At 69.0% G+C, this 54,136-nt stretch carries 67 protein-coding genes and 1 pseudogene (2 of these 68 only partly in view); 12 read left to right on the top strand and 56 right to left on the bottom strand.

Translation table 11 applies throughout. The annotated features are described in order from the left end of the window. On the top strand, positions 1-68 hold the final stretch of the coding sequence (locus ACWIGU_RS22345) for an ester cyclase (protein ID WP_454403378.1). Its footprint begins 640 nt before the window's first position; the window shows 68 of its 708 coding nt (coding positions 641-708); the start codon falls outside the window, past its left edge; its stop codon occupies positions 66-68. Positions 69-181: 113 nt separating this feature from the next. Here ACWIGU_RS22345 and groL read toward each other — a convergent pair whose 3' ends face one another. The 4 genes from groL to ACWIGU_RS22365 form a co-directional block, all read right to left on the bottom strand. Next, the gene (groL, locus tag ACWIGU_RS22350; RefSeq protein WP_382475800.1) at positions 182-1,807 is read right to left on the bottom strand and encodes a chaperonin GroEL; all 1,626 of its coding nucleotides are present in this window, start codon (positions 1,805-1,807) and stop codon (positions 182-184) included. 110 nt (positions 1,808-1,917) lie between these two features. After that, positions 1,918-2,226: a co-chaperone GroES gene (gene groES, locus ACWIGU_RS22355; RefSeq protein WP_073810087.1), complete on the bottom strand. Its 309-nt coding sequence runs from the start codon at positions 2,224-2,226 to the stop codon at positions 1,918-1,920. A 236-nt stretch (positions 2,227-2,462) separates the two neighbouring features. Beyond that, positions 2,463-3,407: a polysaccharide deacetylase family protein gene (locus ACWIGU_RS22360; RefSeq protein ID WP_454403659.1), complete on the bottom strand. Its 945-nt coding sequence runs from the start codon at positions 3,405-3,407 to the stop codon at positions 2,463-2,465. Between the two features lie 47 nt (positions 3,408-3,454). Further along, entirely contained in the window at positions 3,455-4,351 is an 897-nt protein-coding gene (locus ACWIGU_RS22365; RefSeq protein WP_454403381.1) for a polysaccharide deacetylase family protein, read from the bottom strand. A 116-nt stretch (positions 4,352-4,467) separates the two neighbouring features. Between ACWIGU_RS22365 and ACWIGU_RS22370 the strand changes: the two genes are divergently transcribed. Continuing rightward, complete coding sequence (locus ACWIGU_RS22370; RefSeq protein ID WP_454403383.1) at positions 4,468-5,700, top strand: class I SAM-dependent methyltransferase; 1,233 nt, start codon at positions 4,468-4,470, stop codon at positions 5,698-5,700. Here ACWIGU_RS22370 and ACWIGU_RS22375 read toward each other — a convergent pair. The 3 genes from ACWIGU_RS22375 to ACWIGU_RS22385 form a co-directional block, all read right to left on the bottom strand. Then, the gene (locus tag ACWIGU_RS22375) at positions 5,697-6,962 is read right to left on the bottom strand and encodes an RNA polymerase sigma factor (protein WP_454403385.1); all 1,266 of its coding nucleotides are present in this window, start codon (positions 6,960-6,962) and stop codon (positions 5,697-5,699) included. The genes ACWIGU_RS22370 and ACWIGU_RS22375 overlap by 4 nt on opposite strands. A 56-nt stretch (positions 6,963-7,018) precedes the next feature. Beyond that, the gene (locus ACWIGU_RS22380) at positions 7,019-7,375 is read right to left on the bottom strand and encodes a YciI family protein (RefSeq protein ID WP_356283790.1); all 357 of its coding nucleotides are present in this window, start codon (positions 7,373-7,375) and stop codon (positions 7,019-7,021) included. A gap of 169 nt (positions 7,376-7,544) precedes the next feature. Continuing rightward, complete coding sequence (locus ACWIGU_RS22385; RefSeq protein WP_454403387.1) at positions 7,545-9,542, bottom strand: cell wall-binding repeat-containing protein; 1,998 nt, start codon at positions 9,540-9,542, stop codon at positions 7,545-7,547. 166 nt (positions 9,543-9,708) lie between these two features. On the opposite strand from ACWIGU_RS22385, the gene ACWIGU_RS22390 reads away from it, so the two are divergent. Then, positions 9,709-10,293 carry a class I SAM-dependent methyltransferase gene (locus ACWIGU_RS22390; protein ID WP_454403389.1) on the top strand — a complete coding sequence of 195 codons (585 nt, stop codon included), beginning with the start codon at positions 9,709-9,711 and terminating at the stop codon, positions 10,291-10,293. A gap of 4 nt (positions 10,294-10,297) precedes the next feature. Here the strand turns inward: ACWIGU_RS22390 and ACWIGU_RS22395 are convergent, their stop codons facing one another. From ACWIGU_RS22395 to tsaB, 5 genes are all read right to left on the bottom strand, one after another. After that, complete coding sequence (locus ACWIGU_RS22395) at positions 10,298-11,284, bottom strand: LCP family protein (protein ID WP_454403660.1); 987 nt, start codon at positions 11,282-11,284, stop codon at positions 10,298-10,300. 130 nt (positions 11,285-11,414) lie between these two features. After that, on the bottom strand, positions 11,415-11,672 hold the full coding sequence (locus tag ACWIGU_RS22400) for a hypothetical protein (protein ID WP_454403391.1): 258 nt from the start codon (positions 11,670-11,672) through the stop codon (positions 11,415-11,417). Continuing rightward, the gene (gene tsaD / locus ACWIGU_RS22405) at positions 11,669-12,766 is read right to left on the bottom strand and encodes a tRNA (adenosine(37)-N6)-threonylcarbamoyltransferase complex transferase subunit TsaD (RefSeq protein ID WP_454403393.1); all 1,098 of its coding nucleotides are present in this window, start codon (positions 12,764-12,766) and stop codon (positions 11,669-11,671) included. Before tsaD ends, ACWIGU_RS22400 begins: the two co-directional genes overlap by 4 nt. After that, on the bottom strand, positions 12,759-13,262 hold the full coding sequence (gene rimI, locus ACWIGU_RS22410) for a ribosomal protein S18-alanine N-acetyltransferase (protein ID WP_454403661.1): 504 nt from the start codon (positions 13,260-13,262) through the stop codon (positions 12,759-12,761). The genes tsaD and rimI overlap by 8 nt, the downstream gene beginning before the upstream one ends. Positions 13,263-13,279: 17 nt before the next feature. Beyond that, positions 13,280-13,942: a tRNA (adenosine(37)-N6)-threonylcarbamoyltransferase complex dimerization subunit type 1 TsaB gene (tsaB, locus tag ACWIGU_RS22415; protein ID WP_454403395.1), complete on the bottom strand. Its 663-nt coding sequence runs from the start codon at positions 13,940-13,942 to the stop codon at positions 13,280-13,282. 108 nt (positions 13,943-14,050) lie between these two features. Between tsaB and ACWIGU_RS22420 the strand changes: the two genes are divergently transcribed. Beyond that, positions 14,051-14,602, top strand: a complete 552-nt coding sequence (locus ACWIGU_RS22420; protein WP_454403397.1) for a hypothetical protein — start codon at positions 14,051-14,053, stop codon at positions 14,600-14,602. A gap of 35 nt (positions 14,603-14,637) precedes the next feature. Here ACWIGU_RS22420 and ACWIGU_RS22425 read toward each other — a convergent pair whose 3' ends face one another. From ACWIGU_RS22425 to ACWIGU_RS22460, 8 genes are all read right to left on the bottom strand, one after another. After that, positions 14,638-14,841: a hypothetical protein gene (locus ACWIGU_RS22425; protein WP_454403399.1), complete on the bottom strand. Its 204-nt coding sequence runs from the start codon at positions 14,839-14,841 to the stop codon at positions 14,638-14,640. A 136-nt stretch (positions 14,842-14,977) separates the two neighbouring features. Then, positions 14,978-15,493: a tRNA (adenosine(37)-N6)-threonylcarbamoyltransferase complex ATPase subunit type 1 TsaE gene (gene tsaE, locus ACWIGU_RS22430; protein WP_454403401.1), complete on the bottom strand. Its 516-nt coding sequence runs from the start codon at positions 15,491-15,493 to the stop codon at positions 14,978-14,980. Beyond that, positions 15,465-16,694: an alpha/beta fold hydrolase gene (locus ACWIGU_RS22435; protein WP_454403662.1), complete on the bottom strand. Its 1,230-nt coding sequence runs from the start codon at positions 16,692-16,694 to the stop codon at positions 15,465-15,467. The genes tsaE and ACWIGU_RS22435 overlap by 29 nt, the downstream gene beginning before the upstream one ends. Continuing rightward, positions 16,666-17,826, bottom strand: coding sequence for an alanine racemase (gene alr / locus ACWIGU_RS22440; RefSeq protein WP_454403403.1), 1,161 nt, complete (start codon positions 17,824-17,826; stop codon positions 16,666-16,668). Before alr ends, ACWIGU_RS22435 begins: the two co-directional genes overlap by 29 nt. A 185-nt stretch (positions 17,827-18,011) precedes the next feature. Further along, entirely contained in the window at positions 18,012-19,463 is a 1,452-nt protein-coding gene (locus ACWIGU_RS22445; protein WP_454403405.1) for an NAD(P)H-hydrate dehydratase, read from the bottom strand. A 131-nt stretch (positions 19,464-19,594) separates the two neighbouring features. After that, positions 19,595-19,963: a holo-ACP synthase gene (locus ACWIGU_RS22450; RefSeq protein WP_454403407.1), complete on the bottom strand. Its 369-nt coding sequence runs from the start codon at positions 19,961-19,963 to the stop codon at positions 19,595-19,597. Between the two features lie 30 nt (positions 19,964-19,993). Beyond that, on the bottom strand, positions 19,994-21,853 hold the full coding sequence (gene glmS / locus ACWIGU_RS22455) for a glutamine--fructose-6-phosphate transaminase (isomerizing) (RefSeq protein ID WP_454403409.1): 1,860 nt from the start codon (positions 21,851-21,853) through the stop codon (positions 19,994-19,996). 23 nt (positions 21,854-21,876) lie between these two features. Next, the gene (locus ACWIGU_RS22460; RefSeq protein WP_454403411.1) at positions 21,877-22,104 is read right to left on the bottom strand and encodes a hypothetical protein; all 228 of its coding nucleotides are present in this window, start codon (positions 22,102-22,104) and stop codon (positions 21,877-21,879) included. Positions 22,105-22,346: 242 nt separating this feature from the next. Here ACWIGU_RS22460 and coaA point away from each other — a divergent pair, with 242 nt between their 5' ends. Further along, positions 22,347-23,336, top strand: a complete 990-nt coding sequence (coaA, locus tag ACWIGU_RS22465; RefSeq protein WP_100594970.1) for a type I pantothenate kinase — start codon at positions 22,347-22,349, stop codon at positions 23,334-23,336. Between the two features lie 25 nt (positions 23,337-23,361). Then, entirely contained in the window at positions 23,362-24,312 is a 951-nt protein-coding gene (locus ACWIGU_RS22470; protein WP_454403413.1) for a DUF389 domain-containing protein, read from the top strand. 14 nt (positions 24,313-24,326) lie between these two features. On the opposite strand, the gene glmM is transcribed toward ACWIGU_RS22470, so the two are convergent. The 3 genes from glmM to rplM form a co-directional block, all read right to left on the bottom strand. Then, positions 24,327-25,685, bottom strand: coding sequence for a phosphoglucosamine mutase (gene glmM, locus ACWIGU_RS22475; protein ID WP_454403415.1), 1,359 nt, complete (start codon positions 25,683-25,685; stop codon positions 24,327-24,329). Between the two features lie 166 nt (positions 25,686-25,851). Then, positions 25,852-26,373 (bottom strand): 30S ribosomal protein S9, encoded by a 522-nt coding sequence (rpsI, locus tag ACWIGU_RS22480; protein WP_100594864.1) that lies wholly within the window; start codon positions 26,371-26,373, stop codon positions 25,852-25,854. Positions 26,374-26,415: 42 nt separating this feature from the next. Then, a complete protein-coding gene (rplM, locus tag ACWIGU_RS22485) occupies positions 26,416-26,859 on the bottom strand; it encodes a 50S ribosomal protein L13 (RefSeq protein ID WP_100594865.1) in 444 nt (147 codons plus the stop codon). A gap of 339 nt (positions 26,860-27,198) precedes the next feature. Here rplM and ACWIGU_RS22490 point away from each other — a divergent pair, with 339 nt between their 5' ends. Then, on the top strand, positions 27,199-28,056 hold the full coding sequence (locus tag ACWIGU_RS22490) for a hypothetical protein (RefSeq protein ID WP_454403418.1): 858 nt from the start codon (positions 27,199-27,201) through the stop codon (positions 28,054-28,056). Between the two features lie 4 nt (positions 28,057-28,060). On the opposite strand, the gene truA is transcribed toward ACWIGU_RS22490, so the two are convergent. From truA to rpsJ, 31 genes are all read right to left on the bottom strand, one after another. After that, positions 28,061-28,930, bottom strand: coding sequence for a tRNA pseudouridine(38-40) synthase TruA (truA, locus tag ACWIGU_RS22495; RefSeq protein ID WP_356291514.1), 870 nt, complete (start codon positions 28,928-28,930; stop codon positions 28,061-28,063). Positions 28,931-29,009: 79 nt separating this feature from the next. Then, positions 29,010-29,531 carry a 50S ribosomal protein L17 gene (rplQ, locus tag ACWIGU_RS22500; protein ID WP_454403420.1) on the bottom strand — a complete coding sequence of 174 codons (522 nt, stop codon included), beginning with the start codon at positions 29,529-29,531 and terminating at the stop codon, positions 29,010-29,012. Between the two features lie 162 nt (positions 29,532-29,693). Further along, positions 29,694-30,716, bottom strand: a complete 1,023-nt coding sequence (locus tag ACWIGU_RS22505; protein ID WP_003966937.1) for a DNA-directed RNA polymerase subunit alpha — start codon at positions 30,714-30,716, stop codon at positions 29,694-29,696. A gap of 152 nt (positions 30,717-30,868) precedes the next feature. Next, positions 30,869-31,273 (bottom strand): 30S ribosomal protein S11, encoded by a 405-nt coding sequence (gene rpsK / locus ACWIGU_RS22510; RefSeq protein ID WP_003948617.1) that lies wholly within the window; start codon positions 31,271-31,273, stop codon positions 30,869-30,871. Between the two features lie 65 nt (positions 31,274-31,338). Beyond that, on the bottom strand, positions 31,339-31,719 hold the full coding sequence (gene rpsM / locus ACWIGU_RS22515; RefSeq protein WP_116511038.1) for a 30S ribosomal protein S13: 381 nt from the start codon (positions 31,717-31,719) through the stop codon (positions 31,339-31,341). 187 nt (positions 31,720-31,906) lie between these two features. Further along, complete coding sequence (rpmJ, locus tag ACWIGU_RS22520) at positions 31,907-32,020, bottom strand: 50S ribosomal protein L36 (protein ID WP_003974245.1); 114 nt, start codon at positions 32,018-32,020, stop codon at positions 31,907-31,909. Positions 32,021-32,079: 59 nt separating this feature from the next. Next, complete coding sequence (gene infA / locus ACWIGU_RS22525) at positions 32,080-32,301, bottom strand: translation initiation factor IF-1 (RefSeq protein ID WP_003948620.1); 222 nt, start codon at positions 32,299-32,301, stop codon at positions 32,080-32,082. Between the two features lie 139 nt (positions 32,302-32,440). After that, positions 32,441-33,277 carry a type I methionyl aminopeptidase gene (gene map, locus ACWIGU_RS22530; protein WP_356279235.1) on the bottom strand — a complete coding sequence of 279 codons (837 nt, stop codon included), beginning with the start codon at positions 33,275-33,277 and terminating at the stop codon, positions 32,441-32,443. Positions 33,278-33,377: 100 nt separating this feature from the next. Continuing rightward, on the bottom strand, positions 33,378-34,031 hold the full coding sequence (locus ACWIGU_RS22535) for an adenylate kinase (RefSeq protein ID WP_356279231.1): 654 nt from the start codon (positions 34,029-34,031) through the stop codon (positions 33,378-33,380). Further along, on the bottom strand, positions 34,031-35,344 hold the full coding sequence (gene secY / locus ACWIGU_RS22540) for a preprotein translocase subunit SecY (RefSeq protein WP_454403423.1): 1,314 nt from the start codon (positions 35,342-35,344) through the stop codon (positions 34,031-34,033). Before secY ends, ACWIGU_RS22535 begins: the two co-directional genes overlap by 1 nt. A gap of 281 nt (positions 35,345-35,625) precedes the next feature. Continuing rightward, complete coding sequence (gene rplO, locus ACWIGU_RS22545; RefSeq protein ID WP_100594874.1) at positions 35,626-36,081, bottom strand: 50S ribosomal protein L15; 456 nt, start codon at positions 36,079-36,081, stop codon at positions 35,626-35,628. 2 nt (positions 36,082-36,083) lie between these two features. Continuing rightward, complete coding sequence (rpmD, locus tag ACWIGU_RS22550) at positions 36,084-36,266, bottom strand: 50S ribosomal protein L30 (RefSeq protein ID WP_041985698.1); 183 nt, start codon at positions 36,264-36,266, stop codon at positions 36,084-36,086. Beyond that, a complete protein-coding gene (gene rpsE, locus ACWIGU_RS22555) occupies positions 36,266-36,871 on the bottom strand; it encodes a 30S ribosomal protein S5 (RefSeq protein ID WP_116511048.1) in 606 nt (201 codons plus the stop codon). The genes rpmD and rpsE overlap by 1 nt, the downstream gene beginning before the upstream one ends. 42 nt (positions 36,872-36,913) lie before the next feature. Next, positions 36,914-37,297 (bottom strand): 50S ribosomal protein L18, encoded by a 384-nt coding sequence (rplR, locus tag ACWIGU_RS22560; protein WP_356279221.1) that lies wholly within the window; start codon positions 37,295-37,297, stop codon positions 36,914-36,916. 3 nt (positions 37,298-37,300) lie between these two features. Beyond that, on the bottom strand, positions 37,301-37,840 hold the full coding sequence (gene rplF / locus ACWIGU_RS22565) for a 50S ribosomal protein L6 (RefSeq protein WP_383989341.1): 540 nt from the start codon (positions 37,838-37,840) through the stop codon (positions 37,301-37,303). Between the two features lie 21 nt (positions 37,841-37,861). After that, the gene (gene rpsH, locus ACWIGU_RS22570) at positions 37,862-38,260 is read right to left on the bottom strand and encodes a 30S ribosomal protein S8 (protein ID WP_030221010.1); all 399 of its coding nucleotides are present in this window, start codon (positions 38,258-38,260) and stop codon (positions 37,862-37,864) included. A gap of 223 nt (positions 38,261-38,483) precedes the next feature. Next, on the bottom strand, positions 38,484-38,669 hold the full coding sequence (locus tag ACWIGU_RS22575) for a type Z 30S ribosomal protein S14 (RefSeq protein ID WP_003948630.1): 186 nt from the start codon (positions 38,667-38,669) through the stop codon (positions 38,484-38,486). Between the two features lie 5 nt (positions 38,670-38,674). Continuing rightward, positions 38,675-39,232 carry a 50S ribosomal protein L5 gene (gene rplE / locus ACWIGU_RS22580; RefSeq protein WP_100594878.1) on the bottom strand — a complete coding sequence of 186 codons (558 nt, stop codon included), beginning with the start codon at positions 39,230-39,232 and terminating at the stop codon, positions 38,675-38,677. Continuing rightward, on the bottom strand, positions 39,232-39,555 hold the full coding sequence (gene rplX, locus ACWIGU_RS22585; protein WP_100594879.1) for a 50S ribosomal protein L24: 324 nt from the start codon (positions 39,553-39,555) through the stop codon (positions 39,232-39,234). The genes rplE and rplX overlap by 1 nt, the downstream gene beginning before the upstream one ends. 2 nt (positions 39,556-39,557) lie before the next feature. Beyond that, entirely contained in the window at positions 39,558-39,926 is a 369-nt protein-coding gene (gene rplN / locus ACWIGU_RS22590) for a 50S ribosomal protein L14 (RefSeq protein ID WP_003974257.1), read from the bottom strand. Between the two features lie 128 nt (positions 39,927-40,054). Next, positions 40,055-40,339: a 30S ribosomal protein S17 gene (gene rpsQ / locus ACWIGU_RS22595; RefSeq protein ID WP_100594880.1), complete on the bottom strand. Its 285-nt coding sequence runs from the start codon at positions 40,337-40,339 to the stop codon at positions 40,055-40,057. Then, positions 40,339-40,563, bottom strand: a complete 225-nt coding sequence (rpmC, locus tag ACWIGU_RS22600) for a 50S ribosomal protein L29 (RefSeq protein WP_059079052.1) — start codon at positions 40,561-40,563, stop codon at positions 40,339-40,341. The genes rpsQ and rpmC overlap by 1 nt, the downstream gene beginning before the upstream one ends. Beyond that, on the bottom strand, positions 40,563-40,982 hold the full coding sequence (gene rplP / locus ACWIGU_RS22605) for a 50S ribosomal protein L16 (protein ID WP_030782563.1): 420 nt from the start codon (positions 40,980-40,982) through the stop codon (positions 40,563-40,565). Before rplP ends, rpmC begins: the two co-directional genes overlap by 1 nt. A 5-nt stretch (positions 40,983-40,987) precedes the next feature. After that, positions 40,988-41,830 carry a 30S ribosomal protein S3 gene (gene rpsC, locus ACWIGU_RS22610; protein WP_116511058.1) on the bottom strand — a complete coding sequence of 281 codons (843 nt, stop codon included), beginning with the start codon at positions 41,828-41,830 and terminating at the stop codon, positions 40,988-40,990. Beyond that, positions 41,830-42,177 (bottom strand): 50S ribosomal protein L22, encoded by a 348-nt coding sequence (gene rplV, locus ACWIGU_RS22615; protein WP_004571827.1) that lies wholly within the window; start codon positions 42,175-42,177, stop codon positions 41,830-41,832. The genes rpsC and rplV overlap by 1 nt, the downstream gene beginning before the upstream one ends. A gap of 42 nt (positions 42,178-42,219) precedes the next feature. Beyond that, positions 42,220-42,501, bottom strand: coding sequence for a 30S ribosomal protein S19 (gene rpsS / locus ACWIGU_RS22620; protein WP_015035577.1), 282 nt, complete (start codon positions 42,499-42,501; stop codon positions 42,220-42,222). A 12-nt stretch (positions 42,502-42,513) separates the two neighbouring features. After that, positions 42,514-43,350, bottom strand: coding sequence for a 50S ribosomal protein L2 (rplB, locus tag ACWIGU_RS22625; protein WP_116511060.1), 837 nt, complete (start codon positions 43,348-43,350; stop codon positions 42,514-42,516). A gap of 39 nt (positions 43,351-43,389) precedes the next feature. After that, on the bottom strand, positions 43,390-43,806 hold the full coding sequence (gene rplW / locus ACWIGU_RS22630) for a 50S ribosomal protein L23 (RefSeq protein WP_116511062.1): 417 nt from the start codon (positions 43,804-43,806) through the stop codon (positions 43,390-43,392). Then, complete coding sequence (rplD, locus tag ACWIGU_RS22635) at positions 43,806-44,459, bottom strand: 50S ribosomal protein L4 (protein ID WP_116511064.1); 654 nt, start codon at positions 44,457-44,459, stop codon at positions 43,806-43,808. Before rplD ends, rplW begins: the two co-directional genes overlap by 1 nt. Before the next feature lie 7 nt (positions 44,460-44,466). Beyond that, positions 44,467-45,111: a 50S ribosomal protein L3 gene (gene rplC / locus ACWIGU_RS22640; protein ID WP_454403429.1), complete on the bottom strand. Its 645-nt coding sequence runs from the start codon at positions 45,109-45,111 to the stop codon at positions 44,467-44,469. A gap of 14 nt (positions 45,112-45,125) precedes the next feature. After that, positions 45,126-45,434, bottom strand: coding sequence for a 30S ribosomal protein S10 (gene rpsJ, locus ACWIGU_RS22645; RefSeq protein WP_003948644.1), 309 nt, complete (start codon positions 45,432-45,434; stop codon positions 45,126-45,128). Between the two features lie 503 nt (positions 45,435-45,937). Between rpsJ and ACWIGU_RS22650 the strand changes: the two are divergent. The 5 genes and pseudogenes from ACWIGU_RS22650 to ACWIGU_RS22670 all read left to right on the top strand — a co-directional run. Beyond that, positions 45,938-46,171: pseudogene (locus ACWIGU_RS22650) on the top strand (helix-turn-helix domain-containing protein); the annotation flags it as partial. Between the two features lie 283 nt (positions 46,172-46,454). Continuing rightward, on the top strand, positions 46,455-46,910 hold the full coding sequence (locus ACWIGU_RS22655; RefSeq protein ID WP_454403431.1) for a hypothetical protein: 456 nt from the start codon (positions 46,455-46,457) through the stop codon (positions 46,908-46,910). Then, entirely contained in the window at positions 46,907-48,292 is a 1,386-nt protein-coding gene (locus ACWIGU_RS22660) for a hypothetical protein (RefSeq protein WP_454403433.1), read from the top strand. Before ACWIGU_RS22655 ends, ACWIGU_RS22660 begins: the two co-directional genes overlap by 4 nt. Then, the gene (locus tag ACWIGU_RS22665) at positions 48,292-48,627 is read left to right on the top strand and encodes a hypothetical protein (protein ID WP_454403435.1); all 336 of its coding nucleotides are present in this window, start codon (positions 48,292-48,294) and stop codon (positions 48,625-48,627) included. Before ACWIGU_RS22660 ends, ACWIGU_RS22665 begins: the two co-directional genes overlap by 1 nt. Positions 48,628-48,919: 292 nt before the next feature. Next, the gene (locus tag ACWIGU_RS22670) at positions 48,920-50,938 is read left to right on the top strand and encodes a PIG-L family deacetylase (RefSeq protein ID WP_454403663.1); all 2,019 of its coding nucleotides are present in this window, start codon (positions 48,920-48,922) and stop codon (positions 50,936-50,938) included. Between the two features lie 131 nt (positions 50,939-51,069). Here the strand turns inward: ACWIGU_RS22670 and tuf are convergent, their stop codons facing one another. Together tuf and fusA are read right to left on the bottom strand one after the other, a co-directional pair. Next, on the bottom strand, positions 51,070-52,263 hold the full coding sequence (gene tuf / locus ACWIGU_RS22675) for an elongation factor Tu (RefSeq protein ID WP_376260172.1): 1,194 nt from the start codon (positions 52,261-52,263) through the stop codon (positions 51,070-51,072). A gap of 138 nt (positions 52,264-52,401) precedes the next feature. Further along, positions 52,402-54,136, bottom strand: partial view of an elongation factor G gene (fusA, locus tag ACWIGU_RS22680; protein WP_356279198.1) — the 3' portion only. It continues 392 nt past the right edge of the window; the window shows 1,735 of its 2,127 coding nt (coding positions 393-2,127); the start codon falls outside the window, past its right edge; the stop codon is at positions 52,402-52,404.

Consider the following 54,136-nt stretch of genomic DNA (forward strand, 5'->3'; position numbering starts at 1 on the left):
GCTGGTGGCACGAGGACCGGCTGGGGCTGATGGCCCAGCTCGGCGCGCTCGACGAACTCGAGGGCTGACCGGGGGCCGTGCCGCGGGGCGCAACGCCGAGGCCCGGCCCCGCGGCAAGCGCGGAACCGGGCCTCGTACGAACAGACGCCAGTGCGACCGGCGCCCCTGAGTGCTCAGTGCACTAGTGGGAGTGGCCGTGCCCGTGGCCGGCGGCCTCGGGCTCCTCCTCCGCCGGCTTCTCGACGACCAGGGTCTCGGTCGTGAGCAGCAGCGAAGCGATGGACGCGGCGTTCTCCAGGGCGGAGCGGGTGACCTTGACCGGGTCGATGACGCCGGCCTTGACCAGGTCGCCGTACTCGCCGGTCGCGGCGTTGAAGCCCTGGCCCTTGTCGAGCTCGGCGACCTTCGAGGTGATGACGTAGCCCTCGAGGCCGGCGTTCTCGGCGATCCAGCGCAGCGGCTCGACGGCGGCGCGGCGCACGACCGCGACACCGGTGGCCTCGTCGCCGGTCTTGTCGAGGTTGCCCTCGAGGACCTTGACGGCGTGCACCAGAGCGGAGCCACCACCGGAGACGATGCCCTCCTCGACCGCGGCGCGGGTCGCGGAGATGGCGTCCTCCAGACGGTGCTTCTTCTCCTTGAGCTCGACCTCGGTCGCGGCACCGACCTTGATGACGCAGACGCCGCCGGCGAGCTTCGCGAGGCGCTCCTGGAGCTTCTCGCGGTCCCAGTCGGAGTCCGTGTTCTCGATCTCGGCCTTGATCTGGTTGACGCGGCCCTCGACGTCGGCCTTGTTGCCGCCACCGTCGACGATCGTGGTGTCGTCCTTGGTGATGGTCACGCGGCGGGCGGTGCCGAGCACGTCCAGACCGGCCTGGTCGAGCTTGAGGCCGACCTCCTCGGCGATGACGGTGGCACCGGTGAGGGTGGCCATGTCGCCGAGCATCGCCTTGCGGCGGTCACCGAAGCCGGGCGCCTTGACGGCGACGGCGTTGAACGTGCCGCGGATCTTGTTCACGACCAGGGTCGACAGGGCCTCGCCCTCGACATCCTCGGCGATGATGAGGAGCGGCTTGGAGCCACCGGCCTGGATGACCTTCTCCAGCAGCGGCAGCATGTCCTGGATGGAGGAGATCTTGCCCTGGTTGATCAGGATGTACGGGTCCTCGAGCACGGCCTCCATGCGCTCCTGGTCCGTCACGAAGTACGGAGACAGGTAGCCCTTGTCGAAGGCCATGCCCTCGGTGAAGTCCAGCTCGAGCCCGAAGGTGTTGGACTCCTCGACGGTGATGACACCGTCCTTGCCGACCTTGTCCATCGCCTCGGCGATGAGCTCGCCGACCTGCGAGTCCTGGGCGGACAGACCGGCGACGGCGGCGATGTCGGCCTTGTCCTCGATCGGGCGGGCGGTCGCGAGGAGCTCCTCGGACACGGCCTTGACCGCGGCGTCGATGCCCTTCTTCAGGGCGGCCGGGGAGGCGCCGGCGGCGACGTTGCGCAGGCCTTCCTTGACCAGGGCCTGGGCGAGCACGGTGGCGGTGGTGGTGCCGTCACCCGCGATGTCGTTGGTCTTGGTCGCCACCTCCTTCACCAGCTGGGCGCCGAGGTTCTCGTACGGGTCGTCGATCTCGACCTCACGGGCGATCGTGACACCGTCGTTGGTGATGGTGGGAGCGCCGAACTTCTTGTCGATGACGACGTTGCGGCCCTTGGGGCCGATCGTCACCTTGACCGTGTCGGCAAGCTTGTTGACGCCGCGCTCGAGGGCGCGACGGGCGTCCTCGTCGAACTTCAGGATCTTCGCCATGGAGCTGTTAGTCCTCTCGAACGAACTGCGCCCCCGACGCCCGGCATGCTGAGAAAAGTCGCAGCTGAGTAGCGGGGTGCCAGGGGCGCAGAACTAAAACAGTGGGTGAATTACTTCTCGACGATCGCGAGCACGTCGCGAGCCGAGAGGACGAGGTACTCCTCGCCGTTGTACTTCACCTCGGTGCCGCCGTACTTGCTGTACAGCACGATGTCGCCGGTCTGCACGTCGAGCGGCAGACGCTCGCCGTTCTCGAAGCGTCCCGGGCCCACGGCGAGGACGACGCCCTCCTGGGGCTTCTCCTTCGCGGTGTCCGGGATGACCAGGCCAGAGGCGGTGGTCTGCTCGGCGTCGAGCGGCTGGACCACAATGCGGTCCTCGAGCGGCTTGATGGCAACCTTGGAGCTGGTGGTCGTCACGATCCGACCTCCCCCTTCGGAGATCACGGGGTTAACTGTCTGAGGTGGCGACCAGGTGGATCCGTCGTCGCGGGTGCCGGACCTGCCCGTCGCTATTGGCACTCTCCAGTGGGGAGTGCCAGGGCTGAGACTATGACTGCGATTAGCACTCGGTCAAGCGGAGTGCCAATTCGCTGAGGGCGAGTCCTCCGCACGGCCCCCGCGGCCCGTCCGCCACAGCCCCTCCAGCCCTTCCCTCACAGGTAGTTCTCGAGCCTCCCCACCGTGAACCCCTGGGCCTGGATACGGCGCAGCAGCCGCGCCGTCATCCGGGTGGGCGTCGCGCCGCGCGGCCCGGCACGGTCACCGGACCGGGCAAGGACGATGTCGCCGGGACGCAGCCGGTCCCCGTCCTCGTAACTCAGGTCCTCGCCCCGCGTCGAGGCGCGCCACAGGACGACGGCACCGACCCCGCACGTGGCCGCCGCGCGCAAGGTGTCCTGGTCGTACGCGCCGAAGGGCGGGCGGAAGAGGCGGGGGCGGGTGCCGAAGCGGTTCTTCAGCCGGTCCTGCTGGCCACAGATCTCGGCGTGCTGCTCGGCGTACGGGAGCGAGGGCAGGAAGTGGTGGTTCAGGGTCTGGTTCTGCACGCCCGCGCCGAGGGCCCGCAGCATGCCGAAGTGGTCGCGACCGGGGCCCGCGACGCCGTCCGTGAGGAAGACGCTGACGGGCAGCCTCAGGTCCCGGACCATGTCGGCGAAGCGCGGGTCGCGGTCCACGCCGTCGTCGAAGGTCAGGAAGACGACGCGGTCCCTGGTCCGGACGTGGTCCACGACGGGCGGGAGCGGGTGCGAGCCAGGGCCGGCCCCGGCCGCGTGGCGTGCCGGAGGTCCGGGCGCCGGGGCGAGCGGCGCGGAGAGCCCCCAGCTGCGATAGGAGCCCGGAACGGCGCCGCCCCGAGGGGAGTTGAGAGGCGCGGCGTGCGCAGGCCCCCCGGCCGCCGCCTGCCCGGCGCCTAGCGCACCCCAGGACGATCCGCGCCCCACACCGATGACCGGTGTGGCCGCCGGTGCCGGGTGCCGCGAGTGGCGGACCTTCTCGGCCGCCTTCCTGCTGAGCCGCTCGATCGGGTCCACGGACGGGGCGCACCCGGTGAGCAGCACGGGTGCGAGGACACCGGCGGCCAGGGCGGCGGCGAGCAGCCGCCGCGGCCCGGTGCGCGCGGGGACCCGTCGCGCCCGCACGGACCTCACAGGTAGTCCTCCAGCCGGGCCACCGCGTACCCCTTGCCGGTGACGTACTTCATGAGCCGGCGGACCATGTCTGGCATGGTGCCCTTCCACTCCTCGCGGCCCCGGAAGTGGGTCAGGATGATGTCGCCGGGGTGCAGGTCCCGGTCCACCTCGCGCCACTCGACGTGGTCGACGAACACCTCTTCGTTCCAGAGCGGCACGTACTTGATGCCGCAGGACTTGGCGGCGCGCAGCGTGTCCCGGTTGTAGTTGCCGTAGGGCGGGCGGAAGAGGACGGGCCGCTTGCCGTACTGCTCCTCCATGATGTCCTGCATGCCGCAGATCTCGCGCTTCTGCCCCGCGTAGGACAGGCCGGGCAGGTACGGGTGCGTCAGCGTGTGGTTGTTCAGGGTGACGCCTCGGGACTGCATCTTCCTGAAGTAGCCGTAGTTGTCCTCCACCAGGTAGTTGCTGAGGAAGGCGGTGTACGGGATCTTCAGGTCGCTCATCATCTTCAGGAACGCCGGGTCCTTCTCGGAGCCGTCGTCGATGGTGAGGAACACGACCTTGTCCTTGGTGGGCACGGTCGTGAAGACCGGCGGCAGATCCTCCTGGCCGTGGACCTCGAAGCCCTTGCGGGGCCTGATCACCGGCTTGCCGGCAGGAGGGGGCGGCGCGAGAAGCGGCGGCTCGGCGAGGCGCCACTTCTCGGCCATCGCGACCCGGGCGGCCTGCGCGGCGCCCAGCTCGGCCCCGGCAGGCGGCCCGTGGAGGGGCTGCCGGCCGGGCGCCGGCCGGACGGCCTCCGTGCCGACGGACGAGGCGCACCCGGAGGCGATCGCACAGGCGGCGAGCACGGCGAGGCCGGCCCGTGTACGGCCGTGCCGGACCCCTCGGCCCGGCATCCCCTTCATGGCCCTTTTGTCGTACAAGTCGCATGGCGCCGGATCCTCGCAGCTCACGGCGCTGATCAGGGCCCGACACCGCGGCCGGGCGCGCACCGTCCACCGACTGGCCCACAATGGACCTGATGAACGACCTCGCCTCCTTCAGCTCGCTGCTCTCCGCGGAGGGCCAGGCGCTCCTCGACGACGTACGGGACATCACCCCCGGCCAGGAGCTCGCCGTCGCCACCCGGCTGCGCCGCGACCACCCGGCGGAGCTCGTCTCGGCGGCCATCGCGCAGGCCCTGCTGCGGCAGCGCGCCGCGGCCAAGTTCGGCGAGGCGGACGCCGGCCGCATGTACTTCACGGCGAACGGCGTCGAGCAGGCGACCCGCACGAGCGTCGCCGCCCACCGCGCGCAGGAGTTCAAGGCGCTCGGGGTGCGCTCCGTCGCCGATCTGTGCTGCGGCATCGGCGGCGACGCGATCGCGCTGGCCCGCGCCGGGATCTCCGTACTCGCCGTCGACCGCGACCCCCTGACCTGCGAAGTCGCCCGGGCCAACGCTCAGGCCCTGGGCCTCGACGGGCTGATCGAGGTCCGCGAGGCGGATGTCACCGAGGTCGGCACGGAGCCGTACGACGCCGTGTTCGTCGACCCCGCGCGCCGGGCCGGCGGCAGGGGAGGCGGCCGGATCTTCGACCCGGAGGCGTACTCCCCTCCCCTGTCCTGGGCGGTCGGTGCGGCGCTCGGGGCCCGGCACGCGGCCCTGAAGATCGCGCCGGGCATCCCCCACGAAGCGATCCCCGGCGCGGCCGACGCCGAGTGGATCTCGGACGGCGGGGACGTGAAGGAGGCCGTGCTCTGGTTCGGCACCGAGCCGGGCCGCATGCGGGCGACGCTGCTCCCCGGGCCGCGCGCACTCACCGGCCGCGGCCTCCCCGACCCCGGAGTACGGCCCGTGGGGCGGTACTTGTACGAGCCCGACGGCGCCGTCATCCGCGCCCACCTGGTCGCCGACGTGGCCTTGGAGGTCGGGGGCGGGCTGATCGACGGGACGATCGCCTACATCACGTCCGACGCGCTGCACGCGACGCCGTACGCCACGGCTTACGAGATCACGGACCAGCTCCCCTTCAGCGTAAAGAAATTGAAGGCGCTGCTGCGGGAGCGCGAGGTCGGGATCCTGACGGTGAAGAAGCGGGGGTCGGCGGTGGAGCCGGAGGAGCTGCGCCGCAAGGCGCTGCCGAAGCGGCACGGCCCGAACGCGCTGACGGTCTTCCTGACCCGCGTCGCGGGCGCCCCTACGATGCTGCTGGGCGCGCCCGCGCAGCCGGCCACGGGTGAACCCACCGCCACCCGGCACGGATCGACGTCCTAACGGCACCGCCGCGCCCGGGCCAGCAGCAGCTCCCGCTCCCGCTCATTACGGGTCAGCGACGCGGCCCGCTCGAACTCGGCCCGCGCCTCCTCGTACCGCCCGAGCCGCTCGAGCAGGTCGCCGCGCACGCTCGGCAGCAAGTGGTAGTCGCGCAGGGCCGGTTCACCGGTCAGGGCGTCGGCCAGGACGAGACCGGCCGCGGGCCCCTCGGCCATGGACACCGCCACCGCCCGGTTCAACTCGACGACGGGTGACGGCGCTCTGGCGGCGAGCAGCCCGTACAGAGTCGCGATCCCCTCCCAGTTCGTCTCCGCGTACGTGTGGGCGTGCGCGTGGCTGGCGGCGATCGCGGCCTGGAGGGCGTACGGGCCGGGCCCGCCCCCCGTGGACACGGCGTCCGCGCGGCCGAGCGCGGCGAACCCGCGCCGGATCAGGAGCTGGTTCCAGCGCGTACGGTCCTGGTCCCTGAGCAGGACGGGCTCGCCCGAAGGGCCCGTACGGGCACCCGAGCGCGAGGCCTGGAGCTCCAGCAGGGCGGCCAGGCCGTGCACTTCGGGCTCCTTCGGCATCAGGCCGGCCAGGAGCCGGGCGAGCCGCAGCGCGTCCTCGCACAGGCCGGGGCGCAGATAGTCGTCGCCGGCCGTGGCCGCGTACCCCTCGTTGAAGATGAGGTAGATGACCTCGAGGACCGAGCCGAGGCGGGCCGCCCGCTCGGGGCCGTAGGGCACTTCGAAGGCGACGTTCTTCGTGGCGAGGGTGCGTTTCGCGCGCACGATGCGCTGGGCGACCGTCGCCTCGGGGGCCAGGACCGCGCGGGCGATCTCGGCGGTGGTCAGGCCGCCGAGCAGCCGCAGCGTGAGCGCGACCCGGGCCTCGGCGGACAGGACCGGGTGGCAGGCCGTGAAAACGAGGCGGAGCAGGTCGTCGTCGATGTCGTCCGGGTCCACGGGCTCGTCCGGACGGGGCGGCGCGGCCTCCAGGCCGCGCCCGACCTCCGCCAGCTTGCGCGCGTACCGCTCCTTGCGGCGCACGAGGTCGATCGCCCGGTGCTTGGCGGTGGCCATGAGCCACGCGCCCGGGTTGTCGGGAACCCCTTCGTCCGGCCACTGCTCCAGGGCGGCGACCAGCGCGTCCTGCGCGAGTTCCTCCGCAAGACCCACGTCCTGGACGATGCGCGTGACGCCGGCGATGATGCGGGGCGCCTCCAGGCGGAAGACCGTCTCGATGGCGTGGGCCGCTTCGGCAGTACGTTCTGCTGTCACGGCCCACCATCAGACACCCCCGGCCGTTCGGCGGCCAAGGGCCTGTCCGGCGTGGCTCAGCCCTCAGCGATCTCCCGGATCTCGGAGGTGACCGTCCAGTGCTCCTCGTGCACCTTCAGGAAGCGCTTGGTCCACTCCAGGATCTCGGCCCGGTCCTTGGCCTGGATGATCGCGTAGCCGCCGACGACCTCCTTGGACTCGGTGAAGGGCCCGTCGGTGACGGTGATCTCGCCGTTCTCGTAGTGCATGCGGGTGCCCTCGGACGACGGGTGGAGGCCCCCGGTGTCGAGCAGCACGCCGGCCTTGGTCATCTCCTCGATCAGCTCGCCCATGCGCTGCATCAGAGCCTCGCTGGGGCCCTCGGCGGGGGCCTTGCTCTCGTCGATACGGACCAAGGTCATGTAGCGCGGCATGGTGGACTCCTCGTTCGGTGCGGTCGGGGCTTCTCCCCGCTCTCACTTACGCGTCGAACGGGAGACCGGCGAATCGACACGCGCGCCGCATTCACTTCGGGAATTTTCTCCGGCAGGTCGCAGGCCCCGGGCGGATGTGTCCGCCCGGGGCTGCGACCTGCTGTGATGGCTACTCGACTGTGGTCTTCAGCGAGCGGGCCTGCGGCTGCGGCGCCACGGAGGCTGCCGGCCGCTCAGACTGCCGCGTCGTCGCCGTTCCCGCCGGAGCCACGCCCTTGTAGTACGGGAAGTAGTCCACGAGCGAGCTTCTCGCGCTGACCGCGGAACCGGCGGCCGCGAGTTCGGACGCCGACACCGAACCGGTGCCGCCGTACGCGATGACGTGCTGGAGACCGGCGGCCTGCGAGCGCAGATAGGTCGCGTCCGCGTCCGTCAGGGTCGTCTCGTCGGTCCACAGCACGGGCCCGTACCAGAGCTGCCCGGTGGCCGCGGAGACCCCGCCGCGCCAGCTGCTCGTCGAGGCGAGACCCACCTGGTGCGGCGAGGACCACCAGAACCTGGCCAGCGCCTCCGAGGTCCCGTCGTGGCCGCTGCCCGAGACCGGGTAGTACGACCAGCGGTCGGGCCAGTGGGAGAACGCGGTGTGCGTGAGCGCGTACTTCGCCGACGCGCCGACCGGGATGACCATGGTCGTGTCCGGGTCGAGCGAGTTGAGGTACGACTTCACCGAGGATGTCAGCGAGTTGCCGTCGTTGAGGACGACGGTGCCCTTGCCGCCGTAGCCGAGCGCGCCCGCCGCCACCGAGGCCGCGATCGCCGAGTGGTAGTCCGTGCCGGTGGCGAGGAACACGTACTTGGGCGCGCCGGTGACCGCCTTCGCCACGGCCACCGACGTCGAGTAGCGCGAGGTGCCCGCCAGCCGCTTCGGGGTGAAGCCGAGCGAGGTGACCTTGGTGGCGACCGCGCTGGAGAGGATGTCCGTGCCGCCGACGAGATAGACGGTCGAGCCGGGCTTGAGCGTGCGCTTCAGCTCGCTCTGGACCGCGGTCGACAGCGACGACTTCGGCGTCATCAGGACCGGGCCCTGCTTCTGGCCGCCGAGCGACTGGGCCGTGAGCGCGTAGGACGGGCTGTCCTGGCTGACCAGCACGGCCGTCCTGGCGTCGACGAGGCCGGGCTCGCTCTGTCCGACGCTGTTCCAGCTCCAGCGGGACACGGCGGCGTTGGTGCCCGGCGAGTCGGCGCCCCACACCCGCGCGGTGTCGTTGTGGCGCAGCGGCTGCCAGGCGATGTCCGTGGTGGACGAGGTGCTGGAGGGGTTCGGCATCGTCGTGACGTCGCCGCTCTTCACATCGACGATGCGGGTCGCCGACGCGTCTTCGTCGTAGCCGTTGTTGAACGCGATGCGCGTGCCGCTCGGCGACCAGGACGGGGTGTAGGCGGCGTCGCTGAAGGTGAGCTGGCGCTCGCCCGTACCGTCGACGCCGATGACGAAGAGCCTGGTCAGCCCGCCCGCTTCCCGCACGAAGGCGACCTGCGTGCCGTCGGACGAGATCGCGGGGTCCTGGCCGACGTCGGTGAGCTTGGTGAAGCCGCCGGTGTTCGCGTCGTACAGCCAGATCGCGGAACCGGTCGTCGTACCGCAGGTGTCGCCCGTACGGACGAAGGCGATCAGGCCGTTCACCGAGGCGCTCGGCGCGCGGTCGCAGCCGTCCTCCGTCGTGGAGAACAGCGGCTGCCCGTAGCCCGAGCCGTCGGACGGCGCGTACCGCAGCCGGCCGTCGCCCGAGTAGACAACGGTGCCGCCGCCGTACAGGAACGTCGGGTGGGCCACGCCGCGCACCGAGCTGTCGCGCTCAGGAATCTTCACCAAGGTGGAGCCCGTGTAGCGGCGCGTCTCGACCCTGCCGTCCTTCACGTACGCGACCCGGCTGCCGTCCGGCGACCACGCGGGCTCCGCCGCGCCGGCGAGGAAGTCGGTGTACGTGCTGGTGCCGAGCTCGTGCGTCTGCAGCACGTTCAGCGCGCCGTTGAGGAACATCAGCGTGCCGTCCGTGGCCTGCCACGTGACCGGCTCGGCGGCGGCCGCCCCGGGCGCCGCCATGCCCGCCGCCAGAGCGACGGTGGTGCCCAATGCCGCGAGCACGCGGCATCTGCGAATCTTCATGTGCCCCCACAAGAGTGTCCGAAGGACCGTCGTTCGTCTCCCCGACGCGGAACGGATACCTCACGTTCCTGTACGACAGCTGCGTCACTGTAGCGGCGCAGGTGACCGGAAGGGAATGACTTTCCTTCACATGCCACCTACACGCCCCGTGCCAGGATCGCGCCCCATGCCGTTCGACCACAACGATCACTACCACCGCCTCCTGCTGCGCCACCTGCCCAGCGGCGGCCGTACCGCCCTCGACGTCGGCTGCGGCACCGGCCGCTTCGCACGGCGCCTGGCCGGCCGCGGTTACGAGGTCGACGCGCTCGACCCGTCGCCGCAGGTCGTGGCCGCGGCGGAGTCGATCGGCGGAGGTCCCCGCTACCGCCGCGCCGACGTGACGACGACGGACCTGCCGCGCGGCCACTACGACGTCATCACCTGTCTGGCGAGCCTGCACCACATGCCGTTCGCGACGGTGACCCGGCTGCGCGAGGCCCTCGTTCCGGGCGGCGTCCTGCTCGTCCTCGGCTGCTACGCGGGCAGGACGCCCCGCGACCTCGTGGCCGTCCCCGCGAACGCGGCGGCCCGCGCCGCGGTCCACGTGGCCGACCGGCTGCGCGGCGCCCCGCCGCCACCCCTCCGGCCGCCCGTGCGCCCGCCCGACATGACACTCACCGACATCCGCACCGAGGCCACCCGCCTCCTCCCCGGCAGCCGGGTACGTCAACTCCTGCTCTGGCGCTACCTGTTGACGTACATCGCCTGACGCGTCACCGGAGCGAGGCCCACAGCTTTCCGGCCTCCGGCTCGTCGGCGACGACACGGTTGGGGTCGGACGGGGCCGGGAGCACCGGCATCATCACTGTCTTCACCTCATCGGCCGACAGCCCCTTCAAGCTGCCCGCCAGGCCCTGGAGTTCGCCGAGGGAGTCGAGGCCGGTGTCCGTGGTGAGGCTTCCCGTGAGGGCGTCGGCGACCTTGTAGAGGCGGGCCGGGTCGGTCAGGAGATCACCCTGAGAGACCTTCTCCACCAGCGCCTTGACCAGCTGCTGCTGGAGTTTGATGCGGCCGAGGTCGCTGCCGTCGCCGATGCCGTGCCGGGTGCGGGCGAAGGCGAGGGCCTGCTTCCCGTCGAGGTGGTGGTGGCCCGCGTCGAGCTGGAGGTGGCTCAGGTCGTCATCGATGTCCTCGGTGGTCGTGACGTTCACGCCGCCGAGCGCGTCCACGACCGAGGCGAAGCCGGAGAAGTCGATCTCCAGATAGTGGTCCATGCGGACGCCGGTGAGCTTCTCCACCGTCTTCACGGCACAGACGGGACCGCCCACGGAGTATGCGCTGTTGAACATGGCGCCGTAAGCGGCCTGCGTGGTGCCGCCGGACGAGGCCGGGCACGCGGGCCGCTCGACGAGAGTGTCGCGGGGGATGCTGACGACGGTCGCCGACGAGCGGCCGGCGGCGAGATGGACGACCATCGCGGTGTCCGAGCGGGCGCCCTCGCTGTGGCCGCCGCCGAGCGCGGAGTTCTCGCTGCCGCTGCGCGAATCCGAGCCGAGGACAAGGATGTTCAGCGCCCCGGCGGGCGGCGCGGTCGCCGAGGGCGCCACAGTGACCGGGGCCGGCTTCGGGGGCCGGTCGTCGCCGAGCGCGTTGTCGATGTCGACGCCCTGGATGTTGTGGTCCAGATGCCAGTACGCCCACGCGGCCCCGCCCCCGGTGAGGACGAGCACGCAACCGGCCACGGCACCTGCGGTCTTCACCAAACGCCCACGACGGCGCTGTATTCGCTTCACGGGGCGAACATAAGTCGTAATTATTACAACGGTAAACCAGTAAGACGCCGTCTTCCGGGAATCTCAGACGGTTCTCACGTCCCGGAGCGAGACCGCCTCAGGCGGGAGCGACCGCCTCGAACCGCCACCGATGCACCGCCCGGGTCACCAACTCGCCCTCGGGTTCGGGCAGTTCGGGCAGCTCGGCGTCGTACGCCGCGTCCCACCAGGTGATCACGAGGACCCGGTCCTGCGGGGCGCGGAAGAATTCGCGCCGCAGCGGCTCGGCCGCGAGGACCTGCCCCCGTGCCCAGGCGAGCAGCTCCTCGCCCCGCCCCTCGGCCGCCCGGGCCTCCCACATCAACGCGACGGTCATGAGTACAGGTTGTCCTTCGCGATCTCGTGCACATGGTCGTGGTCGTGCGTGGGCCCCGGCACGTGCGTCTCCGTCACCGGCAGCGACGAGTCGGCCGACAGGTCCCAGGCGGACGCGGACCGGCCTCGCGCCACCATCTCGGCGCCGAGGGCCGCGACCATCGCCCCGTTGTCCGTGCACAGCTTGGGCCGCGGCACGCGCAGCCGGATCCCGGCGGCCTCGCACCGCTCCTGGGCCAGGGCCCGCAGCCGCGAGTTGGCGGCCACACCGCCGCCGATCATGAGGTGGTCGACGCCCTCGTCCTTGCAGGCGCGCACGGCCTTGCGGGTCAGCACGTCGACGACGGCCTCCTGGAAGGACGCCGACACATCCCGGACCGGAACGTCCTCACCGGCGGCGCGCTTCGCCTCGATCCAGCGCGCGACGGACGTCTTCAGGCCGGAGAAGGAGAAGTCGTACGCGGGGTCACGCGGCCCGGTGAGCCCGCGCGGGAAGGTGATCGCGTTCGGGTCGCCCTCCTTCGCGTACCGGTCGATGACGGGACCGCCGGGGAAGCCGAGGTTCAGCACCCGGGCGATCTTGTCGAAGGCCTCGCCCGCCGCGTCGTCGATGGTCGCGCCGAGGGGCCGCACGTCGGACGTGATGTCGGAGGAGAGCAGCAGCGACGAGTGGCCGCCGGAGACGAGCAGCGCCATCGTGGGTTCGGGAAGCGGCCCGTGCTCCAGCTGGTCCACGCAGATGTGCGAGGCGAGGTGGTTCACGCCGTAGAGCGGCTTGCCGAGCGCGTACGCGTATGCCTTGGCCGCCGAGACGCCCACGAGGAGCGCGCCCGCGAGCCCCGGGCCCGCGGTGACGGAGATCCCGTCCAGGTCGGAGGCGACGACCCCGGCGTCCCTCAGGGCGCGCTCGATGGTCGGCACCATGGCTTCCAGGTGCGCGCGCGAGGCGACCTCGGGGACGACGCCGCCGAAGCGGGCGTGCTCGTCGACGCTGGAGGCGACCGCGTCGGCGAGCAGCGTGTGGCCGCGGACGACGCCGACGCCGGTCTCGTCGCAGGAGGTCTCGATGCCGAGGACGAGTGGTTCGTCAGCCATTTTCGGTTCCTTGTACGGGTGTCACGGAGGTCGAGGGGTCGGTCAGACGCATCACGAGCGCGTCCACGTTGCCCGGCTGGTAGTAGCCGCGGCGGAAGCCGATGGGCTCGAAGCCGAAGCGCTGGTAGAGCTTCTGCGCCCGGGTGTTGTCGACCCGCACCTCGAGCGTCACCTCGGAGCACTCGAAGTCGGTCGCGTGGCGCAGCAGGACGGTGAGCAGCCGGGCACCGAGGCCGGTGCCCCACTGGTCACGGGCGACGGCGATGGTCTGCACGTCGGCCCCCACGCCGGAGCCGCCTTCGTAGTCCGTGCCGGACGCGGCGAGGCCCGCGTACCCGACGAGACGGTCGCCCTCGTGGGCGACGACATAACGGCGGGTCGACCCGGCGCCGCGCGCGTGCGCGAGCTCGGACCAGAACATGCCGCGGGACCACGCGTCGTCCGGGAAGAGATCCTTCTCGAGCGCGTGCACGGATTCGATGTCCCACCAGCGCATCTCGCGCAGAGCCGCGCTCACTTCGGGGTGACCACCTTGTAGTTCTTGGGCACCTGCGCGTCGGGCCTGCGCAGATACAGGGGGCGCGGCGCGTCGAGCTCCTCGCCGGCGGCGAGCTTCTCGGCGGCGAGCGAGGCGAGGGCGGCCGCCGACACGTTCTCGGGGGCGCGCGCGTCCGGGAACGTGTCCGGGTACAGCACGGCACCGGCGCCGACCGCGGGAAGGCCCGCGACCTGCTCGGCGATGTCGGCGGGACGGTCGACGGCGGGCTCGGTGACCCGGGTGCGCGGATCCTCGTAGCGCGCCCAGTAGACCTCCTTGCGCCGCGCGTCCGTGGCGACGACGAAGGGACCGTCCAAAGAGGCGGCCCCGGCACCGTACGCGAGCCCGTCCAGCGTGCACAGACCGTGGACGGGCACGCCGAGCGCGAGGCCGAAGGTGTCGGCGGTCATCAGGCCGACGCGGAGGCCGGTGTAGGGGCCGGGGCCCACGCCGACGACGATGCCGGTGACGGCGTCGAGTCTGACGCCGGCCTCGGCGAGTACCCGGTCGACGGCGGGCAGCAGCAGCTCCCCGTGCCGACGGGCGTCCACCTGGCTCGATGCGGCGACGACGGAGGAGCCGTCGTGCAGGGCGACGGTGACGGCGGGGGTGGCGGTATCCAGCGCGAGCAGCAGCACACAAACAGCCTACGGCTCCGGCGCCCCGCCCACGGCCGCCCCGGTGAGCCGCACGCCTGCTGCTACCGTCACCACAAAGACGTACGGGCAGGAGAGGTGGGCACACAGGTGGCACGGAGCAGCTCGGGATTCGTGGCCGGGCTCACCGCGGCGGCGCTCGCCGTGGTCGGCTTCCTCACCTACCAGGCGTCGGCCAGCGCGCCGGCCAGCCTGGCCCCGCAGAAGACCGCAACCCCTTCCACGGCCGCGTCCCACTCCCCCGAGGAGAAGAAGGACCGGACAGAGGTACCCGAGCAGTCCGGCACCGGTGAGCGGGTCGTCTACTCCGTGAGCGACGACCGGGTGTGGCTGATCGCGGAGGGCGGCAGGACGCAGCGCACCTTCAAGGTGACGCCGAGCACCGTGAACCCGCCGGCCGGGAAGTACCTGGTGACGTCGCGCTCGGCTGCGATCACCGGCAGCGACGGCGTACCGATCGAGCACGTGGTGCGGTTCGCGAATGTCGACGGCGTCACGATCGGCTTCAGTGCGGCCGTCGACGGCTCGATGCCGGCACCGGACCCGGCCAAGAAGACGGGCGGCATCCGCGAGAAGCGGGCGGACGGCGACGCGATGTGGGAGTTCGCGACGATCGGCAAGAAGATCGTCGTGGTCCAGTAGGACCCTCCGTCACCTGACCCACGCCACAAAAACGCTCACGCGGCATCACGCCGCTCCTCACCGGCTTCCTCCCCCGTGTCCTCCCCCTGCGCAACGGGCGGAGTGGAGACGGCGGACGCGGCGGCGCAGGACGCGAGCAGATCGCTCATGGACAGCCCCGAGGCGGAGATCCCGGACATGTCCCCGCGCCCCGGCGCCACGCGGGGCTGCTGCGGCACGTCACGTTCTGAAGCCGACATGGATGCCTCCTGGGCTCCGGGGGCAGCAAAGTTAGGTAGACCTAACCAGGACTGGTATCCATGTGACCACGCGGAGCGCGCGCCGCGCAACATTTTGCCGACGCCATGTCGGAACGTTCGGGTGAAGGTACGAGAGTCAGGCGGCCAGAGCCTCCAGGCCCGCGCCGGCCCAGCGCGCCCCTAGGCCACGCAACGTCACCGAGCGCACCTCGTCGTCGGTGTCCCCCGTGGCGCGGTGGATGACGACATGGAGCCGGTCGTCGGCGAGGTCCTCCACCTTGCCGTCGCCCCACTCGACGACGATCACGGAGTCGGTCAGCGAGACGTCGAGGTCGAGGTCCTCCATCTCGTCGAGGCCGCCCCCGAGCCGGTACGCGTCCACGTGCACCAGGGCGGGCCCGTCGCCGAGCGGAGGGTGGACGCGGGCGATGACGAAGGTCGGAGAGGTCACGGCGCCCCGCACACCGAGACCCTCGCCGAGCCCGCGGGTCAGCGTGGTCTTGCCCGCGCCCAGCTCGCCGGTGAGCATCACGAGGTCGCCAGGGCGCAGCAGCTTGGCCAGGCGTCGGCCCAAGTCCCCCATGCGGGCGGGCGAGTTGACGGTGATCGAGGCGGTGGCGGCGTCAGCTGCCGGGCTGTGCGGTGTCTCCATAACTTCCCACCGTAGCCCCTGCGGGAACGGCTCCCGTGCGCGCGAGGAGGTCGGCCAGCCGGTCGGTGACGGCCTCGGGGTGCTCCAGCATCACCAGGTGCCCGGCATCGGGCACGAGCACCAGCTCGGCGTCGGGCAGCAGCCCGGCGATGGCCTCGCTGTGCTCACTGGGGGTGACGAGATCCTGGTCGCCGGCCAGTACGAGTACGGGGAGCTGCGCGAACCGCTCGACGGCCTCGCTCTTCTCGTGCTCCTGAAAGGCGGGGTAGAACTCGGCGACGACGTCGATCGGCGTGCTCTCGATCATGCGCTCGGCGAAGCGGGCGACGGCGGGATCGACGTCACGCGAGGCGAACGAGTAGCGCTTGACGATGCCGGCGAACAGGTCGGCGGTGGCGCGGCGCCCCTTCTCCACCAGGTCGGCGCGCTGGCCCAGAATCTTCAGGACGCCGGGGAGCACGCGCCGCACGGCGTTGACGCCGACCACGGGCAGCCCGTAGCTGACCTCGCCGAGCCGGCCGGAGGAGGTCCCGACGAGAGCGACGCCGACGACGCGCTCGGCCACGACCTCGGGAAACTGGTCGGCGAACGCCATCACGGTCATGCCGCCCATGGAGTGCCCGACGAGGACGAGCGGCCCTTCGGGGGCGGCGGCGTCGATGACGGCCTTCAGGTCGCGCCCGAGCTGGTCGATGGTGACGTCGGGCCCGCCGTCGGCCTGCTCGACCCCGCGCCCGGACCGCCCGTGGCTGCGCTGATCCCAGTAGACGGAGCGCACCACTCCGCGCAGGGCGGCACGCTGGAAATGCCAGGAGTCCTGGTTGAGGCAGTACCCGTGACTGAATACGACGGTGACCGGCGCGGGCGCCTTGCGGCCGAAGAGCCGGCGCCTGCGAGGCGCGGCACCGCCCTCGGACTCCACTTCCTCGACCTCGTAGTAGAGCTCGGTGCCGTCCCCGGCGTACGCCTTGCCGGGGGTGCCGCGCAGGGACCCGAACGGGCCGGAGGCATCCAGCGCGAGCCGCGCCTTCCTGCGCATGCCGCGGCCGACGGTGAGCCGCTCGACGGCGACACCGGCAGCGGCACCGGCCGCGACGACGCCTATCGCGGCGCCGGCGAGCCCGGCCACCCGCCAGCTGGCGACGGCCGCCGCGGCCTCGGCGCTGCTGGGCTCACTCACGTGCCGCTCCTCCGTCCACATAGACGCGCGGAACACGCGCGCCGATCCGGGTGACGATCTCGTACGCGATGGTGCCGGCGGCCTGTGCCCAGTCCTCGGCGGTCGGCTCGCCCCGGTCGCCGGGCCCGAACAGCACGGCCTCGTCCCCGGCCCTCAGCTCGTCGCCGCCGAGATCGACGACGAACTGGTCCATGGCGACGCGTCCGGCGACGGTCCGCAGCTTGCCCCCGATGAGTACGGGCCCGGTCCCCGAGGCATGCCGGGGAATCCCGTCCCCGTACCCGAGAGGGACAAGCCCGAGGGTGGTCTCGCCCGGGGTGACGTAGTGATGCCCGTAACTGACGCCGAGCCCGCCCGGGGCGTGCTTCACCAGGGCGAGGGAGGCCGACAGGGTCATGACGGGCCGCAGCCCGAAGTCCTCGGGGGTGCCGATCTCGGGGCTGGGCGAGATCCCGTACATGGCGATGCCGGGCCGCACCAGATCGAAATGGGTCTCGGGCAGAGTCAGAGTCCCCGGCGAATTGGCGATATGCCGAACCTCGGGCCGGACCCCGGCCCCCTCCGCGAAGGCGACCATCTCGCGAAAACGGGCCAGCTGAGCGGCAATCGACGGATGCCCCGGCTCATCGGCACAAGCGAAATGGGACCAGAGCCCGGAAACAACGACAAGCCCCTCGCGCTCCGCGGCAACGGCAGAACGTACAAGCTCGGGCCAGTCACCAGGCAGACACCCATTACGTCCGAGCCCGGTATCGGCCTTCAACTGAATACGAGCGGGACGCCCCGCCACCCGAGCCCCGGCAACAACCTCGTCCAGAGCCCACATGCCGCTCACGGACATGTCGAGATCGGCCTCGATGCCCTCGCGCCAGGGCCCGCCGGGCGTCCACAGCCAGCACATGACGCGCCCCTCGATCCCCGCGGCACGCACCGCGAGGGCCTCCTCGGGCGTGGCCGTACCGATCCAGGTGGCACCGGCCTCCCGCGCGGCGCGCGCGCAGGGGATCATGCCGTGGCCGTAGGCGTCAGCCTTGACCACAGCCATGAACTCGGCCCCGGGCGCACGATCGCGCAGGGACCGCACATTGGCCCGCAGAGCGGCCAGATCGATCTCGGCCCGGGCACGGCCCATGGCAGGTGCTCTCTCAGTCATCGTGCGCCCAGTGTCTCAGAGCCCCCCGACACCCCTACGTGATCACCACCCCCCAAACCCCCCACACCCACCCAAATCGCCAAGCCGACAGCCACCCCACAACGAAGAACCACAACCGCCCGCCACCCGGCCGACGCCCCGGACGGGAGGGCGAACCCCCACCGAGCCGAACCCTGAGCCCCCGCCTAGAACCCGCGCCGGACATCCCCCCAGGCCCCGGCAATCCCCCCCGCCACGTCCTGAGCAACAACAGGCGCCCCACCGGACACCCGCCGAGCAGCAAGACCGTGCAGATAGGCCCCCACAGACCCGGCATCGAGAGCCCCGAGCCCCGCGGCGAGCAACGACCCGGCAAGCCCGGACAGGACATCACCACTGCCGGCGGTGGCCAGCCACGCGGTACCAGTGGAATTGACCCGCACCAGCCGCCCCCCGCCCCCGGCGGAACCCCCATCCCCGGCAACGAGCGTCGTGGAGCCCTTCAGAAGAACGGTCGCGGAGAACCGGCCGGCCAACTCCCGCACAGCGGCGAGCCGTTCCGCCTCCACCTCCTCCCGGGAAACCCCCAGCAACGCGGCGGCCTCCCCCGCATGAGGCGTGAGCAAAGTAGGCGCGCCCCGCCCCCGAACTGCCTCAGGATCGGCGAGCCGCAACCCGTCGGCGTCGATCAGAACGGGCACATCGGCCCCCACGACATCCGCGAGCCCGGACGCGTCGTCACCGAGGCCGGGCCCGGCCACCCACGCCTGCACGCGCCCCGCCTTCCGGGGCGCGCCCTCGGACACCAGGGTCTCGGGGAACCGGGAGACGACGGCGCCGGCCGCGGGCCCGACGTACCGAACGGCCCCGGCCCCACCCCGCAAGGCCCCGGCCACGGCAAGCACGGCGGCGCCGGGGTACCGGGCGGACCCGGCGACGATGCCCACGACACCGCGCCGGTACTTGTCGCTCTCACCGGTGGGCTCAGGCAGCAGCCGGGCCACGTCATCGTGCTGAAGGGCCTCCAGATCCCCCTCGCCGGAAACCGGTTCGATCCCGATGTCGACGAGCCGGACGGCACCGGCGTACTCCCGTCCGGGATCAACAAGAAGCCCGGGCTTGTACGCGCCGAAGGTGACGGTCACATCGGCGCGGACGGCCTCGCCGTCGACCTGCCCCGTATCGGCGTCGACGCCGCTGGGCAGATCCACGGAAACGACGACGGCACGAGAATCCAGGGCGGCACGGACAACAGGCAGAGCAGCCGCGCGAAGCCCGCCCCGCCCCCCGATGCCCACGATCCCGTCGACAACGAGATCGGCCCCGGCAAGAACGCGCTCACCGCTGTCGGCGACACGCCCCCCGGCGGAAAGGAAGGCGGCGAGCCCGGCACGGTGCACCCGCTCGGAGTCCAGAAGCACGGCGGCGACCCCGGCGCCACGACGGGCAAGCCGGGCACCGGCGTAGAGGGCGTCACCCCCGTTGTCCCCGGACCCGACGAGGAGCACGACCCGGGCCCCGTACACCTTGCCGAGGAGCTCGGCGCAGACGACGGCGAGCCCGGCGGCGGCACGCTGCATAAGGGCGCCTTCGGGAAGCCGCGCCATGAGGGCACGCTCGGCGGTCCGTACGGTGTCCACGCTGTAGGCAGTACGCATGAAACCGAGTCTCCCGCAAAGAAGATCCCGGCGCGCGAAGCGCACACCCGAACCGGAACCGGCCCCGGAACCGAGGCCGAACCCGAAGCCGAAGCCGAAGCCGAAAGGACCCAGCCCTTACCCCCGGGCCCCTACCCCTCAGCGATCACAACAGCAGACGCAATCCCGGCATCATGACTGAGAGACACATGCCAGGACTGCACCCCAAGCTCCTCGGCAGCGGCGGCAACGGTCCCGGTGACCCGCAGCCGCGGCTGCCCACTCGCCTCGACACAGACCTCCGCGTCGGTCCACCGCAACCCGGCCGGCGCCCCCAGCGCCTTGGCCAGCGCCTCCTTGGCGGCGAACCGCGCGGCAAGAGAGGCAATACCCCGCCGCTCCCCGCTGGGCAGCAGCAACTCCCGGTCGATGAAAAGCCGTTCCGCCATTCCGGGCGTACGCGCGAGCGACGCCTCGAACCGCTCGATCTCGGCAACGTCGATCCCGACCCCAATAATCAAAGCCAGTCCCTAGTGATCAGATCCAGCCCGTCACTCCACCGTCACGGACTTGGCAAGGTTGCGAGGCTGATCGACCTCGTTCCCCCGCGCAGTGGCCAGCTCGCAAGCAAACACCTGCAACGGCACCGTCGCAACCAGCGGCTGAAGGAGCGTAGGGGTGGCAGGGATCCGTACGAGATGGTCGGCGTAGGGGACGACCGCCTCGTCGCCCTCCTCGGCGATCACGATGGTGCGCGCCCCGCGGGCCCGGATCTCCTGGATGTTGGACACGATCTTGTCGTGGAGGACGGACCGCCCCTTGGGCGACGGCACGACGACCACCACGGGCAAGTCCTCCTCGATCAACGCGATGGGACCGTGCTTGAGTTCACCGGCTGCGAAGCCCTCGGCGTGCATGTAGGCGAGCTCCTTGAGCTTCAGGGCGCCTTCGAGGGCGACGGGGTAGCCCACGTGCCGCCCCAGGAAGAGCACGGTCCGCTTGTCGGAGAGCGACCGGGCCAGCACCCGCACGGGCTCCATGGTCTCCAGAACGCGCTCGACCTCACCGGAGATGTCGGCCAGGTCCCGGATCACCGCACGGATCTCGTCCCCCCACTTCGTGCCGCGCACCTGCCCGAGGTACAGGGCCACGAGGTAGCAGGCGACGAGCTGCGTGAGGAACGCCTTGGTGGAGGCGACGGCGACCTCGGGCCCGGCGTGCGTGTAGAGCACGGCGTCGGACTCGCGGGGGATGGTCGAACCGTTCGTGTTGCAGATGGCGAGGACGGTCGCACCCTGCGCACGAGCGTGCCGCAGCGCCATCAGCGTGTCCATGGTCTCGCCGGACTGAGAGATGGCGATGACGAGCGAGCGCCCGCCCAGAATGGGGTCCCGGTACCGGAACTCACTCGCGAGCTCCACCTCGCAGGGGATCCGGGTCCAGTGCTCGATGGCGTACTTGGCGATGAGCCCGGCGTGGAACGCCGTCCCGCACGCCACGATCACGACCTTGTTGACTCCCTTCAACACGGCTGCGGGGATACGGAGTTCGTCGAGCGTCAGCGCCCCGTCGACGCCGATGCGCCCGAGCAGCGTGTCGGCGACCGCCTTCGGCTGCTCGGCGATCTCCTTGAGCATGAAGTAGTCGTAGCCGCCCTTCTCGGCGGCGGAGGCGTCCCAGTCGACGTGGTACGACCGCACCTCGGCGGGCCGCCCGTCGAAGTCGGTGACGGTCACCCCGTCCCGCACGCCGTCCCGGCGCAGCTCGACGACCTGGTCCTGGCCCAGTTCGATCGCGGAGCGCGTATGGGCGATGAAGGCGGCGACGTCGGAGGCGAGGAACGCCTCGCCCTCCCCCACGCCCACGACGAGCGGCGAGTTGCGCCGGGCGCCCACCACGACGTCGGGCTCGTCGGCATGCACGGCGACCAGCGTGAACGCCCCCTCGAGGCGCCGGCAGACGAGCCGCATGGCCTCGGCGAGGTCCGCGCACACGGAGAACTCCTCGGCGAGCAGATGCGCGACGACCTCGGTGTCGGTCTCGGACTCCAGGACGTGCCCGCGCTCGGCGAGCTCGGCGCGCAGTTCGGCGAAGTTCTCGATGATGCCGTTGTGGACGACGGCGACCCGGCCGGCGTTGTCGAGGTGGGGATGCGCGTTCGCGTCGGTGGGGGCGCCATGGGTGGCCCAGCGGGTATGGCCGATGCCCGTGGCCCCGGCCGGCAGCGGCCGCTCCACGAGCGCCTTCTCCAGGTTGGCGAGCTTGCCCGCTTTCCTGGCCGAGGCGAGGCCGCCGTCGGCGAGCACCGCGACCCCCGCCGAGTCGTAACCCCGGTATTCGAGCCGCTTCAGCCCGGCGAGCACGACGTCGAGCGCCGACTGAGATCCGACGTATCCCACGATTCCGCACATGGCGGCAGCCTAAGGCCGTACGGTCAGCAGCCCCAGACGATCCGGTCCCGCGCGTCTTCGAGCAGACGCAGGTACTCCACTTCCTCGCAGCGCGGCTTGCTGCCCATCTCGTAGAGGTCGAGGCAGTCGTCGAGATCCTCGCGCAGGTCCTCGTCGGGCAGGTCGAGGGCGAGCTCGCTGCGCACCTGACCGGCGAAGTCGTCCACAACGAGCCCGGGTCTGCGCCGGACGAGGTCACGCAATCGGGGCACGGCCATAACGGTTCCCTCCCACCCGGACGGCGCGGCTCGGCGCCGGATGCCGGGAACGTATCCCCGTTCCCCCGCCCGGTCCAGACCTGCGACCACGGAAACCCGCGAATTCCGGCACGAACCACGCACAGAAAGCCCACCGCACCCCCACCCGCCGCACCTCACCGCCCCCAAGGTGACGCACCCCACCCCCCACCCCGTCCACACAGCCGTAACAATGGACTGTGATCTCTTCGGTCTCCGTGCCCCCGACGGCACCCCGGAGCGCCCACCGGCACAAGCCGGAGGCGACTCCCTACGTCGACCTCACCCGCACCGAGTGGAGTGCGCTGCGCAACAAGACGCCGCTCCCCCTCACCGCCGATGAGCTGGAGAAACTGCGCGGCCTCGGCGATGTGATCGACCTGGACGAGGTCCGGGACATCTATCTCCCGCTCTCGCGTCTCCTCAACCTCTACGTCGGCGCCACCGACACCCTGCGCGGCGCCCTCAACACCTTCCTCGGCGAGACCGTCGAGAAGGCGTCCCAGTCGGGCACACCCTTCGTCATAGGGGTCGCCGGTTCGGTGGCGGTGGGCAAGTCGACCGTCGCCCGCCTCCTCCAGGCGCTGCTGTCCCGCTGGCCGGAGCACCCGCGCGTGGAGCTGGTCACCACGGACGGCTTCCTGCTGCCGACGAAGGAGCTGGAGCGGCGCGGCCTGATGTCGCGCAAGGGCTTCCCCGAGTCGTACGACCGCCGCGCCCTGACCCGCTTCGTCGCCGACATCAAGGCGGGCAAGGACGAGGTCTCGGCGCCCGTCTACTCCCACCTGATCTACGACATCGTGCCCGGCCAGAAGCTCACGGTCCGCCGCCCCGACATCCTCATCGTCGAGGGCCTCAACGTCCTCCAGCCGGCCATGCCCGGCAAGGACGGCCGCACCCGCGTCGGCCTCGCCGACTACTTCGACTTCAGCGTGTACGTGGACGCGCGCGCCGAGGACATCGAGAGCTGGTACCTCAACCGGTTCAAAAAGCTCCGCCAGACGGCCTTCCAGAACCCGTCCTCGTACTTCCGCAAGTACACGCAGGTCTCCGAGGAGGAGGCGCTCGACTACGCGCGCACGACCTGGCGGACCATCAACAAGCCGAACCTGCTGGAGAATGTGGCGCCCACACGTGGCCGCGCGACGCTCGTCGTGCGCAAGGGTCCCGACCACAAAGTGCAGCGGCTGAGCCTGCGGAAGCTGTAGAAAACCGGAAAGCTACGCTTCGCGCATGCTGCACCTGCGACTGATCACCCCGGCCGACAAGACCGACGCGGTGGCCCGCCTGATCGAGAGGACCGTCGGCACCACGCATCTCGTGGTGGTGCCGGGCGCGGCCCGCGACCCCGAGGGTGACGTCGTGATGTGCGACGTCGCCCGGGAGGCCGGAGACGAGCTGATCAGCGGGCTGCGCGGCCTCCACATCGACACGACGGGCTCGATCGCCGTCGAGAACATCGACCTGTCCCTGTCGAGGCTGGCCGACAGGGCGGAGGACGAGGCGCCGGGTGAGGGAGCGGACGCGGTCCTGTGGGAGCAGCTGAGGGACGCGACGCACGAGGAGTCGACGCTCACCGTCACCTACGTGGCGTTCCTGGCCGTCGCGACGATGCTCGCGGCCTGCGGTGTGATGCTGGACAACGCGATCCTGATCGTCGGCGCGATGGCCGTCGGCCCCGAGTTCGGGCCGCTCGCCGGGATCTCCACGGCGCTGGTGCAGCGCGCTCCGCGCCTGGTGTGGCGATCGCTGTGGGCGCTGCTGGCGGGATTCGCCGCCGCGATGGTGCTCACGGCCGGGTTCAGCTGGCTCCTCGACCAGTTCGGCCTGTTCACGCGCTCGATGGTCGAGGCGGACCGGCCGAACACGTCGTTCATCTGGAAGCCGGACTGGATGTCGTTCGTCGTGGCGTTCCTCGCAGGCATCGCCGGGACGCTGTCCCTCACGTCGGCGAAGTCGGGCGCCCTGATCGGCGTCGCCATCTCGGTGACGACGGTCCCGGCCGCGGCGAACGCGGCGGTGGCGTTCGCGTACAGCGACTACGCCCAGACATGGGGCTCGACCGCCCAGCTCCTCGCGAACCTCGGCGGCATCGTCCTGGCCGGCACGCTCACCCTGCTCGCCCAGAAATGGTTCTGGACGACGCAGCGCAAGCGTGCCGCTCCTGCGGCCGGGCCGGCCTGACGCAGTGAACTGCCTCAGCCGAGCGTGGACTTGACGACATCGGCGAGGCGGCCTGCGATCGAGCGGGCCTGCTCGATGTCGGCGGCCTCGACCATGACGCGGACCAGCGGCTCCGTGCCGGACGAGCGCAGCAGCACCCGGCCCGTGGCGCCCAGCTCGCGCTCGGCGTCGGTGACGGCGGCGGCCAGCTCGGCGGACGTCGTGACACGGGACTTGTCGACGTCGCGCACATTGACCAGGACCTGCGGGAGGCGCTCCATGACGGAGGCGAGGTCCTGGAGGGTGCGGCCGGTCTGGGCGACGCGGGCCGCGAGCAGCAGACCCGTGAGCGTGCCGTCGCCGGTCGTCGCGTGGTCGAGGATGATCACGTGCCCGGACTGCTCGCCACCGAGCGCGAAGCCGTGCTCCTTCATCGACTCCAGGACGTACCGGTCGCCGACGCCGGTCGCCACGAACTCGATGCCCTCGCGCTCCATGGCCAGCTTGAAGCCGAGGTTCGACATGACGGTCGCGACAACGGTGTCCTGGCGCAGGCCGCCGTGCTCCCGCATCGACAGGGCGAGCACGGCGAGGATCTGGTCCCCGTCGATCTCGGCGCCCGTGTGGTCGACGGCCAGGCAGCGGTCGGCGTCACCGTCGTGCGCGATGCCGAGGTCGGCGCCGTGCTCGACGACGGCGGCCTTCAGCAGGTCGAGGTGGGTGGAGCCGCAGCCGTCATTGATGTTCAGGCCGTCCGGGTCGGCGCCGATCGTGACGATCTCGGCGCCGGCCCGCGCGAACGCCTCGGGCGAGACCCGCGCCGCCGCGCCGTGCGCCTCGTCCAGGACGATCCGCAGGCCGTCGAGGCGGTTGGGCAGGACACCGATGAGGTGGGCGACGTACTGGTCGGCCCCCTCGTCGTACGAGTTCACGCGGCCGACGCCGGCACCGGTCGGGCGGTCCCACGGCGCACCGGTGCGGTGCTGCTCATAGACCTGCTCGATCCGGTCCTCCAGCTCGTCGGCGAGCTTGTGGCCGCCGCGCGCGAAGAACTTGATGCCGTTGTCCGGCATCGCGTTGTGACTGGCGGACAGCATCACGCCGAGGTCGGCGCCCAGCGCGCCGGTGAGATGCGCCACCGCGGGGGTGGGCAGCACGCCGACCCGCAGGACGTCGACGCCCGCGCTCGCCAGACCCGCGACGACCGCGGCCTCCAGGAACTCGCCCGAGGCCCGCGGGTCACGACCGACCACGGCCACCGGACGGTGCCCCTCGAACGTCCCCGCCTCGCCGAGTACATGAGCCGCCGCCACGGAGAGTCCGAGCGCGAGCTCGGCCGTCAGATCCGCGTTGGCGACACCTCGTACGCCGTCCGTGCCGAACAGTCGTCCCACTGGTGTCCTCCGAACTTTCGCAATTCTCGAAGAGCGTCGGAAATCATCCGAGCATGCAAACTTGTGAGCACCTTGTGCCGTTATACGCCCAGCGCCGCTATAGACGAACGCCCCGGCGGCACACAGCGTGCCGCCGGGGCGAACGAAACGAACGAGCAGCAGCGATTTAGCGCTTGCTGTACTGCGGGGCCTTACGGGCCTTCTTGAGACCGGCCTTCTTGCGCTCGACCGCACGGTCGTCACGCTTGAGGTAACCGGCCTTCTTGAGGGCGCCGCGGTTGTTGTCGACGTCGGCCTCGTTCAGCGCACGGGCGACACCGAGACGGAGCGCACCGGCCTGACCGGAGACGCCGCCACCCGAGATGCGGGCGATGACGTCGTAGCGGTTGTCGAGCTCGAGCACCTTGAAGGGCTCGTTGACTTCCTGCTGGTGGACCTTGTTCGGGAAGTAGTCCTCGAGCGTGCGCCCGTTGACCTTCCACTTGCCGGTGCCGGGCACGATGCGGACGCGCGCGATGGCGTTCTTGCGACGGCCCAGGCCGGCGGCCGGCTGCGGGTCGCCGAAGCGCGCGGCGTTCGACTCCGAGGTGTACTCGCCCTCGACGGGGACCTCGGACTCGGTGGTGTACTGCTCGACGTCGACAATCTCGGTCTCTTCGACCGGCTGCTCAACGGTGGTCTCGGCCACGATTCTCCTCAGATTCTTTTTCGTCTTTGGGGGTGGCCGGAACTACTGCGCGACCTGGGTGATCTCGAACGGCACCGGCTGCTGGGCAGCGTGGGGGTGCTGGTCGCCCGAGTAGACCTTCAGCTTCGAGAGCACCTGACGGCCCAGGGTGTTCTTGGGGATCATGCCCTTGATGGCCTTCTCGACGGCCTTCTCGGGGTTCTTGTCCAGCAGCTCGTCGTAACGAACCGAACGCAGACCGCCCGGGTAACCGGAGTGGCGGTACGCCATCTTCTGGGTCTTCTTGTTGCCGGAGAGGTGCACCTTGTCCGCGTTGATGATGATGACGAAGTCACCAGCGTCGACGTGGGGGGCGTAGATCGGCTTGTGCTTGCCCCGCAGGATGTTCGCGGCAGTGGTCGCCAGACGACCCAGGACGACATCCTGGGCGTCGATGACGTACCACTGGCGAGTAATGTCGCCGGGCTTGGGGCTGTACGTACGCACTTAGCAGCCTTCTTCTTCTTCAGTGGATGGGTGCTGAAAATGGCATCACTGAAGCGATCGTGCAGCTGGGGACGACAGTGCCGGGTTCAGCGCCCGTATGCCGCCCACTGGTAACTGCTCCAGGGAACCTGTGCATGGCCCCTCGCGTGAGAGCGAGCAAGCCAATACACACAACGAATAGGCAGGATACCCGCGCTTCCCCGTACGGGTCAAAACGCGGATCCGGACACCGACACCACCGGCGCCACCGCACCGGGCGGCCCTGCCGTGTCCAGGGTAACCGCACCTCGGCGGCACCGGCACCACACGCCCCCGCCGCCGCCCTCTAAGATGCGCCCCATGAGCTTTGGGCAGGGGGGACCCCAGTGGGGTCCCGGGGGCAGTGGTGGTTCACAGGGACCGGACTGGGCGGCACTCGCCGAAGCGTCCGAGGCACGCCAGCGGCGCCGCCGCTGGCTGATGATCGGCGGTGGCGCGCTCGCCACGGTCGCCGTCGGCTCGGCCGTCGCGTTCGCGATCGTCTCCGCCAACGGCAACAGCTCGGCCTCGAACAAGCCCGCCGACCAGCTGCCCACGACCGCGGACATCCCGAGCGACACGTCGCCGGCGGACCCGACGTTCGCCGAGACCACACCGCCGCCCCCGCTCGACCCCAAGGACTTCATCTCCAGCGCCAAGAAGGACAAGGCCCCGCTCAGCGCGGACACCCTCTTCCCCGGCACCAAGCTGACCGTCAGCGACCGCGTCTACAAGAAGGGTGCGACCGCCAGCACGAAGAGCTGCGCCTCGGCCACCCAGGGCGCGCTCGGCGGCGTCCTGACGGGCAACGACTGCACGCGCCTGATCCGCGCCACCTACGCGAAGGACGGCGTGGCGGTCACCGTCGGCGTCGCCGTCTTCGACACGGAGGCCCAGGCCACGAAGGCCAAGAACCAGTACACCAAGGGCACCGTGACCTCCCTGTCCGGCTCGGGCGTCCCCGCGTTCTGCCGTACGACGATCTGCCGCTCGACCACCAACTCGTACGGCCGCTACGCGTACTTCACGACCGCCGGGTTCACCAGCGGCGGCCGGGACGTCACCACCAAGGACCGCGAGGTCTTCACCACCGGTGACGACCTCGCCGAGTTCACGTTCCGGCAGATCACCCGGCGCGGCGAGGCGCAGGCCTCGGCGGCGGCCGAGGCGCCCCAGTAGGGGCTCAGCAGCACCCCGGCTCCGAGAAGGGCGCCCCCGGCAGCGTCCGCTTGTTCCTCGCCTCCCGGCTGCGCGCCGCGAGCAACTCGTCGGCGGGGTAACCGACTTCCTCCAGCGTCAGGCCGTGCGGCCGCACCACGTGCACCGCCGAGTCCCGCACACCGGCGGCAAGCACCTTCGCCGGCCAGTCCGGCGGCCGGTGCCCGTCACCGACGAACAGCATCGCGCCGACCAGCGAGCGCACCATGTTGTGGCAGAACGCGTCCGCCCGGACGGTCGCTTCGAGGATCCCGTCGGGCGACCGCTCCCAGCGCAGCTCCTGGAGCGTACGGATGGTCGTGGCACCCTCGCGCCGCTTGCAGTAGGCGGCGAAGTCGTGCTCCCCGAGCAGCTTCTCCGCGGCCGCGTTCATGGCATCCATGTCCAACGCCCAGTCGTGCCACAGGACATGACTGCGCAACAGAGGATCGACGCCACCGGGGTTGTCGGTCACCCGGTACACGTACCGGCGCCACACGGCGGCGAACCGCGCGTTGAACCCGCTCGGCGCCTCGGCCACCTTCCACACCCGCACATCGTGCGGCAGCCGCCCCGCGAGCCGGCGCAGCAGCTTGTCCTGGTGCTCGGCCCAGACGTCCTCCGGCAGATCGACATGCGCGACCTGCCCGCGCGCGTGCACCCCCGCGTCGGTCCGCCCGGCCACGGTCAGCTCGTACGTCTGCGCGGACCGGGTCACGGTCCTCAGCGCGTCCTCGATCTCCCCCTGCACGGTCCGCCGGCCGCTGGCCTGCTTCGCCCACCCGGAGAAGTCCTTGCCGTCGTACGACACGTCAAGCCGCACCCGCACGAACCCGGGCTCTACCTCGTCACTCACACACAGATCCTCTCAGGCGAAGGCAATACGAAAGCGGGCCCGCCCCGAAGGGCGGACCCGCTCACATCAAGGCAGAGCCTCAGGCGTCCTTGACGTCCTCACCAGCCGCGTCCGCGGCGGGCTCAGCGGCCTCGACCGCTGCGGCGTCCTCGACGACCTCGGCGGCCGGAGCGGCAGCCTCGGCGTCCTTGGCGGCACGCTTGGTGGCGGCCTCGGCCTCACCAGTGGCCTGCTGCGCAACCGTCAGCGCCTCGACCAGCTCGATGACAGCCATGGGCGCGTTGTCGCCGCGGCGGTTACCGATCTTGGTGATACGGGTGTAACCACCCGGACGGTTCTCGTAGCGCGGGGCGATCTCGGTGAAGAGCGTGTGGACGACGCTCTTGTCCGTGATGACCGTGAGCACCTGACGGCGGTTGTGAAGGTCGCCCTTCTTCGCCTTGGTGACCAGGCGCTCCGCGTACGGACGCAGACGACGGGCCTTGGCCTCGGTCGTCGTGATCTTGCCGTGCTCGAAGAGCGCCTTCGCGAGGTTCGCGAGAAGCTGCTTCTCGTGCGCAGCACTGCCGCCCAGACGGGCGCCCTTGGCGGGCTTCGGCATGGTGTATCTCCTAGGTGTCTGCCCCGGCCGTATCAGGTACCAGGGTCAGTATCCGAGCGGGCGGATGCCCGTCGGAGACCCGCGCCCCGTAAGGAGCGCGGGGAACTGCGCGACCAGCCGAAGCGGACCCGCAGCCGAAAATCCGGCGTCCTCGCGGAGCGCCTAGTACTGCTCGGTCTCCACGAAACCGGCGTCCGCGTCGTCGTCGGCGCCGAAGGCGTCGGCGGCAGCGGTCGGGTCGAAGCCGGGAGGCGAGTCCTTGAGCGCAAGACCCATGCCGGCCAGCTTCGCCTTGACCTCGTCGATCGACTTCGCACCGAAGTTGCGGATGTCGAGCAGGTCCGCCTCGGAGCGGGCGACGAGCTCACCCACGGAGTGGATGCCCTCGCGCTTGAGGCAGTTGTACGAACGGACGGTGAGCTCGAGCTCCTCGATCGGCAGCGCCAGATCGGCGGCCAGGGCGGCGTCCGTGGGGGACGGGCCCATGTCGATGCCCTCGGCGTCGATGTTCAGCTCGCGGGCGAGACCGAACAGCTCGACCAGGGTCTTACCGGCCGACGCCATGGCGTCACGCGGACGCATGGCCTGCTTCGTCTCGACGTCGACGATCAGCTTGTCGAAGTCGGTGCGCTGCTCGACACGGGTCGCCTCGACCTTGTACGTGACCTTCAGGACCGGCGAGTAGATCGAGTCGACCGGGATGCGCCCGATCTCCTGACCGACCTGCTTGTTCTGGACGGCGGAGACGTAGCCGCGACCGCGCTCGACGGTCAGCTCCATCTCCAGCTTGCCCTTGCCGTTGAGCGTGGCGAGGACGAGGTCGGGGTTGTGCACCTCGACACCGGCCGGGGGCGCGATGTCGGCGGCGGTGACCAGACCCGGGCCCTGCTTGCGCAGGTACATCACGACCGGCTCGTCGTGCTCCGAGGAGACGACCAGCTGCTTGATGTTCAGGATGAGGTCGGTGACGTCTTCCTTGACGCCCGGCACGGTGGTGAACTCGTGCAGGACACCGTCGATACGGATGCTGGTGACAGCAGCGCCGGGGATCGACGACAGGAGGGTGCGGCGAAGCGAGTTGCCGAGGGTGTAACCGAAGCCCGGCTCCAGCGGCTCGATCACGAACCGGGAGCGGAACTCGTCGACGACCTCTTCGGTCAGCGACGGGCGCTGAGCAATAAGCATGAAGGAATCCTTCAGTCAGGGGCACCCACTATTTGATGCCCTGATGCCACCGGGTGGTGGCCCGGTGTTGATGCAGTAACAAGGGTACGGGCGATACGGCCCCTAAGAGCCGTACCGCCCGAAAACCTCAGACCAAGCAGTCGTACGTCAGGTCAGACGCGGCGACGCTTGGGCGGACGGCAGCCGTTGTGCGGGGTCGGCGTGACGTCCTGGATCGAACCGACCTCGAGGCCCGTGGCCTGGAGGGAGCGGATCGCGGTCTCGCGGCCGGAGCCCGGGCCCTTGACGAAGACGTCAACCTTGCGCATGCCGTGCTCCTGGGCGCGACGCGCGGCCGACTCGGCGGCCATCTGCGCGGCGAACGGAGTGGACTTGCGCGAGCCCTTGAAGCCGACGTGGCCGGCGGAGGCCCAGGAGATCACGTTGCCGGTCGGGTCCGTGATGGACACGATCGTGTTGTTGAACGTGCTCTTGATGTGAGCGTGCCCGTGAGCGACGTTCTTCTTTTCCTTGCGGCGCACCTTCTTGGCAGCGCCCTGACGACCCTTGGGGGGCATCTATTACTCCTACGGGAGGTGGTCGGTCCTGCAGCGACAGCTGTCGATAGACCGCTGAGCGAGGACTACTTCTTGCCCGGCTTCTTCTTACCGGCGATGGCGCGACGCGGGCCCTTGCGGGTACGAGCGTTCGTGCTGGTGCGCTGACCGCGGACGGGCAGGCCACGACGGTGGCGAAGACCCTGGTAGCAGCCGATCTCGACCTTGCGGCGGATGTCGGCCTGGATCTCGCGACGGAGGTCACCCTCGGTCTGGATGTTCGCGTCCACGTACTCGCGGATCTTGATCAGGTCCTCTTCGGACAGATCACGAACGCGGGTGTTGCGGTCCACACCGGTGGCGTCCAGCGTCTGCTGGGACAGCGTGCGGCCAATGCCGAACACGTAGGTGAGGGCAACCTCTACGCGCTTGTCGCGCGGGAGGTCAACGCCTTCAAGGCGTGCCATTCAAGGCTCCTGTTGATTCTCGGAGGTCTTCAGCAGAACCGTTCCCAGGTGCCGTACGAGGTACATCCTGGGTCCCCGGCCTCCGACCGGGGGTGTCGCCCTCCATTACCGATGGATCTGAAGAGGGACGGGTCCTGCAAATATGCTTACTTGCGTCGCGCGAAAATCTGCGAACTGCAGTCGTGCGTCAGCCCTGGCGCTGCTTGTGGCGCGGGTTGTCGCAGATAACCATGACCCGGCCGTGACGGCGGATCACCCTGCACTTGTCGCAGATCTTCTTGACGCTCGGCTTGACCTTCATTGGGTGAGGTTCTCCGGGTCAGTGCCACCACCCCGCGCGAGGCGGGGTGCGGGCAAGATCTACTTGTACCGGTAGACGATCCGGCCACGCGTCAGGTCGTACGGAGACAGCTCCACCACGACCCGGTCGTCAGGGAGGATACGGATGTAGTGCATACGCATCTTGCCGCTGATGTGAGCCAGGACCTGGTGGCCGTTCTGGAGCTCCACCTTGAACATGGCGTTCGGGAGAGACTCGACGACAGTGCCTTCGATCTCGATGGCACCTTGCTTCTTGGCCACGCTTTGCCCTTCGAATCGACTACCTTGATCGACTCAACACGTACATGCAGGCATGCGTGTGCACGAGAGCCGACGAGTCAGTCTACGTCAGGGCCCCCGGAAAGACGAATCGGGGAAGTCTGCCCCACACTCAAGATCATTATGCAAGAGGGTCCGGAGCTGCGACGACACCCAGCTCGGCCAGCTTCGCCTTGCCGCCGTCCGGCGCCGTCAGGACCAGCGGGCCCTGTTCGGTCAGCGCGATGGAGTGCTCCCAGTGCGAGGACCAGGTGCCATCCGTGGTGATGACCGTCCAGTCGTCCTCGAGGACCTCGGTGCGCGGGGTGCCGAGGGAGACCATCGGCTCGATCGCGAGGCAGAAGCCGGGGACGAGCTTGGGGCCCTTGCCGCGGCGGCGCTCGACGTAGTTCAGGAGGTGCGGGTCCATGTGCATCTCGGTGCCGATGCCGTGGCCGCCGTAGTCCTCGACGATGCCGTACTTGCCGCCGCCCGGCTTCGGCTGGCGGCGGATGTAGGACTCGATGGCGCGGGAGATGTCGACGAGCCGGTTGCCGTTCTTCATCGCGGCGATGCCGGCCCACATCGACTCCTCGGTCACCCGCGAGAGCTCGATCAGCTCCGGAGCGTGGCCGGTCCCGACGAACGCGGTGTACGCGGCGTCGCCGTGCCAGCCGTCGATGATCGCGCCGCAGTCGATGGAGATGATGTCGCCGTCCTTGAGGACGGTCTTGTCGTCCGGGATGCCGTGGACGACGACCTCGTTGACCGAGGTGCAGATGGTCGCGGGGAAACCCCCGTAACCGAGGAAGTTCGACTTGGCCCCGTGCTCGTCGAGCACCTTGCGCGCGACCTCGTCCAGATCCCGGGTGGTGGCACCGGGCACCGCGGCCTCACGCGTCGCCGCGTGGATCGCGGCGACGACCAGCCCCGCCTCACGCATCTTGGCGATCTGCTCGGGGGTCTTGATCTGCACCATGGGGGCCTGCGCTCTCCGTCTTCCGTACTACGGGTTTACCTACACAACACTACGGCCGCGGCACCCTGTACGGGCACCGCGGCCGGAGCAGCGTAACGGCTTACTTGTCGCGCTTGAGGGCCTCCATGGCCCGCGCGGTCACCTCGTCGACCTTGCCGAGCGCCGAGATCGTCCGCACCAGGCCCTGGGCCCGGTAGTAGTCGATGATCGGCTCGGTCTGCGTGTGGTAGACCTCGAGCCGCTTGCGAACGGTGTCCTCGCTGTCGTCCTCGCGCTGGTACAGCTCGCCGCCGCAGACGTCACAGACGCCTTCCTGCTTCGGCTGCTTGTACGACACGTGGAAGACGTGCGCGGAGTCCTTGCGGCAGATGCGGCGGCCGGCGATGCGCTTGACCACCTCGTCCTCGGGGACCTCGAGGTCCAGGACCGCGTCGAGCTTCACTTCGTCCGCCTTGAGGGCGACGTCGAGCGCCTCGGCCTGCGAGACGTTGCGAGGGAAGCCGTCGAGCAGGAAGCCGTTCACGGCGTCCGGCTGCTCCATGCGGTCCTTGGCCATCCCGATGGTGACCTCGTCAGGAACCAGGTTGCCGGCGTCCATGTACGCCTTTGCCTGCTTGCCCAGCTCCGTGCCCTGGCTGATGTTGGCACGGAAGAGGTCGCCCGTGGAGATGTGCGGAATCGACAGGTTCTTGGCAAGGAACGCGGCCTGCGTTCCCTTGCCCGCACCGGGCGGCCCGACGAGGACGATACGCATCAGCGGAGGAACCCTTCGTAATTGCGCTGCTGAAGCTGGCTCTCGATCTGCTTCACCGTTTCCAGACCGACACCCACGATGATGAGGATGCTGGTCCCGCCGAACGGGAAGTTCTGGCTTGCCCCGAAGCCAACCAACGCCATCGTTGGTACGAGAGCGATCAGACCCAGATACAGCGAACCCGGCCACGTGATCCGGTTGAGTACGTAGCTCAGGTACTCAGCGGTCGGCCGGCCGGCCCGGATGCCCGGGATGAAGCCACCATACTTCTTCATGTTGTCCGCGACTTCCTCGGGGTTGAACGAGATCGCCACGTAGAAGAACGCGAAGAAAACGATCAGAAGGAAGTACGAAACGATGTAATAGGGGTGATTTCCCTTGGTCAGATGGTCGTTGATCCAGGTCTTCCACCCGGAATTGCCTCCCGCGAACTGCGCGACGAGGGCCGGGATGTAGAGCAGCGACGAGGCGAAGATGACAGGGATCACACCCGCCTGATTGACCTTCAGCGGGATGTAGGTGGACGTACCGCCGTAAGACCGGCGACCGATCATGCGCTTCGCATATTGGACAGGAATGCGGCGCTGCGCCTGCTCGACGAACACCACCAGGCCGACCATCACGAGGCCCACCAGGATCACGGCGCCGAACTCGATCCAGCCGCCGGCGAGGTCACCGGTCGTCTTGATGGTCCACAGGGCGCTCGGGAAGGTGGCGGCGATCGAGATGAACATCAGGATCGACATGCCGTTGCCGATGCCGCGGTCGGTGATGAGCTCACCCAGCCACATGACGATGGCGGTACCGGCGGTCATCGTGATGACCATCGTGATCGTCACGAAGATCGACTGGTCCGGGACGATCTGGTTCGCGACGGGGCAGCCCTGGAAGAGGGCGCCGCTGCGAGCCGTCGCGACGAGGCCGGTGCCCTGGAGGATGGCGAGCGCCACGGTCAGGTAACGGGTGTACTGCGTGATCTTCGCCGTACCCGCCTGACCCTCCTTCTTCAGGGCCTCGAGCCGCGGGATCACGACAGTGAGCAGCTGAAGGATGATGCTCGCGGTGATGTACGGCATGATGCCGAGCGCGAAGATCGTGATCTGCAGGAGCGCGCCACCACTGAACATGTTGACGAGACCGAACAGCCCCTGCGTGCCTTTGTTCGCGTCCACGCATGTCTGGACGTTCGAGTAGCTGACTCCCGGGATCGGTACATGCGTACCGATGCGGTAGACCACGATGATGCCGAGCGTGAAGAGCAGCTTCTTGCGCAGGTCGGGCGTCTTGAACGCCCGGGCGAACGCGGTGAGCACGGTGCCTCCTGCGACCCCCGCGCACGTGCGTCAGAGGTGACGGTCTTGAGGTTCGATGAGTGAAGGAATGCGTAACAGTCAAGCACCGGGTGAAGATCCCTCAGACTTGTCGCCTTCAGGACACACCGCCCGGCCCGGGGCGTCAGCCCCAGACGGATACAGCACAGTGCAGGCCACCATACCGGCGACCATGCCCCCCTTGGAACGACCAACCGGGGATGCCCCAAATGTGGGGCATCCCCGGTCGGGAATCGCTCATGTCATCGAGACGTCTGAAAAGGTCAGACGAGCTCGGTGACGGTACCGCCGGCGGCGGTGATCTTCTCCTTGGCGGAGTTGGAGACGGCGTCAACCGTCACCTGCAGCGCCACGGTGAGCTCACCCTGGCCGAGCACCTTGACGAGGCTGTTCTTGCGAACGGCACCCTTGGCGACGAGACCCTCAACGGTGACCTCGCCACCTTCCGGGTACAGCGCGCTCAGCTTGTCGAGGTTCACGACCTGGAACTCGGTCTTGAACGGGTTCTTGAAGCCCTTGAGCTTCGGGAGACGCATGTGGAGGGGCATCTGGCCACCCTCGAAGCGCTCCGGAACCTGGTAACGGGCCTTCGTGCCCTTGGTACCACGACCGGCCGTCTTACCCTTCGACGCCTCACCGCGACCCACACGGGTCTTCGCGGTCTTGGCGCCCGGGGCGGGACGGAGGTTGTGGATCTTGAGCGGGTTGTTCTCCGCCATGATCAGTCGACCTCCTCGACCGTCACGAGGTGCCGCACGGTGTTAGCCATGCCGCGGAACTCGGGACGATCCTCCTTGACGACCACGTCGTTCAGGCGCTTGAGCCCGAGCGAACGCAGGGTGTCGCGGTGGTTCTGCTTGCTGCCGATGTACGACTTCGTCTGCGTGATCTTGAGGCGAGCCATTACGCACCCGCTCCCGCACGTGCACGAAGCAGAGCCGCGGGGGCGACGTCCTCGAGGGGCAGACCACGGCGAGCCGCGATCTCCTCGGGACGCTGCAGGCCCTTGAGGGCCTCCACGGTCGCGTGCACGATGTTGATCGCGTTCGACGAGCCGAGAGACTTCGACAGGATGTCGTGAACGCCGGCGCACTCGAGCACGGCGCGCACCGGGCCACCGGCGATAACGCCGGTACCGGGAGCAGCCGGCTTGAGCAGGACGACGCCCGCAGCCTTCTCGCCCGTGATCGGGTGCGGGATGGTGCCCTGGATACGGGGGACCTTGAAGAAGTGCTTCTTGGCCTCCTCAACACCCTTGGCGATGGCGGCCGGCACCTCCTTGGCCTTGCCGTAACCGACGCCTACCGTGCCATCGCCATCGCCCACCACGACGAGCGCAGTGAAGCTGAAGCGACGGCCACCCTTGACAACCTTGGCGACACGGTTGATCGCGACAACGCGCTCAACGTATGCGGTCTTCTCGGCGGCAGCAGCGCCACCGTCGCGACCCTTCCGGTCCCGCCGCTCGCCGCCACCGGCACCGCTTCCGCGGCGCTGGGGTCCAGCCATTGGAATTACCTCTCTTCGTTTTCCGCTAGCTACGGAACCGGATCAGAACTTCAGACCGGCTTCGCGGGCGGCGTCCGCCAGAGCGGCGATGCGCCCGGCGTACTGGTTACCACCACGGTCGAACACGACAGCCTCGACGCCCGCGGCCTTGGCGCGCTCGGCGACCAGGGCGCCGACCTTGACGGCCTGCGCGGACTTGTCGGCCTCAGCACCACGGATCGAGGTGTCCAGGGTCGACGCCGACGCGAGGGTGTGACCCTTAACGTCGTCGATGACCTGGGCCACGATGTGGCGGTTCGAACGCGTCACGACCAAGCGCGGGCGCTCGGCCGTACCCGAGATGTGCTTACGGATACGAATGTGACGGCGCTTGATGGCAGCACGCTTGTAAGCGTCGCCCTTAGCAATCTTGACACCGTATGCCATGGCTTACTTACCCGCCTTTCCGACCTTGCGGCGGATGACTTCGCCTTCGTACTTGACGCCCTTGGCCTTGTACGGGTCGGGCTTGCGCAGCTTGCGGATGTTGGCCGCAACCTCGCCGACCTTCTGCTTGTCGATGCCCTCGACCGAGAACTTGGTCGGCGACTCGACCTTGAAGGAGATGCCCTCGGGCGCCTCGATCAGGATCGGGTGGCTGTAGCCGAGCGAGAACTCCAGGTTGGAGCCCTTCGCCAGGACGCGGTAACCGACACCGCTGATCTCGAGCTTCTTCACGTAACCCTCGGTCACGCCGGTGATCATGTTGGCCACCAGCGTGCGGGACAGGCCGTGCAGAGCCTTGTTCTGACGCTCATCATTGGGGCGGGCGACGTTCAGCACGCCGTCCTCGTCCTTCGTGATGACGATCGGAGCGACGATCGTGTGGCTGAGGGCACCCTTGGGGCCCTTAACCGAGACCGTACGACCGTCGATGGTGACGTCCACGCCGGCGGGAACCGTGATGGGGAGCTTGCCAATACGCGACATTAGCTATTCCTCCGTTCCCGACTACCAGACGTAGGCGAGGACTTCCCCACCTACGCCCTTCTTGCCTGCCTGCTGGCCGGTCAGGAGACCGTGCGACGTGGAGATGATCGCCACGCCGAGGCCGCCGAGGACCTTCGGCAGGTTGGTGGACTTCGCGTAAACCCGGAGACCGGGCTTGGAGATCCGCTTGATGCCCGCGATGGAGCGCTCACGGTTCGGGCCGAACTTGAGCTCGAGGACGAGGTTCTTGCCGACCTCGGCGTCCTCGGTCTTCCAGCCCGTGATGAAGCCCTCCTGCTGGAGGATCTCCGCGATGTGAGACTTGATCTTGCTGTGCGGCATCGCCACGGTGTCGTGGTACGCCGAGTTCGCGTTACGCAGACGAGTCAGCATGTCCGCGATCGGATCAGTCATGGTCATGAATTGGCCTTCGGCCTCTCTCGCCGGGGTTTCCTGTATGCGCCATCCCTCTCCCCACACAGAGGCGGGACGGGTGCGGTGCGGGGACCTACGGCGTAGTAAGTCGGTATGGGCGGCGGGCGCCCAACCCCACAAGCCTACGGCATGTGAAGGGGGGCTCCCGCCGTCCAAATACTTACCGAGAGCGTCCGGTAATTCCCAAGTCCCTAAGGACAGAAGGGGATTACCAGGAGCTCTTGGTCACGCCCGGCAGCTCGCCACGGTGAGCCATCTCACGAAGGCACACGCGGCACAGGCCGAACTTGCGGTACACGGAGTGCGGGCGGCCGCAGCGCTGGCAGCGGGTGTAGCCACGCACACCGAACTTCGGCTTACGAGCAGCCTTGGCAATAAGAGCCTTCTTCGCCATCTCGCTTACGCCTCCTTGAACGGGAAGCCGAGGTGACGAAGGAGCGCGCGGCCCTCAGCGTCGTTGGTCGCCGTGGTGACCACGGTGATGTCCATACCCCGGACGCGGTCGATCTTGTCCTGGTCGATCTCGTGGAACATGACCTGCTCCGTGAGACCGAAGGTGTAGTTGCCACGGCCGTCGAACTGCTTGGGAGACAGACCACGGAAGTCGCGGATGCGCGGAAGCGCGAGCGACAGGGTGCGGTCCAGGAACTCCCACATGCGGTCGCCACGGAGCGTGACGTGGGCACCGATCGGCTGACCCTCGCGCAGCTTGAACTGCGCGATGGACTTGCGGGCCTTGGTGATGGCCGGCTTCTGACCGGTGATCGTGGTCAGGTCACGGACGGCACCGTCCATGAGCTTGGAGTCACGGGCGGCGTCGCCGACACCCATGTTGACCACAATCTTGACGAGGCCCGGGGTCTGCATGACGTTCTCGTACGAGAACTCTTCCTGCAGCTTGCCCGCGATCTCCTCGCGGTACTTCGTCTTGAGACGCGGAGTCGTGGTGGTAGCCATCAGATGTCCTCACCCGTCCGCTTGGCAACGCGAACCTTGTTGCCCTCGTCGTCGAAGCGGTAACCGACACGCGTGACGACCTTGTTGCCGTCCTTCTCCACGACGAGCTGAACGTTGCTCACGTGGACAGGGGCCTCGGTCGTGACGATGCCACCGGCCTGCGAACCGCTGGCGGTGGGGCCGGCCTTGGTGTGCTTCTTGACCCGGTTGACACCCTCGACCAGGACGCGGTCCTCGCGGGGGAAGGCCGCGATGACCTTGCCCTGCTTGCCCTTGTCCTTACCGGTGATGACCTGTACCAGGTCGCCCTTCTTGATCTTCATGCTTACAGCACCTCCGGCGCGAGCGAGATGATCTTCATGAACTTCTTCTCGCGCAGCTCACGGCCCACCGGGCCGAAGATACGGGTGCCGCGAGGGTCGCCGTCGTTCTTCAGAATGACGGCGGCGTTCTCGTCGAAGCGGATGTACGAGCCGTCCGGACGGCGGCGCTCCTTGACGGTGCGAACGATGACCGCCTTGACGACGTCACCCTTCTTCACGTTGCCGCCGGGGATCGCGTCCTTGACGGTGGCGACGATGACGTCACCGATGCCCGCGTAGCGGCGACCCGAGCCACCGAGAACACGGATGGTGAGAATTTCCTTCGCACCCGTGTTGTCGGCGACGCGCAGTCGCGACTCCTGCTGGATCACGTCTATCTCCTGATTGTCTGCCGGTTCCCCCGGGGCAGTTCAGTGAACTGCCCCGGGAGCCTGGCGGAACGAACTCTGAGGGATACCCCTCAGAGCTGTACTTGCTGGAATTCCCTTGCGGGAATTACCTACTTGGCCTTCTCGAGGATCTCGACGATGCGCCAGCGCTTGGTCGCCGACAGCGGACGCGTCTCCATGATGAGGACGCGGTCGCCGACGCCGGCAGCGTTCTGCTCGTCGTGCGCCTTGAGCTTGTTGGTACGGCGGATGACCTTGCCGTACAGCGCGTGCTTGACGCGGTCCTCGACAGCGACGACGACGGTCTTGTCCATCTTGTCGCTGACGACCAGACCCTCACGGGTCTTGCGGAAGCCGCGGGCGGCAGTCTCTTCAGTCACGTTGCTCTCGCTCATCAGGCGTTCTCCACCGTCTCGATGCCCAGCTCGCGCTCACGCATGAGGGTGTAGATCCGCGCGATGTCCTTGCGGACGGCCTTCAGCCGACCGTGGTTCTCGAGCTGACCGGTCGCCGCCTGGAAACGGAGGTTGAACAGCTCTTCCTTGGCCTCGCGGAGCTTGTTGAGAAGCTCCTCGTTGCCCAGTTCGCGCAGCTCGGACGCCTTGGTACCGGCCGACATCACGACTCACCTGCCTCGCGCCGAACAATCCGGCACTTCATCGGAAGCTTGTGAGCAGCGCGGGTAAGCGCCTCACGCGCAATCTTCTCGTTCGGGTAGGACAGCTCGAACATCACCCGACCCGGGTGAACGTTCGCGACCCACCACTCGGGGGAACCCTTACCGGAACCCATGCGGGTCTCGGCGGGCTTCTTCGTAAGCGGGCGGTCCGGGTAGATGTTGATCCAGACCTTGCCGCCACGCTTGATGTGGCGGGTCATCGCGATACGAGCCGCCTCGATCTGGCGGTTGGTCACGTACGCCGGCGTGAGGGCCTGAATGCCGTACTCGCCGAACGCAACCGTCGTACCACCCTTGGCCTGACCGCGGCGCTTGGGGTGGTGCTGCTTGCGGTGCTTGACCCTACGGGGGATCAGCATTTCGGTCAGGCCTCCGTTCCGGTGCTCTCAGCCGGAGCGGCAGCGGCGGGCGCGTCAGCCTTGGGGGCCTCGGCGGCCGGAGCCGACTGCTGCTGCGGCTTGCGGCCGCGGCCGCCACGCTCGCCACCACGGCCACCGCCGCGGGCCGGACGGTCGTTGCCGCCACCACGGGCCGGGCGGTTACCCGCACGGGCCGCAGCGTTCTCGGCGCGGACCTCGGCGATGTTCTTGACGTCGCCCTTGTAGATCCAGACCTTCACACCGATACGGCCGAAGGTCGTCTTGGCCTCGAAGAAGCCGTAGTCGACGTTCGCACGGAGCGTGTGCAGGGGCACACGGCCCTCGCGGTAGAACTCCGAGCGGGACATCTCGGCGCCGCCGAGACGGCCACCGCACTGGATCTTGATGCCCTTGGCGCCGGCCTTCATCGCCGTCTGCATGCTCTTACGCATGGCGCGACGGAAGGAGACGCGGGAGGACAGCTGCTCGGCAACGGCCTGAGCAACCAGCTGAGCGTCGGTCTCGGGGTTCTTGACCTCGAGGATGTTCAGCTGGACCTGCTTGCCCGTGAGCTTCTCGAGGTCACCGCGGATGCGGTCGGCCTCGGCGCCACGGCGGCCGATGACGATGCCCGGACGAGCGGTGTGGATGTCCACACGCACGCGGTCACGGGTGCGCTCGATCTCAACCTTCGAGATGCCGGCGCGCTCCATGCCGGAGGTCATCATGCGACGGATGGCTACGTCTTCCTTGACGTAGTCCTTGTACAGCTTGTCGGCGTACCAACGGGACTTGAAGTCCGTGGTGATACCGAGCCGGAACCCGTGCGGGTTTACCTTCTGGCCCATTACCGGGTTCCTTCCTTGCTGCTGACGACCACGGTGATGTGGCTGGTCCGCTTACGGATCCGGTAGGCACGGCCCTGAGCACGCGGACGGAACCGCTTCAGGGTCGGGCCCTCATCCACGTACGCCTCGCTGATGACCAGCGAAGAGGCGTCGGTGTGGTCGTAGTTGTGTGCAGCGTTGGCAATGGCGCTGTCCAGCACCTTGCCAACCGGCACGCTCGCGGCCTGCGGGGCGAAACGCAGGACCGCCTGAGCCTCCGTGGCATCCATGCCACGGATGAGGTCCACCACGCGGCGGGCCTTCATGGGCGTGACGCGGATGTACCGCGCCTGGGCCCTGGCTTCCATGGTTGTCCCTTCAGTGTTCGTCATAGTCGATTCCACCCCGCCTTAGCGGCGCTTCGACTTCCGGTCGTCCTTGACGTGACCCCGGAAGGTGCGCGTCGGCGAGAACTCGCCGAGCTTGTGGCCGACCATCGACTCGGTGACGAACACCGGGATGTGGGTCTTGCCGTTGTGCACCGCGATCGTGTGACCCAGCATGGCCGGGATGATCATCGAGCGACGGGACCAGGTCTTGATGACGTTCTTGGTACCGGCTTCGTTCTGAGCGTCCACCTTCTTTACGAGGTGGCCGTCAACGAAGGGTCCCTTCTTGAGACTGCGCGGCATCTAAACCCGCTCCTAGCGCTTCTTGTTCGTCTTGCGGCGGCGGACGATGTACTTGTTCGAAGCCTTCTTCGGCGAACGAGTACGACCCTCCTTCTGACCCCACGGGGAGACCGGGTGGCGACCACCGGAGGTCTTGCCCTCACCACCACCGTGCGGGTGGTCAACCGGGTTCATCGCCACACCGCGGACGGTCGGACGAACGCCGAGCCAGCGCTTGCGGCCGGCCTTGCCCCAGTTGATGTTCGACTGCTCGGCGTTGCCGACCTCGCCGATGGTGGCGCGGCAGCGAACGTCGACCAGGCGGATCTCGCCGGACGGCATGCGCAGGTGGGCCATCTGGCCCTCCTTCGCCAGCAGCTGCACGGAGGCACCTGCGGAGCGGGCGAACTTGGCACCGCCACCGGGACGGAGCTCGATCGCGTGGATCGTGGTACCGACCGGGATGTTGCGGAGCGCCAGGTTGTTGCCCGGCTTGATGTCGGCCCCGGGACCGTTCTCGACGCGGTCACCCTGCGACAGACCACGCGGAGCGACGATGTAACGCTTCTCGCCGTCGGCGTAGTGCAGCAGCGCGATGCGCGCGGTGCGGTTGGGGTCGTACTCGATGTGCGCGACCTTCGCCGGCACGCCGTCCTTGTCGTGACGACGGAAGTCGATCACTCGGTAGGCGCGCTTGTGTCCGCCACCCTGGTGGCGAACGGTCACACGACCGGCGTTGTTACGGCCGCCCTTGCTGTGCAGCGGGCGGACCAGCGACTTCTCCGGCGTGGACCGCGTGACCTCGACGAAGTCGGCGACGCTGGAGCCACGACGGCCCGGCGTAGTCGGCTTGTACTTGCGGATACCCATTTCTCAGTCCTCGTCCGATATTCGGACCAGGGCGCTCCGTTAGGAGGCCTGGCCGAAGATGTCGATACGGTCGCCCTCAGCGAGGGTCACGATCGCGCGCTTGCTGTCGGCACGCTTGCCGAAGCCCGTGCGGGTCCGCTTGCGCTTGCCCTGGCGGTTGATCGTGTTGACTCCGGTGACCTTGACCGAGAAGACCGCCTGGACGGCCTGCTTGATCTGGGTCTTGTTGGCACGCGGGTCAACGATGAAGGTGTACTTGCCCTCATCGAGGAGCGCGTAGCTCTTCTCGGAGACGACCGGCTTGAGGAGGACGTCACGGGGATCCGTGAAGCTCTTGCTCAGCGGCGTCTCAACGGTGTTCTTGCCCTCGGCCTCGTGGCGCTTCGCCTTGGCGACGCGCGCGGCCTTGGCGGCCTTGGCCGCCTTGGGGGCAATGCTCGGGTGACGCGTAGCCATCAGGCTTCGCTCCCTTCGGTGTCAGTGGCCTTCGGGCCGGACACGAAGGACTCGAAGGCGGCCTGAGTGAAGACCACGTCGTCCGAGACGAGAACGTCGTACGTGTTCAGCTGGCCCGGCTCCAGGATGTGGACCTGGGGCAGGTTGCGCGCGGAGAGCAGCGCGGCCTCGTCGGCACGGTCGATGACCAGGAGCAGGTTCTTGCGCTCACTGATCTTGCCGAGCAGCGACTTCGCGGCCTTGGTGGAGACTCCGCCCTCGACCACGCCGGTGACGACGTGGATGCGAGCGTTGCGGGCCCGGTCGGTGAGGGCGTGGCGCAGGGCCGCGGCCTTCATCTTCTTCGGGGTCCGCTGCGAGTAGTCACGCGGCTGCGGGCCGTGGACGACGCCACCGCCGGCGAACTGCGGCGCACGGGTCGAACCCTGGCGCGCGCGGCCGGTGCCCTTCTGGCGGTACGGCTTCCTGCCACCACCGCGGACTTCGCCACGGCGCTTGGTCTTGTGCGTGCCCTGACGGGCAGCGGCCAGCTGAGCGACGACGACCTGGTGGAGAAGCGGGATGCTGATCTTCTCTACGTCGAAGATCTCCGCGGGGAGCTCGACCGTCCCGGCCTTGTCGCCTGCCGGCGAAAGGATGTCAATGGTGCTCATCGGTTCCTCAAACCCCCTTGGCCGCGGTACGGACCAGGACGAGGCCACCGTTCGGACCCGGGACTGCGCCCTTGATGAGGAGCAGACCCTTCTCCGCGTCAACGGCGTGAACGGTCAGGTTCTGGGTGGTGACCCGCTCGTTGCCCATGCGACCCGCCATGCGCATGCCCTTGAAGACACGGCCGGGAGTGGCACAGCCACCGATGGAACCGGGCATGCGGTGCACACGGTGGGCACCGTGGGACGCCTTGCCACCCTTGAAGTTGTGGCGCTTCATGACACCGGCGAAGCCCTTGCCCTTGCTCTTCGCGGTGACGTCGACCTTGACGCCGGCCTCGAAGACCTCGGCAGTGATCTCCTGGCCCAGCGTGTACTCGCTGGCGCCGGAGGTGCGGAGCTCCACCAGGTGGCGGCGCGGGGTTACGTCGGCCTTGGCGAAGTGGCCCTTGAGGGGCTTGTTCACCTTGCGCGGGTCGATCTCGCCGAAGGCGATCTGGACCGACTCGTAGCCGTCGGTGTCGTTCGTACGGACCTGGGTCACGACGTTCGGACCGGCCTTGACCACGGTGACCGGGACGACACGGTTGCTGTCGTCCCAGACCTGGGTCATGCCGAGCTTCTCGCCCAGGATGCCCTTGATCTGCTTAGCCATCTCTTCCGCGCCTCTCAGAGCTTGATCTCGATGTCAACGCCGGCCGGAAGGTCCAGGCGCATCAGCGAGTCAACGGTCTTGGGCGTCGGGTCGAGGATGTCGATCAGGCGCTTGTGCGTGCGCATCTCGAAGTGCTCGCGCGAGTCCTTGTACTTGTGCGGCGACTTGATGACGCAGTACACGTTCTTTTCAGTGGGCAGCGGCACCGGGCCTGCGACCGACGCACCAGTGCGGGTCACCGTCTCGACGATCTTCTTCGCCGAGGAGTCGATGACCTCGTGGTCGTAGGCCTTGAGCCGGATGCGGATCTTCTGTCCCGCCATGGCTACTCAGTAGTCCTGTCTCTCGAAACGCTCTGGAACCTGGCGGGTCCTATTCCGCCCTCCTCCGACCCACGCGGTCGGGCGTGTCGCAGTCTCACTGACGGAAATATCCATACGGATTTCCCTGCGAGGGACTGCGGCCCAAGAACCGCGAAGCCGGGGGAAGAAACCCACCGGGCGCCTGGCTGAGCCACCTCGCCACACTTCCCGGAAGATTCCCGTACGTCCGCCCTAGCGCTGCCTTACGGCAGATGGGGCGACGAGTACTGTGGGACTCGCTTCCGGTCCTCCCGGCGGGAGGCGTGCAGCATCGGCACTCAACCGAGCAACCCCGACAGTCTGCCATAGTGCGGCCACGCCTGGCCAATCGAGCCGTAGAGAGTACCCCCGGAGCGACGGAGGTCAAACCGGCAGGCCCGCTCGTCGACGAGCGCGTGTGCGCGGGGAGGCCTGTGGGGGTCATGTGGTGCAGGTCATAGCGCCTCGGGTGATCAGCTGAGGTGCCACAGGGCGTACGTCACGCCCTCACCCACGACCTGCCGCCGGAGGGCGTACGACGACCCGCCGCACTCCTCGCCCACCGCCTGGCAGCCCTGCTGCCACCGCCGCCCCCGTTCCGCACCCCGGCGGCCCCCGCACCACCCACCGTCCGGCACCCTCTCCGCAAGTGCGACACCTGCGACCGCGCCTTCCGCGTTGGGTTCTCACCTGAGCCAGGGAACATCGAGATCGCCCGCCGCCCCGACCTGGCCGCCCGGCACACCCGCGCCACACGGGATCCGGAACGCGAAGACGCGGCCGTCGCCCATGAAGCCCTGCGCGAGCTGAGCGCGGTCTTGGACGAGGCAATGAAGCCAGGGCGGAGTTGAGCTGGAGCCGTCAGCCTCCGCCAACAACCGGGCCAGGCAACCCCGTTCGTGGCAGAACGGTGACGGAAAAGCACGCTCCGAACGGCTCCTTCCGATGTCATGATCGATTGACTGTACGAAACGGGAACACACCACGGGGGAGTGGATCACGTTGTCTTTCGAAGAGGAATGGGCCCAGTTAAAGGCCGACGCGCTGGCACGGCGGTCGACGGGGATGCAGATCGACCAGCTCCCGCCGGAGGCGAACGGTGGCGGCGGAACGGGTGGTCCCGACGCCGGGAGCCTGATCGCCAGGACCGACTCCATCAACGGCAATGCGAACCTGCTCATCGAGATCGCCGGCTTCCTTCAGGAGGGCCGGCCCGATGCCGAACTCACCACCATGGCGCGGGATCCGCGGGCGCACGAGGACGTGGCCGCGCAGGTGCTCCGGTTCGCCACCTTCGCCGATGACCAGTACCTCGACGCGGTCGCCCTGTTCACCGCGCTCTCCACACGCCTGAAGGCCGCGGGCGGCCACTTCGTGAAGATCGAGAACGCCACGGAACGGCGCTTCCTCGACAACATCCTGGAGTACGGCCAGTACGTCGCCCCGGAGGCACGATGAGCGGGCAGATCAGTCACCGTAAGGACGTCGAGTTCCTGGAGAACTGCAACCCTCCCCTGGTGGAGCGGAACGCGGACGAATTCAAGCGTGTGCACGACATGCTGGTGGCGGCGGATCCGTCGGCCGAGCGGGCCGAGAAGCACACCCGCTGGGAGAGCGAGGGCAGCGGGCACTACGAGGCCCGGCTCGGGGAGAGCCGCAAACTCCTCTCCCGGCTCGCCGAGGGCTACGCCAAGGCCGACAGCGCCCTGCGCAGCTACTCGTGGGCCCTGACCTCGGCTAAGGCGTACTACTCCAGCGGCAAGGTGAACGAGCAGGCCCTCGCCAAGCTGATCCACACCAAGGGCACGGCGATCACTCGCGAGGCTCAGGAGGCGGAGCCGATGCGCCAGTGGGAGGACATGCGGGCCACCACCGGCGTCATGGACTTCTTCGCCGAGCTCACCATGGACGTCGACGACATCAGGGACGAGGCGAACCGGCTGCACGACGCCGCCGGCGGGGACTTCCACCTGGCCAAGACCACCGAGAAGGACGCCCGGGACGTCTGCGTCCACGAGCTCAAGCAGGCGTACGACCTGCTGCCCGACTTCCGCATGGGCTTCATCGAACGCGTCGACATCTCCGACATCGCGGAGCTGCGGAAGGAGGCGGCCGAGGCGAGCGCGAACCCGCTGACACATCTGCCCGGCAGCGGACCGAAGCAGGACTACTACCCCACCGCCGGGGACGCGATCGTCTCCCCGGCCCTGAAGGACATCCGCCTCCAGGTCGCCAACCTCCCTGGCGCGAAGGACAGTTACTGGAGCCCGCCGGGCAACAGCCAGGAGCGCACCGAGTGGATCTCGGCGAACAAGGAGATCATCAAGGCCGCGGCGCGGAACTCGGGACTGCCGCCGGACATGGTCGCCGGTATCGCCTGGCAGGAGATCGGCGGACAGCCCGGCATCCTCGACGACCTCACCGACACCATCCGTGAGCAGGCCGACTCCCCGCTGAGCCCGGTCATCCCCGAGAACCTGCCGTGGCGGCTCGGCGGCGACCCCGACAACACCTCCTTCGGGCCCATCGCCATCCAGGTGCGCCGCGGCGCCGAGGTGCTCGGCTACGACCCCGACCACCTCACCGACCAGCAGCGCGGCATGGTGGAGCAGGCGCTCCAGGACCCCGGGCAGAACATCTTCATCGCCTCCGAGTACCTGGCCCAGCTGAAGGCGGAGAGCGAGTTCGCCGACGTACCGGCGGAGGAGATGACCCCGGCCCAGTACCAGGAGCTCGCCGCCCGCTACAACGGCGGTCCGTACTGGCAGAGTGACGACGCCCAGGCCTACGGCCGCGGGTTCGACAACAACCTGGACGACGCAAGGAACGCGCTGCGCTGATGACAGACCCCGCCCGCCCCGCCGGTCCCGCGCACCATGACGACCGCGACGACCGCGGCTGCCTCCGCCTCGTCCTCGCCTTGCCCCTGACCGTGCTCACTCTCATCGCCGCGTACTTCTGCTGGACGGCTCTGACCATCCGGCCGTCGGGGAGTTGGGACGACGACGCGTACGGGGGGATCGTCCTGTCGTGCGTCGTCACCCTCGCGGCCGCCGGATCGGCAGCCGCGTTGTGGGTGCTTCCGTCGGTGCGGCGGGTCATGGGGTGGGGGTGGATCGTGCCCGCCGTGGCGTTCGGCGTCACCGCCGCCGTGCGGTGGGCCGTCGGCGGCTGAGGGCGCGTGCCGGTGGCGTGGCGGTGCCGACGGTGTGGCGGTGACGGCGGTAAACCAAGAGCTTCCCAAGAGTCCCAAAACGTGTGAACAGAACATGTCCGTGCATGGAACCTGACCCCACTGACGAGCCTCTTCTCGGCTGAAGCACCGAGAAGCAGCGCACATTCCGACCGCTGCGTACGGCGGACGGAGACGGCGCGTGCGACATGAACCTGCTCAGGCCGGAGACAGCGGCGACAACGGCGACGGGCGAAACCGACCTGCTCAGAGCGGCGACCGCGGCGACGGGCGAATAGCCGGCGCCAAGCACTCGCCGGCGCGGCGAACCGTCCTGCTCGGCGCGGCCGCCACCGCCGTCACCGCACTCGCCGTCGCGGCCCGTCTGGGCCGGACCCCGCCCCCGGCCCGCGCCACCGCCCCCTCCCCCGCCTCCGGCCGCCCCGCCGCCGAGGGCGATCACGCCCTGCTGCTCCAGGTCCTCGCGCACCCCGACGACGACCTGTACTTCATGAACCCGGACACCGCGCAGGCCCTCGCCGCCGGTGTCCCCCTGGTCTGCGTGTATGTCACCGCGGGCGAGGCCGACGGCGTCAACAAGATCCCCGGCCGCCCGCATCCCCCGGGGGACAAGGCCGCGTACGCCTCCGCCCGTCACCAGGGTCTCCGCCAGTCCTACGCGACCCAGCTCGGCCTGCCCGTCTTCAGCGGCTGGCGCACCGAGGTCACCACGCTCCCGGGCGGGCACCAGGCCGAGGTGAACACCCTGGAGCACCGGGGCCGCCGCGTCGAACTGGTCTTCCTCGACCTCGCGATGCACACCCCGGCGGGCCACATGGGAGCCCCGGCGCTGTGGCGGGAGCGCGGCCTGCCGCTGCGTACGGTCGTCGTCGACGGGTCGCCGCTGCGCCGGGCACAGATGTACGACTACGACGGGCTGGTCGACGTACTCGTGGCCCTCTTCGAGCGCTACCGGCCCACCCTCGTGCACACGCTCGACCCGGACCCCGACATCCAGGCCAGCGATCTGCGTACACGGATACGTGACAGCGAACAGCCCGGTTTCTCCGACCACGCCGATCACACGGCCGTGGCCGCCTTCACCTGGGCCGCGCTGATCCGCTGGTCGCAGACCGCGGCGGGCGGGCCGCCCCCGTTCGCGGCCACCGCGTTCCGCGGCTACTACAACCACCACTGGCCCGAGAACCTCCCCGGGGCCGTGCTGCACGCCAAGGCCGCATACCTGATGCCGTACGGCGCGGCCCCCGACTGGCAGTGCGGCAACCCCTCCGGCTGCGGCGACTACAACGTCGGCGGGGACCGCCCCCTCACCAACCGCAAGGGCTGGGTCCGCTCGACGCACTACCGCTACCCGGGCCCACGGATCGCCCTGGCCGGGGAACCGGACGGCAAGCTGTCCGGCTACGGCGTGCTCGGCCTGCGTGCCGTCCGGTGGCGCGAGACCGCGGAGGGTGTCTTCGGCCGGCCGGCGGACCTCGGGGGCGGCCCGCTCGCCCCGGCCCTCGGCGCCGCGACGCTCCCCGACGGACGGCAGCTGCTCCTCGGCCTGCGGCTCGCGGCCCTGGAAGGACGCGGCGGCTCCGACCTGCGCGAGATCGTGCTCCTCGAACAGCGCGCCGCCGGTGGGGAGTTCGGCGTCTGGACCGGTCTCGGCAACCCGGAGACCGACCCCGTGCGCGGCCGCCGCATCGGCGTCCCCGTCGCCGTCACCGCCCGCGACGGCCAGGTCCATCTCTTCGTCAGGGACGCCGAGCAAGGGATCAGTACGCGGGTGCGTGGGCTCGACGGGCGCTGGTCGCCGTGGCGCTCCCTCGGCGGCGGGCCCGTGCAGGACGGCCTGACCGCGGTCGTCGGCGAGGACGGCGGCGTCCATGTGTACGCGCCGGGCCGCGACACGGTGCACCACTGGACGCCGCAGGGGCCCGCGCCGCTCGCCGGGCTGCCGGTCCCCGCCGACGCGGTCGCCGCCGCCGGCGGCCGGCTCTACTACCGGGCGCCCGCCTCGTCCGCGCTGACGGCGACGGCCGGGCCGCCGGTCGACTTCCCGGGCTATGGCCCGGTGACCGCCGACGGGCCGTACCTCCTGGGCCGGGACACCGCCGGCACGCTCCAGCTCCTGCACCGCGGCCGGATCCAGCGGGCCGCGCGTGACCTGGTCACCCTCGACGGACCCGCCCTGCGCGCCACCCCGGGCGGCCCCGTGGCCGCGGGCCTCTCCCCCACCGCCCGGCCATGGCTGTGGCGCCCGGACAGCGCCACCGGCACCGGAACCGGCACCGCCCGCAAAATCTGAGGCCCGGAAAGGGAACCCGAAAGAACAACCCGAAAGAGAAGAAGCGCGCATGCGAAAGGGCCCGTACGACCGAAGTCGTACGGGCCCCTTCTGGTGCTCGCTGGAGCTACCAGGTCAAACCGTCAAGGAAATTACTTGACGATCTTGGTGACCTGGCCGGCGCCCACGGTCCGGCCACCCTCACGGATGGCGAACTTCAGGCCCTCTTCCATGGCGACGGGCTGGATGAGTTCGACCTTCATCTCAGTGTTGTCGCCCGGCATGACCATCTCGGTGCCCTCGGGGAGGGTCACGACGCCGGTCACGTCCGTGGTGCGGAAGTAGAACTGCGGGCGGTAGTTGTTGAAGAAGGGGGTGTGACGGCCACCCTCGTCCTTCGACAGGATGTAGGCCTGGGCCTCGAACTCGGTGTGCGGCGTGACCGAACCGGGCTTGATGATGACCTGGCCGCGCTCGACGTCCTCGCGCTTGATGCCACGGAGGAGCAGACCGACGTTCTCACCGGCCTGGCCCTCGTCGAGCAGCTTGCGGAACATCTCGATGCCGGTGACCGTGGTGGTGGTCTTCTCCTGCTTGATGCCCACGATGTCAACGGTCTCGTTGACCTTGAGGACACCACGCTCGATACGGCCGGTGACGACCGTACCGCGACCGGTGATCGTGAAGACGTCCTCGATCGGCATGAGGAACGGCTTGTCGACGTCACGCTCGGGCTGCGGGATGGACTCGTCGACGGCGGACATGAGGTTCAGGATCGACTGACCCCACTCCTTGTCGCCCTCGAGCGCCTTGAGCGCCGAGACCTTGACGACCGGCAGGTCGTCGCCCGGGAACTCGTACTCGGAGAGGAGCTCACGGACCTCGAGCTCGACGAGCTCCAGGATCTCCTCGTCGTCCACCATGTCGGCCTTGTTCAGGGCGACGACGATGTACGGAACGCCGACCTGGCGGGCCAGGAGCACGTGCTCCTTGGTCTGCGGCATCGGGCCGTCGGTGGCGGCGACCACGAGGATGGCGCCGTCCATCTGCGCGGCACCCGTGATCATGTTCTTGATGTAGTCCGCGTGACCGGGGCAGTCGACGTGCGCGTAGTGACGCGTCTCCGTCTGGTACTCGACGTGCGCGATCGAGATCGTGATACCGCGCTGGCGCTCCTCAGGAGCCTTGTCGATCTGGTCGAAGGCCGAGGCCTCGTTCAGGTCCGGGTACGCGTCGTGCAGCACCTTGGTAATGGCGGCCGTGAGGGTCGTCTTACCGTGGTCAATGTGACCGATGGTGCCGATGTTGACGTGCGGCTTAGTCCGCTCGAACTTCGCCTTCGCCACTGGGTCCTCCTGTGGAGTGGTTCTGTACGCCTTGCTTCATCGGCGCCAGGTGATCTTTGCTGGGAAACCCGCCGCCGGGGTCCGGGATTCACGAACCCCAGCGGTCGGTGTCAAGCCTAAAGCGTGAACTCGGGTGAGTTACTCGCCCTTGGCCTTCGCGATGATCTCCTCGGCGACGTTCCGCGGAACCTCGGCGTAGGAGTCGAACTGCATCGAGTAGCTTGCGCGACCCGACGTCTTGCTGCGGAGGTCGCCGACGTAGCCGAACATCTCCGAGAGGGGCACGAGGCCCTTCACGACACGGGCGCCGCTGCGCTCCTCCATGGCCTGGATCTGGCCACGGCGGGAGTTGATGTCGCCGATGACGTCACCCATGTAGTCCTCGGGCGTGGTGACCTCGACGGCCATCATCGGCTCGAGCAGCACGGGCTTGGCCTTGCGCGCGGCCTCCTTGAACGCCTGCGAACCGGCGATCTTGAAGGCGAGCTCGGAGGAGTCGACCTCGTGGTAGCCACCGTCGAGAAGGATGACGCGGACGCCAGTCATCTCGTAGCCGGCCAGGATGCCGAACTGCATGGCCTCCTGCGCACCCGCGTCCACCGACGGGATGTACTCCCGGGGGATGCGGCCGCCGGTGACCTTGTTCACGAACTCGTACGTGGCGTCGCCGCTGTCGATCGGCTCGATCGCGATCTGCACCTTGGCGAACTGACCGGTACCACCGGTCTGCTTCTTGTGGGTGTAGTCGTGACGCTCGACGGCCTGACGGATCGTCTCGCGGTAAGCGACCTGCGGCTTGCCGACGTTCGCCTCGACGCGGAACTCGCGCTTCATGCGGTCGACGAGCACCTCGAGGTGAAGCTCGCCCATACCACCGATGATGGTCTGGCCGGTCTCCTCGTCCGAGTGAACCTGGAAGGAGGGGTCCTCCTCCGAGAGACGCTGGATGGCGACACCCAGCTTCTCCTGGTCACCCTTGGACTTCGGCTCGATGGCGACCTGGATGACCGGCGCCGGGAAGTCCATGGACTCCAGGATCACCGGGCTCTTGTCGTCACAGAGCGTCTCGCCCGTGGTGGTCTGCTTCAGACCCATGACGGCGACGATGTCACCGGCGCCCACCGACTCGATCTCCTCACGCTTGTTCGCGTGCATACGGTAGATCTTGCCGATGCGCTCCTTCTTGCCCTTGACGGAGTTCAGCACGGCGGTGCCGGACTCCAGGCGGCCCGAGTAAACCCGGACGAAGGTGAGCTTGCCGAGGTGCGGGTCGCTCATGATCTTGAACGCCAGCGCCGAGAGGGGCTCCTCGTCGGACGGCTTGCGCTTGACGACCGTCTCCGGGTCCTTGACGTCGTGGCCCTCGATGGCCTCGACGTCCAGGGGAGAAGGCAGGTAGCGCACGACGGCGTCGAGCAGGGGCTGAACGCCCTTGTTCTTGAACGCGGTGCCGCAGAACACGGGGGTGACAGTGGTGTCGCCGCCCTTGCCGGAGGCGATGGTGATGCGACGGATCGCCGCGTACAGCTGGTCCACCGAGGGCTCAGTGCCCTCGAGGTACAGCTCCATCATCTCTTCGTCGTTCTCCGCGACGGCCTCGAGCAGCTTGCCGCGCCATTCCTCGGCAGCCTCGGTGTGCGTGGCCGGGATGTCGACGATGTCGTACGCCTCGCCCTTGGCCGCCTCGGCGGACCAGACGAACGCCTTCATCGTGACGAGGTCGACGACACCCTGGAAGTCCATCTCGGCGCCGATGGGCAGCTGCATGACGAGCGGGGTCGCACCGAGGCGGTTGACGATCATGTCAACGCAGCGGTGGAACTCGGCACCCGTACGGTCGAGCTTGTTGACGAAGCAGATGCGCGGCACGCCG

Source organism: Streptomyces sp. NPDC055400, assembly GCF_053644375.1.

Coding starts and splice junctions, on each gene's coding strand:
- ACWIGU_RS22390 (WP_454403389.1), top strand. CDS start 9,709: ATGCCGTTCGACCACAACGATCACTACCACCGCCTCCTGCTGCGCCAC.
- ACWIGU_RS22445 (WP_454403405.1), bottom strand. CDS start 19,463: ATGCGTACTGCCTACAGCGTGGACACCGTACGGACCGCCGAGCGTGCC.
- rpsE (WP_116511048.1), bottom strand. CDS start 36,871: ATGGCTGGACCCCAGCGCCGCGGAAGCGGTGCCGGTGGCGGCGAGCGG.
- rplD (WP_116511064.1), bottom strand. CDS start 44,459: ATGAGCACCATTGACATCCTTTCGCCGGCAGGCGACAAGGCCGGGACG.
- ACWIGU_RS22490 (WP_454403418.1), top strand. CDS start 27,199: ATGAGCTTTGGGCAGGGGGGACCCCAGTGGGGTCCCGGGGGCAGTGGT.
- ACWIGU_RS22505 (WP_003966937.1), bottom strand. CDS start 30,716: ATGCTTATTGCTCAGCGCCCGTCGCTGACCGAAGAGGTCGTCGACGAG.
- rplC (WP_454403429.1), bottom strand. CDS start 45,111: ATGGCTAAGCAGATCAAGGGCATCCTGGGCGAGAAGCTCGGCATGACC.
- rpsQ (WP_100594880.1), bottom strand. CDS start 40,339: ATGAGCGAGAGCAACGTGACTGAAGAGACTGCCGCCCGCGGCTTCCGC.
- ACWIGU_RS22435 (WP_454403662.1), bottom strand. CDS start 16,694: ATGTGGACGGAGGAGCGGCACGTGAGTGAGCCCAGCAGCGCCGAGGCC.
- rplO (WP_100594874.1), bottom strand. CDS start 36,081: ATGGCGGAGAACAACCCGCTCAAGATCCACAACCTCCGTCCCGCCCCG.
- ACWIGU_RS22385 (WP_454403387.1), bottom strand. CDS start 9,542: ATGAAGATTCGCAGATGCCGCGTGCTCGCGGCATTGGGCACCACCGTC.
- rpsJ (WP_003948644.1), bottom strand. CDS start 45,434: ATGGCGGGACAGAAGATCCGCATCCGGCTCAAGGCCTACGACCACGAG.
- rplF (WP_383989341.1), bottom strand. CDS start 37,840: ATGTCGCGTATTGGCAAGCTCCCCATCACGGTTCCCGCCGGCGTGGAC.
- rpsH (WP_030221010.1), bottom strand. CDS start 38,260: ATGACCATGACTGATCCGATCGCGGACATGCTGACTCGTCTGCGTAAC.
- rimI (WP_454403661.1), bottom strand. CDS start 13,262: ATGCGCTGGTGGGACATCGAATCCGTGCACGCGCTCGAGAAGGATCTC.
- ACWIGU_RS22665 (WP_454403435.1), top strand. CDS start 48,292: ATGACAGACCCCGCCCGCCCCGCCGGTCCCGCGCACCATGACGACCGC.
- rpsC (WP_116511058.1), bottom strand. CDS start 41,830: ATGGGCCAGAAGGTAAACCCGCACGGGTTCCGGCTCGGTATCACCACG.
- ACWIGU_RS22470 (WP_454403413.1), top strand. CDS start 23,362: ATGCTGCACCTGCGACTGATCACCCCGGCCGACAAGACCGACGCGGTG.
- alr (WP_454403403.1), bottom strand. CDS start 17,826: ATGACTGAGAGAGCACCTGCCATGGGCCGTGCCCGGGCCGAGATCGAT.
- rplW (WP_116511062.1), bottom strand. CDS start 43,806: ATGGCTACGCGTCACCCGAGCATTGCCCCCAAGGCGGCCAAGGCCGCC.
- map (WP_356279235.1), bottom strand. CDS start 33,277: ATGGTGCAGATCAAGACCCCCGAGCAGATCGCCAAGATGCGTGAGGCG.
- rpsM (WP_116511038.1), bottom strand. CDS start 31,719: ATGGCACGCCTTGAAGGCGTTGACCTCCCGCGCGACAAGCGCGTAGAG.
- ACWIGU_RS22575 (WP_003948630.1), bottom strand. CDS start 38,669: ATGGCGAAGAAGGCTCTTATTGCCAAGGCTGCTCGTAAGCCGAAGTTC.
- tsaE (WP_454403401.1), bottom strand. CDS start 15,493: ATGGAGACACCGCACAGCCCGGCAGCTGACGCCGCCACCGCCTCGATC.
- ACWIGU_RS22535 (WP_356279231.1), bottom strand. CDS start 34,031: ATGCGTATCGTCCTCGTCGGGCCGCCCGGTGCGGGCAAGGGAACGCAG.
- ACWIGU_RS22370 (WP_454403383.1), top strand. CDS start 4,468: ATGAACGACCTCGCCTCCTTCAGCTCGCTGCTCTCCGCGGAGGGCCAG.
- ACWIGU_RS22380 (WP_356283790.1), bottom strand. CDS start 7,375: ATGCCGCGCTACATGACCTTGGTCCGTATCGACGAGAGCAAGGCCCCC.
- rplV (WP_004571827.1), bottom strand. CDS start 42,177: ATGGAAGCCAGGGCCCAGGCGCGGTACATCCGCGTCACGCCCATGAAG.
- rpmJ (WP_003974245.1), bottom strand. CDS start 32,020: ATGAAGGTCAAGCCGAGCGTCAAGAAGATCTGCGACAAGTGCAGGGTG.
- ACWIGU_RS22400 (WP_454403391.1), bottom strand. CDS start 11,672: ATGACCGTCGCGTTGATGTGGGAGGCCCGGGCGGCCGAGGGGCGGGGC.
- rpsK (WP_003948617.1), bottom strand. CDS start 31,273: ATGCCCCCCAAGGGTCGTCAGGGCGCTGCCAAGAAGGTGCGCCGCAAG.
- glmS (WP_454403409.1), bottom strand. CDS start 21,853: ATGTGCGGAATCGTGGGATACGTCGGATCTCAGTCGGCGCTCGACGTC.
- tsaD (WP_454403393.1), bottom strand. CDS start 12,766: ATGGCTGACGAACCACTCGTCCTCGGCATCGAGACCTCCTGCGACGAG.
- rplQ (WP_454403420.1), bottom strand. CDS start 29,531: ATGCCGAAGCCCGCCAAGGGCGCCCGTCTGGGCGGCAGTGCTGCGCAC.
- rplR (WP_356279221.1), bottom strand. CDS start 37,297: ATGGCATACGGTGTCAAGATTGCTAAGGGCGACGCTTACAAGCGTGCT.
- rplB (WP_116511060.1), bottom strand. CDS start 43,350: ATGGGTATCCGCAAGTACAAGCCGACTACGCCGGGCCGTCGTGGCTCC.
- rplX (WP_100594879.1), bottom strand. CDS start 39,555: ATGAAGATCAAGAAGGGCGACCTGGTACAGGTCATCACCGGTAAGGAC.
- rpmC (WP_059079052.1), bottom strand. CDS start 40,563: ATGTCGGCCGGTACCAAGGCGTCCGAGCTGCGCGAACTGGGCAACGAG.
- ACWIGU_RS22365 (WP_454403381.1), bottom strand. CDS start 4,351: ATGAAGGGGATGCCGGGCCGAGGGGTCCGGCACGGCCGTACACGGGCC.
- groL (WP_382475800.1), bottom strand. CDS start 1,807: ATGGCGAAGATCCTGAAGTTCGACGAGGACGCCCGTCGCGCCCTCGAG.
- rplP (WP_030782563.1), bottom strand. CDS start 40,982: ATGCTGATCCCCCGTAGGGTCAAGCACCGCAAGCAGCACCACCCCAAG.
- ACWIGU_RS22425 (WP_454403399.1), bottom strand. CDS start 14,841: ATGTCGGCTTCAGAACGTGACGTGCCGCAGCAGCCCCGCGTGGCGCCG.
- rpmD (WP_041985698.1), bottom strand. CDS start 36,266: ATGGCTCGCCTCAAGATCACGCAGACGAAGTCGTACATCGGCAGCAAG.
- ACWIGU_RS22660 (WP_454403433.1), top strand. CDS start 46,907: ATGAGCGGGCAGATCAGTCACCGTAAGGACGTCGAGTTCCTGGAGAAC.
- rpsS (WP_015035577.1), bottom strand. CDS start 42,501: ATGCCGCGCAGTCTCAAGAAGGGACCCTTCGTTGACGGCCACCTCGTA.
- rplE (WP_100594878.1), bottom strand. CDS start 39,232: ATGGCTACCACCACGACTCCGCGTCTCAAGACGAAGTACCGCGAGGAG.